Annotated in this window: 74 protein-coding genes and 3 pseudogenes (1 of these 77 only partly in view); 24 read left to right on the forward strand and 53 right to left on the reverse strand. The window is 42.7% G+C overall.

What is annotated here, in order from left to right; translation table 11 throughout:
• Positions 1-349: 349 nt before the first annotated feature.
• The 9 genes from ACWJJ5_RS14385 to ACWJJ5_RS14425 all read right to left on the reverse strand — a co-directional run bounded on the left by ACWJJ5_RS14385 (position 350) and on the right by ACWJJ5_RS14425 (position 5,800).
• A complete protein-coding gene (locus ACWJJ5_RS14385; protein WP_253600022.1) occupies positions 350-787 on the reverse strand; it encodes an ArpU family phage packaging/lysis transcriptional regulator in 438 nt (145 codons plus the stop codon).
• 95 nt (positions 788-882) lie between these two features.
• Positions 883-1,083, reverse strand: a complete 201-nt coding sequence (locus ACWJJ5_RS14390; protein ID WP_253600023.1) for an XtrA/YqaO family protein — start codon at positions 1,081-1,083, stop codon at positions 883-885.
• A 20-nt stretch (positions 1,084-1,103) separates the two neighbouring features.
• Positions 1,104-1,313, reverse strand: a complete 210-nt coding sequence (locus ACWJJ5_RS14395) for a hypothetical protein (protein WP_082998619.1) — start codon at positions 1,311-1,313, stop codon at positions 1,104-1,106.
• Entirely contained in the window at positions 1,303-2,631 is a 1,329-nt protein-coding gene (dnaB, locus tag ACWJJ5_RS14400; protein ID WP_454022487.1) for a replicative DNA helicase, read from the reverse strand. Before dnaB ends, ACWJJ5_RS14395 begins: the two co-directional genes overlap by 11 nt.
• A gap of 1 nt (position 2,632) precedes the next feature.
• Positions 2,633-2,989 (reverse strand): replicative helicase loader/inhibitor, encoded by a 357-nt coding sequence (locus ACWJJ5_RS14405; RefSeq protein ID WP_187954937.1) that lies wholly within the window; start codon positions 2,987-2,989, stop codon positions 2,633-2,635.
• Positions 2,982-3,746, reverse strand: a complete 765-nt coding sequence (locus ACWJJ5_RS14410) for a Replication protein O (protein ID WP_454022488.1) — start codon at positions 3,744-3,746, stop codon at positions 2,982-2,984. The genes ACWJJ5_RS14405 and ACWJJ5_RS14410 overlap by 8 nt, the downstream gene beginning before the upstream one ends.
• A gap of 11 nt (positions 3,747-3,757) precedes the next feature.
• Positions 3,758-4,153 (reverse strand): DUF6809 family protein, encoded by a 396-nt coding sequence (locus ACWJJ5_RS14415; protein WP_242523513.1) that lies wholly within the window; start codon positions 4,151-4,153, stop codon positions 3,758-3,760.
• Positions 4,154-4,287: 134 nt separating this feature from the next.
• Positions 4,288-5,133: a hypothetical protein gene (locus tag ACWJJ5_RS14420; protein WP_454022489.1), complete on the reverse strand. Its 846-nt coding sequence runs from the start codon at positions 5,131-5,133 to the stop codon at positions 4,288-4,290.
• 13 nt (positions 5,134-5,146) lie between these two features.
• Positions 5,147-5,800, reverse strand: a complete 654-nt coding sequence (locus ACWJJ5_RS14425; RefSeq protein ID WP_454022490.1) for a Rha family transcriptional regulator — start codon at positions 5,798-5,800, stop codon at positions 5,147-5,149.
• 55 nt (positions 5,801-5,855) lie between these two features.
• On the opposite strand from ACWJJ5_RS14425, the gene ACWJJ5_RS14430 reads away from it, so the two are divergent.
• Positions 5,856-6,059, forward strand: coding sequence for a hypothetical protein (locus ACWJJ5_RS14430; protein WP_439196998.1), 204 nt, complete (start codon positions 5,856-5,858; stop codon positions 6,057-6,059).
• Between the two features lie 149 nt (positions 6,060-6,208).
• On the opposite strand, the gene ACWJJ5_RS14435 is transcribed toward ACWJJ5_RS14430, so the two are convergent.
• From ACWJJ5_RS14435 to ACWJJ5_RS14455, 5 genes are read right to left on the reverse strand one after another with little or no spacing between them, the layout of a single operon-like run.
• Positions 6,209-6,511, reverse strand: coding sequence for a hypothetical protein (locus ACWJJ5_RS14435; RefSeq protein WP_454022491.1), 303 nt, complete (start codon positions 6,509-6,511; stop codon positions 6,209-6,211).
• Positions 6,498-6,779 carry a YqaH family protein gene (locus ACWJJ5_RS14440; RefSeq protein WP_117614659.1) on the reverse strand — a complete coding sequence of 94 codons (282 nt, stop codon included), beginning with the start codon at positions 6,777-6,779 and terminating at the stop codon, positions 6,498-6,500. Before ACWJJ5_RS14440 ends, ACWJJ5_RS14435 begins: the two co-directional genes overlap by 14 nt.
• A complete protein-coding gene (locus ACWJJ5_RS14445; RefSeq protein ID WP_439197000.1) occupies positions 6,776-6,925 on the reverse strand; it encodes a hypothetical protein in 150 nt (49 codons plus the stop codon). The genes ACWJJ5_RS14440 and ACWJJ5_RS14445 overlap by 4 nt, the downstream gene beginning before the upstream one ends.
• Before the next feature lie 49 nt (positions 6,926-6,974).
• Positions 6,975-7,268 carry a hypothetical protein gene (locus ACWJJ5_RS14450; RefSeq protein ID WP_454022492.1) on the reverse strand — a complete coding sequence of 98 codons (294 nt, stop codon included), beginning with the start codon at positions 7,266-7,268 and terminating at the stop codon, positions 6,975-6,977.
• On the reverse strand, positions 7,234-7,440 hold the full coding sequence (locus tag ACWJJ5_RS14455; protein WP_025852425.1) for a helix-turn-helix domain-containing protein: 207 nt from the start codon (positions 7,438-7,440) through the stop codon (positions 7,234-7,236). The genes ACWJJ5_RS14450 and ACWJJ5_RS14455 overlap by 35 nt, the downstream gene beginning before the upstream one ends.
• Before the next feature lie 268 nt (positions 7,441-7,708).
• On the opposite strand from ACWJJ5_RS14455, the gene ACWJJ5_RS14460 reads away from it, so the two are divergent.
• From ACWJJ5_RS14460 to ACWJJ5_RS14475, 4 genes and pseudogenes are all read left to right on the forward strand, one after another.
• A complete protein-coding gene (locus tag ACWJJ5_RS14460; RefSeq protein WP_353870561.1) occupies positions 7,709-8,014 on the forward strand; it encodes a helix-turn-helix domain-containing protein in 306 nt (101 codons plus the stop codon).
• Positions 8,015-8,028: 14 nt separating this feature from the next.
• Positions 8,029-8,493 carry an ImmA/IrrE family metallo-endopeptidase gene (locus tag ACWJJ5_RS14465; RefSeq protein WP_454022493.1) on the forward strand — a complete coding sequence of 155 codons (465 nt, stop codon included), beginning with the start codon at positions 8,029-8,031 and terminating at the stop codon, positions 8,491-8,493.
• 67 nt (positions 8,494-8,560) lie between these two features.
• Positions 8,561-9,709 (forward strand): tyrosine-type recombinase/integrase, encoded by a 1,149-nt coding sequence (locus ACWJJ5_RS14470; protein ID WP_439197005.1) that lies wholly within the window; start codon positions 8,561-8,563, stop codon positions 9,707-9,709.
• A gap of 81 nt (positions 9,710-9,790) precedes the next feature.
• A pseudogene (locus ACWJJ5_RS14475) lies at positions 9,791-10,216 on the forward strand (STAS domain-containing protein); the annotation flags it as partial.
• Positions 10,217-10,243: 27 nt separating this feature from the next.
• Here the strand turns inward: ACWJJ5_RS14475 and bshB2 are convergent.
• The 4 genes from bshB2 to rarD all read right to left on the reverse strand — a co-directional run bounded on the left by bshB2 (position 10,244) and on the right by rarD (position 12,516).
• On the reverse strand, positions 10,244-10,909 hold the full coding sequence (bshB2, locus tag ACWJJ5_RS14480) for a bacillithiol biosynthesis deacetylase BshB2 (RefSeq protein WP_031379023.1): 666 nt from the start codon (positions 10,907-10,909) through the stop codon (positions 10,244-10,246).
• Between the two features lie 17 nt (positions 10,910-10,926).
• Entirely contained in the window at positions 10,927-11,277 is a 351-nt protein-coding gene (locus ACWJJ5_RS14485) for a YojF family protein (protein WP_007611980.1), read from the reverse strand.
• Entirely contained in the window at positions 11,274-11,552 is a 279-nt protein-coding gene (locus ACWJJ5_RS14490; protein ID WP_003153742.1) for a hypothetical protein, read from the reverse strand. The genes ACWJJ5_RS14485 and ACWJJ5_RS14490 overlap by 4 nt, the downstream gene beginning before the upstream one ends.
• A 67-nt stretch (positions 11,553-11,619) precedes the next feature.
• Entirely contained in the window at positions 11,620-12,516 is an 897-nt protein-coding gene (rarD, locus tag ACWJJ5_RS14495; protein ID WP_070081974.1) for an EamA family transporter RarD, read from the reverse strand.
• A gap of 97 nt (positions 12,517-12,613) precedes the next feature.
• Between rarD and ACWJJ5_RS14500 the strand changes: the two genes are divergently transcribed.
• On the forward strand, positions 12,614-13,078 hold the full coding sequence (locus ACWJJ5_RS14500; protein ID WP_070081975.1) for a spore gernimation protein GerT: 465 nt from the start codon (positions 12,614-12,616) through the stop codon (positions 13,076-13,078).
• 34 nt (positions 13,079-13,112) lie between these two features.
• On the opposite strand, the gene ACWJJ5_RS14505 is transcribed toward ACWJJ5_RS14500, so the two are convergent.
• Positions 13,113-13,352 carry a hypothetical protein gene (locus ACWJJ5_RS14505; RefSeq protein WP_003153736.1) on the reverse strand — a complete coding sequence of 80 codons (240 nt, stop codon included), beginning with the start codon at positions 13,350-13,352 and terminating at the stop codon, positions 13,113-13,115.
• Between the two features lie 201 nt (positions 13,353-13,553).
• Between ACWJJ5_RS14505 and ACWJJ5_RS14510 the strand changes: the two genes are divergently transcribed.
• Entirely contained in the window at positions 13,554-13,943 is a 390-nt protein-coding gene (locus tag ACWJJ5_RS14510; RefSeq protein ID WP_436334939.1) for a tautomerase family protein, read from the forward strand.
• A gap of 52 nt (positions 13,944-13,995) precedes the next feature.
• Positions 13,996-14,363 (forward strand): annotated as a pseudogene (locus tag ACWJJ5_RS14515) (hypothetical protein).
• A 39-nt stretch (positions 14,364-14,402) separates the two neighbouring features.
• On the opposite strand, the gene ACWJJ5_RS14520 reads toward ACWJJ5_RS14515, so the two are convergent.
• Entirely contained in the window at positions 14,403-14,744 is a 342-nt protein-coding gene (locus ACWJJ5_RS14520) for a winged helix-turn-helix transcriptional regulator (RefSeq protein ID WP_003153729.1), read from the reverse strand.
• A gap of 129 nt (positions 14,745-14,873) precedes the next feature.
• On the opposite strand from ACWJJ5_RS14520, the gene ACWJJ5_RS14525 reads away from it, so the two are divergent.
• On the forward strand, positions 14,874-15,482 hold the full coding sequence (locus ACWJJ5_RS14525) for a nitroreductase family protein (protein WP_031379019.1): 609 nt from the start codon (positions 14,874-14,876) through the stop codon (positions 15,480-15,482).
• A gap of 43 nt (positions 15,483-15,525) precedes the next feature.
• Here ACWJJ5_RS14525 and ACWJJ5_RS14530 read toward each other — a convergent pair whose 3' ends face one another.
• Both ACWJJ5_RS14530 and ACWJJ5_RS14535 read right to left on the reverse strand, forming a co-directional pair.
• Positions 15,526-16,128, reverse strand: coding sequence for an alpha/beta hydrolase (locus ACWJJ5_RS14530; protein ID WP_182068911.1), 603 nt, complete (start codon positions 16,126-16,128; stop codon positions 15,526-15,528).
• Positions 16,129-16,130: 2 nt separating this feature from the next.
• Positions 16,131-17,054 (reverse strand): ring-cleaving dioxygenase, encoded by a 924-nt coding sequence (locus ACWJJ5_RS14535; RefSeq protein ID WP_102422255.1) that lies wholly within the window; start codon positions 17,052-17,054, stop codon positions 16,131-16,133.
• A 185-nt stretch (positions 17,055-17,239) separates the two neighbouring features.
• On the opposite strand from ACWJJ5_RS14535, the gene ACWJJ5_RS14540 reads away from it, so the two are divergent.
• Positions 17,240-17,440 (forward strand): DUF3311 domain-containing protein, encoded by a 201-nt coding sequence (locus tag ACWJJ5_RS14540; protein WP_003153716.1) that lies wholly within the window; start codon positions 17,240-17,242, stop codon positions 17,438-17,440.
• A complete protein-coding gene (locus ACWJJ5_RS14545; protein ID WP_094246835.1) occupies positions 17,440-18,930 on the forward strand; it encodes a sodium:solute symporter family protein in 1,491 nt (496 codons plus the stop codon). Before ACWJJ5_RS14540 ends, ACWJJ5_RS14545 begins: the two co-directional genes overlap by 1 nt.
• A gap of 34 nt (positions 18,931-18,964) precedes the next feature.
• On the opposite strand, the gene ACWJJ5_RS14550 is transcribed toward ACWJJ5_RS14545, so the two are convergent.
• Positions 18,965-20,443, reverse strand: a complete 1,479-nt coding sequence (locus tag ACWJJ5_RS14550; RefSeq protein WP_173612992.1) for a glycoside hydrolase family 30 protein — start codon at positions 20,441-20,443, stop codon at positions 18,965-18,967.
• A 147-nt stretch (positions 20,444-20,590) separates the two neighbouring features.
• The gene (bglA, locus tag ACWJJ5_RS14555; protein ID WP_077722468.1) at positions 20,591-22,033 is read right to left on the reverse strand and encodes a 6-phospho-beta-glucosidase BglA; all 1,443 of its coding nucleotides are present in this window, start codon (positions 22,031-22,033) and stop codon (positions 20,591-20,593) included.
• 249 nt (positions 22,034-22,282) lie between these two features.
• Here bglA and ACWJJ5_RS14560 point away from each other — a divergent pair, with 249 nt between their 5' ends.
• Positions 22,283-23,008, forward strand: a complete 726-nt coding sequence (locus tag ACWJJ5_RS14560) for a GntR family transcriptional regulator (protein ID WP_071391727.1) — start codon at positions 22,283-22,285, stop codon at positions 23,006-23,008.
• A 60-nt stretch (positions 23,009-23,068) separates the two neighbouring features.
• Here the strand turns inward: ACWJJ5_RS14560 and ctpA are convergent, their stop codons facing one another.
• Entirely contained in the window at positions 23,069-24,472 is a 1,404-nt protein-coding gene (gene ctpA, locus ACWJJ5_RS14565; protein ID WP_176283379.1) for a carboxy-terminal processing protease CtpA, read from the reverse strand.
• 146 nt (positions 24,473-24,618) lie between these two features.
• Between ctpA and ACWJJ5_RS14570 the strand changes: the two genes are divergently transcribed.
• Positions 24,619-25,320, forward strand: coding sequence for a class I SAM-dependent methyltransferase (locus ACWJJ5_RS14570; RefSeq protein WP_007407947.1), 702 nt, complete (start codon positions 24,619-24,621; stop codon positions 25,318-25,320).
• Positions 25,321-25,412: 92 nt separating this feature from the next.
• The gene (locus ACWJJ5_RS14575; protein WP_003153704.1) at positions 25,413-25,667 is read left to right on the forward strand and encodes a hypothetical protein; all 255 of its coding nucleotides are present in this window, start codon (positions 25,413-25,415) and stop codon (positions 25,665-25,667) included.
• Between the two features lie 43 nt (positions 25,668-25,710).
• Here ACWJJ5_RS14575 and ACWJJ5_RS14580 read toward each other — a convergent pair whose 3' ends face one another.
• Both ACWJJ5_RS14580 and deoD read right to left on the reverse strand, forming a co-directional pair.
• Positions 25,711-26,529, reverse strand: coding sequence for a M15 family metallopeptidase (locus tag ACWJJ5_RS14580; RefSeq protein ID WP_003153703.1), 819 nt, complete (start codon positions 26,527-26,529; stop codon positions 25,711-25,713).
• An 83-nt stretch (positions 26,530-26,612) separates the two neighbouring features.
• Positions 26,613-27,311 carry a purine-nucleoside phosphorylase gene (gene deoD, locus ACWJJ5_RS14585; RefSeq protein ID WP_003153702.1) on the reverse strand — a complete coding sequence of 233 codons (699 nt, stop codon included), beginning with the start codon at positions 27,309-27,311 and terminating at the stop codon, positions 26,613-26,615.
• Positions 27,312-27,446: 135 nt separating this feature from the next.
• On the opposite strand from deoD, the gene ACWJJ5_RS14590 reads away from it, so the two are divergent.
• Positions 27,447-27,572 carry a hypothetical protein gene (locus tag ACWJJ5_RS14590; RefSeq protein WP_003153701.1) on the forward strand — a complete coding sequence of 42 codons (126 nt, stop codon included), beginning with the start codon at positions 27,447-27,449 and terminating at the stop codon, positions 27,570-27,572.
• Positions 27,573-27,626: 54 nt separating this feature from the next.
• On the opposite strand, the gene ACWJJ5_RS14595 is transcribed toward ACWJJ5_RS14590, so the two are convergent.
• From ACWJJ5_RS14595 to ACWJJ5_RS14605, 3 genes are all read right to left on the reverse strand, one after another.
• Positions 27,627-27,947, reverse strand: coding sequence for a YodL domain-containing protein (locus ACWJJ5_RS14595; RefSeq protein ID WP_003153700.1), 321 nt, complete (start codon positions 27,945-27,947; stop codon positions 27,627-27,629).
• Positions 27,948-28,006: 59 nt separating this feature from the next.
• A complete protein-coding gene (locus tag ACWJJ5_RS14600) occupies positions 28,007-28,618 on the reverse strand; it encodes a phosphatase PAP2 family protein (protein ID WP_077722470.1) in 612 nt (203 codons plus the stop codon).
• A 73-nt stretch (positions 28,619-28,691) separates the two neighbouring features.
• Positions 28,692-28,865, reverse strand: a complete 174-nt coding sequence (locus ACWJJ5_RS14605; protein ID WP_003153696.1) for a YozD family protein — start codon at positions 28,863-28,865, stop codon at positions 28,692-28,694.
• 117 nt (positions 28,866-28,982) lie between these two features.
• On the opposite strand from ACWJJ5_RS14605, the gene ACWJJ5_RS14610 reads away from it, so the two are divergent.
• Complete coding sequence (locus ACWJJ5_RS14610; RefSeq protein ID WP_012117771.1) at positions 28,983-29,126, forward strand: hypothetical protein; 144 nt, start codon at positions 28,983-28,985, stop codon at positions 29,124-29,126.
• On the opposite strand, the gene ACWJJ5_RS14615 is transcribed toward ACWJJ5_RS14610, so the two are convergent.
• The 15 genes from ACWJJ5_RS14615 to cgeC all read right to left on the reverse strand — a co-directional run bounded on the left by ACWJJ5_RS14615 (position 29,123) and on the right by cgeC (position 40,892).
• Positions 29,123-29,803, reverse strand: a complete 681-nt coding sequence (locus ACWJJ5_RS14615) for a hypothetical protein (RefSeq protein ID WP_003153690.1) — start codon at positions 29,801-29,803, stop codon at positions 29,123-29,125. The genes ACWJJ5_RS14610 and ACWJJ5_RS14615 overlap by 4 nt on opposite strands.
• A 141-nt stretch (positions 29,804-29,944) precedes the next feature.
• On the reverse strand, positions 29,945-30,232 hold the full coding sequence (locus tag ACWJJ5_RS14620; RefSeq protein ID WP_257997170.1) for a VOC family protein: 288 nt from the start codon (positions 30,230-30,232) through the stop codon (positions 29,945-29,947).
• Positions 30,233-30,561: 329 nt separating this feature from the next.
• Positions 30,562-30,786 carry a YozE family protein gene (locus ACWJJ5_RS14625; protein WP_003153684.1) on the reverse strand — a complete coding sequence of 75 codons (225 nt, stop codon included), beginning with the start codon at positions 30,784-30,786 and terminating at the stop codon, positions 30,562-30,564.
• A 74-nt stretch (positions 30,787-30,860) separates the two neighbouring features.
• On the reverse strand, positions 30,861-31,139 hold the full coding sequence (locus ACWJJ5_RS14630; RefSeq protein ID WP_053573288.1) for a YokU family protein: 279 nt from the start codon (positions 31,137-31,139) through the stop codon (positions 30,861-30,863).
• Positions 31,136-32,557, reverse strand: a complete 1,422-nt coding sequence (gene kamA / locus ACWJJ5_RS14635) for a lysine 2,3-aminomutase (RefSeq protein WP_070081985.1) — start codon at positions 32,555-32,557, stop codon at positions 31,136-31,138. Before kamA ends, ACWJJ5_RS14630 begins: the two co-directional genes overlap by 4 nt.
• On the reverse strand, positions 32,554-33,426 hold the full coding sequence (gene ablB, locus ACWJJ5_RS14640) for a putative beta-lysine N-acetyltransferase (RefSeq protein WP_165409658.1): 873 nt from the start codon (positions 33,424-33,426) through the stop codon (positions 32,554-32,556). Before ablB ends, kamA begins: the two co-directional genes overlap by 4 nt.
• Positions 33,389-34,690, reverse strand: a complete 1,302-nt coding sequence (locus ACWJJ5_RS14645; protein WP_003153675.1) for a peptidase — start codon at positions 34,688-34,690, stop codon at positions 33,389-33,391. Before ACWJJ5_RS14645 ends, ablB begins: the two co-directional genes overlap by 38 nt.
• Positions 34,662-35,357 carry a 3-oxoacid CoA-transferase subunit B gene (locus ACWJJ5_RS14650; protein ID WP_003153674.1) on the reverse strand — a complete coding sequence of 232 codons (696 nt, stop codon included), beginning with the start codon at positions 35,355-35,357 and terminating at the stop codon, positions 34,662-34,664. The genes ACWJJ5_RS14645 and ACWJJ5_RS14650 overlap by 29 nt, the downstream gene beginning before the upstream one ends.
• Positions 35,342-36,031: a CoA transferase subunit A gene (locus ACWJJ5_RS14655; RefSeq protein ID WP_003153673.1), complete on the reverse strand. Its 690-nt coding sequence runs from the start codon at positions 36,029-36,031 to the stop codon at positions 35,342-35,344. The genes ACWJJ5_RS14650 and ACWJJ5_RS14655 overlap by 16 nt, the downstream gene beginning before the upstream one ends.
• Before the next feature lie 6 nt (positions 36,032-36,037).
• Positions 36,038-37,369: an aspartate aminotransferase family protein gene (locus tag ACWJJ5_RS14660; RefSeq protein WP_454022494.1), complete on the reverse strand. Its 1,332-nt coding sequence runs from the start codon at positions 37,367-37,369 to the stop codon at positions 36,038-36,040.
• A 260-nt stretch (positions 37,370-37,629) separates the two neighbouring features.
• A complete protein-coding gene (locus tag ACWJJ5_RS14665; protein WP_014305226.1) occupies positions 37,630-38,076 on the reverse strand; it encodes an AraC family transcriptional regulator in 447 nt (148 codons plus the stop codon).
• Between the two features lie 137 nt (positions 38,077-38,213).
• Positions 38,214-38,360 (reverse strand): YjcZ family sporulation protein, encoded by a 147-nt coding sequence (locus ACWJJ5_RS14670; RefSeq protein WP_014418145.1) that lies wholly within the window; start codon positions 38,358-38,360, stop codon positions 38,214-38,216.
• Positions 38,361-38,438: 78 nt separating this feature from the next.
• On the reverse strand, positions 38,439-39,218 hold the full coding sequence (locus ACWJJ5_RS14675) for a GNAT family N-acetyltransferase (RefSeq protein WP_063636667.1): 780 nt from the start codon (positions 39,216-39,218) through the stop codon (positions 38,439-38,441).
• Positions 39,219-39,256: 38 nt separating this feature from the next.
• Positions 39,257-40,528: a glycosyltransferase family 2 protein gene (locus ACWJJ5_RS14680; protein WP_077722477.1), complete on the reverse strand. Its 1,272-nt coding sequence runs from the start codon at positions 40,526-40,528 to the stop codon at positions 39,257-39,259.
• A 64-nt stretch (positions 40,529-40,592) separates the two neighbouring features.
• Positions 40,593-40,892, reverse strand: coding sequence for a spore maturation protein CgeC (gene cgeC / locus ACWJJ5_RS14685; protein ID WP_454022495.1), 300 nt, complete (start codon positions 40,890-40,892; stop codon positions 40,593-40,595).
• A gap of 210 nt (positions 40,893-41,102) precedes the next feature.
• On the opposite strand from cgeC, the gene ACWJJ5_RS14690 reads away from it, so the two are divergent.
• Positions 41,103-41,534 (forward strand): hypothetical protein, encoded by a 432-nt coding sequence (locus ACWJJ5_RS14690; protein WP_003153666.1) that lies wholly within the window; start codon positions 41,103-41,105, stop codon positions 41,532-41,534.
• A gap of 6 nt (positions 41,535-41,540) precedes the next feature.
• Positions 41,541-42,497, forward strand: coding sequence for a CgeB family protein (locus ACWJJ5_RS14695; RefSeq protein ID WP_063095002.1), 957 nt, complete (start codon positions 41,541-41,543; stop codon positions 42,495-42,497).
• A gap of 49 nt (positions 42,498-42,546) precedes the next feature.
• On the opposite strand, the gene phyC is transcribed toward ACWJJ5_RS14695, so the two are convergent.
• Complete coding sequence (gene phyC / locus ACWJJ5_RS14700; RefSeq protein WP_454022496.1) at positions 42,547-43,698, reverse strand: 3-phytase; 1,152 nt, start codon at positions 43,696-43,698, stop codon at positions 42,547-42,549.
• A gap of 315 nt (positions 43,699-44,013) precedes the next feature.
• On the opposite strand from phyC, the gene ACWJJ5_RS14705 reads away from it, so the two are divergent.
• A complete protein-coding gene (locus ACWJJ5_RS14705) occupies positions 44,014-44,439 on the forward strand; it encodes an SDR family NAD(P)-dependent oxidoreductase (protein WP_003153663.1) in 426 nt (141 codons plus the stop codon).
• 33 nt (positions 44,440-44,472) lie between these two features.
• On the opposite strand, the gene sprB is transcribed toward ACWJJ5_RS14705, so the two are convergent.
• Both sprB and ACWJJ5_RS14715 read right to left on the reverse strand, forming a co-directional pair.
• Complete coding sequence (gene sprB / locus ACWJJ5_RS14710; protein WP_003153662.1) at positions 44,473-44,649, reverse strand: recombination directionality factor SprB; 177 nt, start codon at positions 44,647-44,649, stop codon at positions 44,473-44,475.
• Between the two features lie 351 nt (positions 44,650-45,000).
• Positions 45,001-45,258 (reverse strand): DUF3221 domain-containing protein, encoded by a 258-nt coding sequence (locus ACWJJ5_RS14715; protein ID WP_454022497.1) that lies wholly within the window; start codon positions 45,256-45,258, stop codon positions 45,001-45,003.
• A 320-nt stretch (positions 45,259-45,578) separates the two neighbouring features.
• Between ACWJJ5_RS14715 and ACWJJ5_RS14720 the strand changes: the two genes are divergently transcribed.
• Complete coding sequence (locus tag ACWJJ5_RS14720) at positions 45,579-45,812, forward strand: hypothetical protein (RefSeq protein WP_025852477.1); 234 nt, start codon at positions 45,579-45,581, stop codon at positions 45,810-45,812.
• Positions 45,813-45,835: 23 nt separating this feature from the next.
• Here ACWJJ5_RS14720 and ACWJJ5_RS14725 read toward each other — a convergent pair whose 3' ends face one another.
• Positions 45,836-45,973, reverse strand: coding sequence for a hypothetical protein (locus ACWJJ5_RS14725; protein ID WP_228484100.1), 138 nt, complete (start codon positions 45,971-45,973; stop codon positions 45,836-45,838).
• Between the two features lie 631 nt (positions 45,974-46,604).
• On the opposite strand from ACWJJ5_RS14725, the gene ACWJJ5_RS14730 reads away from it, so the two are divergent.
• Complete coding sequence (locus ACWJJ5_RS14730) at positions 46,605-46,979, forward strand: YoqO family protein (RefSeq protein ID WP_167860223.1); 375 nt, start codon at positions 46,605-46,607, stop codon at positions 46,977-46,979.
• A gap of 233 nt (positions 46,980-47,212) precedes the next feature.
• Here ACWJJ5_RS14730 and ACWJJ5_RS14735 read toward each other — a convergent pair whose 3' ends face one another.
• Complete coding sequence (locus ACWJJ5_RS14735) at positions 47,213-47,665, reverse strand: hypothetical protein (protein ID WP_167860224.1); 453 nt, start codon at positions 47,663-47,665, stop codon at positions 47,213-47,215.
• 343 nt (positions 47,666-48,008) lie between these two features.
• On the opposite strand from ACWJJ5_RS14735, the gene ACWJJ5_RS14740 reads away from it, so the two are divergent.
• From ACWJJ5_RS14740 to ACWJJ5_RS14750, 3 genes and pseudogenes are all read left to right on the forward strand, one after another.
• On the forward strand, positions 48,009-49,145 hold the full coding sequence (locus tag ACWJJ5_RS14740) for a response regulator aspartate phosphatase (RefSeq protein WP_454022498.1): 1,137 nt from the start codon (positions 48,009-48,011) through the stop codon (positions 49,143-49,145).
• Positions 49,135-49,317 carry a hypothetical protein gene (locus tag ACWJJ5_RS14745; RefSeq protein ID WP_003153655.1) on the forward strand — a complete coding sequence of 61 codons (183 nt, stop codon included), beginning with the start codon at positions 49,135-49,137 and terminating at the stop codon, positions 49,315-49,317. The genes ACWJJ5_RS14740 and ACWJJ5_RS14745 overlap by 11 nt, the downstream gene beginning before the upstream one ends.
• Before the next feature lie 325 nt (positions 49,318-49,642).
• A pseudogene (locus ACWJJ5_RS14750) lies at positions 49,643-50,666 on the forward strand (hypothetical protein).
• 59 nt (positions 50,667-50,725) lie between these two features.
• On the opposite strand, the gene ACWJJ5_RS14755 reads toward ACWJJ5_RS14750, so the two are convergent.
• The 3 genes from ACWJJ5_RS14755 to ACWJJ5_RS14765 form a co-directional block, all read right to left on the reverse strand.
• Positions 50,726-51,085: a hypothetical protein gene (locus ACWJJ5_RS14755; RefSeq protein ID WP_003153654.1), complete on the reverse strand. Its 360-nt coding sequence runs from the start codon at positions 51,083-51,085 to the stop codon at positions 50,726-50,728.
• A gap of 212 nt (positions 51,086-51,297) precedes the next feature.
• A complete protein-coding gene (locus tag ACWJJ5_RS14760) occupies positions 51,298-51,756 on the reverse strand; it encodes an SMI1/KNR4 family protein (protein ID WP_166706177.1) in 459 nt (152 codons plus the stop codon).
• 15 nt (positions 51,757-51,771) lie between these two features.
• A protein-coding gene (locus ACWJJ5_RS14765; RefSeq protein ID WP_454022499.1) for a T7SS effector LXG polymorphic toxin crosses the window boundary here: on the reverse strand, positions 51,772-53,538 show its 3' portion. 33 nt of this gene lie beyond the right edge of the window; the window shows 1,767 of its 1,800 coding nt (coding positions 34-1,800); the start codon falls outside the window, past its right edge — the gene reads right to left on this strand; its stop codon occupies positions 51,772-51,774.

Below are 53,538 nucleotides of genomic sequence, written 5' to 3' on the forward strand. Positions count from 1 at the left end.
TGCTCTCTTTTTTTTATTTTCCATCGCAGGTTTTTAACAAAAACCGTTCAGAAAAAAATTAAAAACCTGCTCTCTTTTTTTATTTTCCATCACAGGTTTTTAACAAAAACCGTTCAGAAAAAAATTAAAAACCTGCTCTCTTTTTTTTATTTTCCATCGCAGGTTTTTAACAAAAACCGTTCAGAAAAAAATTAAAAACCTGCTCTCTTTTTTTTATTTTCCATCGCAGGTTTTTAACAAAAACCGTTCAGAAAAAAATTAAAAACCTGCTCTCTTTTTTATTAGGTTTTGATTGATGTTATTTGGCCTTATTATTTAGTCTCACCATGTCCGAACAAAAAATATCTTCTTATTTCTGATAGACTTCCTCTCTCAATGCAAACCCCAGCCTATAAAGTGCTTTTGCTTTCACTCGATAAAAGCTCCGCTGACTTAATCCCATTTCGCCATACACTTCATAGTCATACATTTCTTCTGGCTGCATATAAAGCATGACAATCATCTGCCTTTCTCTTTGGGAAAGCCGGTTAACTGCGTTTTGAACCCGTTTCAGAAATTTATCTCGCCTAACCTCCCAATCAAGACGTTTTAATGCTGCTTCTTCCGTTGAGGATTGAAACTCGTTCGTAATGCTCGGCGGAACAATGCTGTATGTTGGTGTAACCTTTGGCAAAAAATCATCTGGCACCTGTAAAAGATATAATCGGTATTGTTCCAACAATTGTTCTACTCTTGCTTTAGTGGCTTCTTCGTCAATCTGAGGCAAATTTAATGTTAATTGATTCATATTTCCTCCTGATTATTTAAAATAAAAAGGACACCGAAACGAACAGCGTTATAGCTGTAAGTTCAGTGTCCGCAGGCTTTCCGTCTTGGACTTATTCAGTTGAATAATTCGCCTTCATCCCACTTAACGCGGGTAACTTTCCCTTTACTCGTGACAATTTTTGTTTCTCCATGCTCAGGAAGCGGCGTCATTTTTGCTTCCCCATTTGAAACAATGACAGCAAAATTTTCATGCTGTTTCGTGTCTATGACAAGTTTATCTTTCTCTATTATAGGATCTAATCTAATTAGTCTCAAATGGTTGCCCTCCTTTTGAATCATTTATCTATCCGGTTGCCTTCCTGCTCGAAAGCAAGCAAATAAGCGTTCATCCTGTCTTTAAATTTCTCTTGCAAATAAAAATTCAGCGCCTCTTCCGAATCCTGCAGCCGTACCGTTTTTTTCTCGTACACCAAAAATTCGATCAGCAGGATAAGTGAGTAATAATTGTGTCGAAGCGCTGCCTCATACCAATCTCTAATCGTCAAAACGCCGCTCCAGGTTGACAAAAAGCCCGTACTCTTTGATGAATGCCAGTGAAACAGTTCCGACCGGGCCGTTTCGCTGCTTGCCTATAATGATCTCAATAATATTTTTGCTTTCGCTTTCTTTGTCGTAATAATCATCCCGATAAAGAAACCCAATGACATCCGCGTCCTGTTCAATTTGTCCCGATTCTCTTATGTCTGACATCATCGGTCGTTTATCCTGCCGCTGTTCAACACCCCGTGAAAGCTGACTGAGAGCAATAACGCAAATATCCAACTCGCGGGCCATGTGTTTTAACATGCGGCTGATCTCGCTTATTTCTTGCGTTCTGTTGCCCCTATGTTTTGCTGATCCTGAAATAAGCTGCAGATAATCAATAATGATCAAGATATCTTTTCCAGCAAATTCACGTTTCATTTTTCTGACCTTTGACCATATTTCGTTAACTGTAACGCCTGGGCGGTCAAAAATCCTGAGATCAGCGGAGCCAAGAACCCCGTTTGCTTGTGAAAGTTTGTTCCAGTCATTCGCCGTTAAATTGCCGGTTCGCATTGCATGAGCGTTAATATTTCCAAGGCTTGATGCCATTCTTTTTAAAAGTTGCTTTCGTGACATTTCAAGGGAGAAAATCCCCACTGCCCCGCCTTTATACTGATTAAGCGGGCTTGACATAAAGTTTTGAGCCACGTTGAGACAAAAAGCGGTTTTCCCTACAGACGGACGAGCGGCAATAATCACTAATTCTTGTTTTTGAAAACCTGACGTCATTCGATCTAACTCCGTGAAGCCGCTCCGCATGCCCGTAATTTCCCCTTTAGGCTCCGCCAGTTCCTCGTAAATCTCTAACAGGTCATTTTGTATTACCCCGTCCTCTTCCTCGCCTGTGACGTCTTCTAAGCGCATTAAATCGGATATAGTAGATTGAATGACAGCGGAAGGGTCGTCATTTGATGAATTCTGCTTAATTTCTTCCGCTATTTTTCCCATTTCTCGCCTTTGCCAGTGCTCAAAAATGATTTTTTCATAGAATCCGATATTTGCAGTAGTCGGAACAGAGGAAGCCAAGGCCGCCAAATACTGATGACCCCCGATGCTCCCCAGGTTGTCCCGGCCGATATATTCCGTAATTGAAACTAAATCAATGGGTATCCCCTTTGTGTCCAGTTCTAACATCGCAGATAATAAGTTTTTATGTTTGACCTGGGATAAGTGCAGCGGCTTTGTGCGGCAGTCTTTTAATAAATCAGGATTAAGAAGGAGCGCCCCCAAAAAGGTTTGCTCCGCGTCTGTGTTGTATAGAAAAGCAGTTGCGTTCATGTCAATCACCGATTCCTAAGATTTTTCTAATTTCCGCTTTTGACTTTTCAATTGATGCCCGTTCCTCTTCCGTTTGCTCAACGGGAGCGGAAAGACTGGCAAGATAGTTTTTTGTCTCTTCTATGGACGGGATCGCATTGATTCGATCAACGATGACATTTTTTTCGTTCAGCAAGTCAGCCACTTTGGGCGGAAACTTGCTCCGTTTACAAAAACGAATTAGATTGTCACGCACTTGTTCAAAATCAGCATCGTATAACAGCTCATGCCACGAATCAACTTTATCCTGCGTTATCTCAAAATGCTCAAAGTATTGTTTTATGAGCGCCATGATTTCAAAGGTTTGTTTTTTAATCATCTAAATCAAACTCCTCTACGTTTAACCGCGGAGCCTTATTTGCCTTTTTTTGCTCTTTATCACTTTTAATTTTAGTGACAAGTCTATCAAACTGTTTTCTAAGACTGGCCGGGCTAAGTATATTGGTTTTCCAAAAGCTATCTTGTTGTGACCAATTGATTAAATATTTGATCTGCTGATCTGTGCGCTTGTCCCGTTCGCGGATCAATCTAAATTCATTGGCCCATTTTTCAAGATTCGGCTTTTTAGCATCCGGGTTATTGTTTTGGATTTCTTTAAAAAGATATTCCGCGTTCTCCATGTCGCAAATTTCATATTTGAGACGAGAAGGTTTTATATTCTTTTCATTCTTTTCATTCTTGATTGTGTGTTTTTGTGTCGCTTTCGTGTCGTTTTTGTGTTCGATCACTGTCTTTTTTTCTTCATCGGAATCATGGTAAACCCCATAATTGACAATGGTTATAAGCGTTTTTTTAGTGTCTTTTTTAAAATCAATCATTTCATCTTTCTTTAACAGATCAAGAAACTGAGTCACTTTTGTATTTGACCATGACCAACGTTCACCAAGTTTACGAATGGATGAAATAAATTCCCCTCTTTTAAGATCATAAAGCTCATTTCCTAACACGAATTTATTATCTTTATGACTGGCCATCATAAGTAAATCGAGCCAAGCTTCATATTTAGAAAACTTTCTTTTTTCTTGGTATATCCAGTGATCTTGAACACTCCTATGAAGCTTTATCCAACCAATCATTTAACTCACCTTTACTTGTAAAAATTCATATCGTTGCTGTAAGCTGCTTCCCCCATTAAGTAACGGAAGCCGCCCACAAAACCCGCGCTGAATGCATCTTCTGTATCAAATGAAGCCTTGCAAGAATATGCTTCATCAAACGCTTTGAATAGCTCCAGTTGCTCTCCTGACAGCTTATTTACTAAGTCTTTGAAAAGCTTGTTTACCTGTTCATTAGCAGCCTTTGCTTTTTCTGAAACTTCAATTTTCACCTCGTTCGAATCATGCAGCTCCGTACGCGCGACAAGCTTTAGAATTGCCACCATTCCCGCGTCATAGAAATGTGAACCCAGCTCGACCGCTCCATGCTTAATCCCGCATTTATTTCCAACCTCGATCATTTTAGATGGCGTACCCATTAATTTCATAACTACTTCCCCTTTTCATGGTATATATTTGAAATATCGAATTGATTTTTTAAAAGAAGCGTGGTATTTTCTATTCAAGCCAGTCAAGAAAAAGTGTGGCAGCACTCTTTCTCGACCAAATGGCATACCTTCTTCTACAGTAATTTGAGGTTTGGCCGATCCTGCTCCATTGAGACAATGCGGCCGTATTCATCTTTTGCGGCTTTATACACCGGGATCGGCTCTTTTATAACCTCTTGAAACATTCTTAACGTATCAATTTCCCCGCTTTTAACACGTTCCATAACACCAGCAAAGAAAATATCAAAGTAAACATCATCTTCGGGGGCCTCTATATTTTTAGTGACAACCTCAACTAAAAGTCTGTCAGAATCAATTTCGGCCGGCAGATCATCAATTATCTTTCTCATTTCAGCCGCTCTTTCTTTACTGTGATCAACAGATAGAAGAGACAAAAAATCGTTCTTTTTCATTTTCCAATAGCCTACAGACATAGATAGATATTGTTCTAGTTTCTCTTGACACGAGATTCTGTAATTTAATGCTGTTTTAATTTCTTGCTTTATTTCGTTGATCTCAGTCCGCCATTTATGCCCTATGGCTTGATATGTTTCTAATCCCTCAACCTCGTTCAATATGGCCCAAAGACGCTTTTGATACTTTAATGTGAGTTTGTTCCAATCGTTTACTTTGCGCTGCAGTCGCTTAACCCAAACCATAGTGTTATATGGGCTATATTTTGAAACGGCCATAATTTTATCTACGTTGAAAAATTCACTCAGTGATTGAAGAACCTCATCAGGAATATCCCCCTCTGATGCACCAGCAAACAGATGCGTTAAATTTGATTCTGCTATACGGTCAAGACCATCTTGAAGGGCTTTATTTGCATTCAGGATAAAGGCTTGAAACTCTGTAGAAACATGGTTCACTTCCACTTTTAACGCTTTGACTTGACTATAAAACTCAAATATATTCATTTTTCCATTCCTCCTAAAATAGCGGCCGCCATGATTTAATCCATGATTTAGCGTCCTCAAAATCAAGTTTGCGTAAATCCCTGTACGACGGGACGGCGAACGCGTCTCTAAAATTACGGTGTATGCCTGCAAACAAACGACGTGTGCCTGCCTCGCTATTGTCATAATTGTCCCGGATTTCATAAACACGTTTACGTATCTGCTTCTGAATCATATTTTGCTGAAAGGAATCAATTTGCCAATTGTTTTCAAGTTGGTTCAATCGCTTATCGTGTTCACTTTGCTTTTGTTCGAGACGTATCATCTGTTGAAGTTGCGGGCTTAACTGTGAGTAATCGTTTTGCAAGCTCCGCTCCATCTGATTGAATTGATCCACGTAAGCAGCGGTAAACAGGATCCCTTTTTCTCCTGTCATTTTGTTGGCGACCATTTCACAGCCTTTTTTAGTGAGTAAAAAGCAAGGGCGGATTTCTCCTTTGCTGTCCTCATATGTAGAAGCAATGAAAAAATCTGACGAACGTAATTTTGCGTCGGTTAAAATTGTGTCGATGTATCCTTTAATAGTTCTGATTAAGTCTGAATGACGTTTTCCCGTTACTTCCGCAACGTCCCGGCTGTCGGCAAGATATTGTCCGTTTGATTCGATTAAATTTAAACTGTTATTCAATTTACTTCCTCCCATTGGTATAATGTTCCTATATGTTAAGATAGGGGGTGATAATATGGGTAAGTCATCAAAATTACTAGCACATGAATTTGCTATTGCTGTCGTATCTTCAACTCCTTCAAGAGATGAAACAGCAGAATTAATTGCTCAGAATAAACTAGAACTTTATTTAGAATCTCTTAAACAATTTGAGCAAATGGCTGATGAAGAAAAAGTTGATTGGAACGAATTTTACAAATCCGATAAATTCAGTTTTTAATCTTCTAGTAAAGAATGAATTACTTTAATAAATCTGATGTGTGTTTTTACTGCTAACATAATTTCAAATTTAGAGATGGCTTTAAACAATTTAATAACTTGTTAAATCAACCTCTGTTGCCGCAGGGGTTGGTTTCTTTTGATTTTCGTTCATACTATTCCCTCAATTTTCTTTAGTTCGCGTTGCCTAACTTTCATAATTTCCTGCTCAGAAGCTCGGCACCACTGGATAACATAATCAGTTCCGTTTTGGGTAAATTCCATGAGGATTTTACCGGAAATTGATTTTGCCCTTTCGATGATCTCCACCTTTTCCCCTCTGTTGTCTGTAACATCCTTGGGAAAAATGAAGAGCGGGCCATTTTCAGTTAAAAGTGATATGAATTCCCTCGACTTTTCATCCTCCGGCCATATATTTGTGATTTGCGGGGAAATTGAATTAGACATGTTCACTTGTCAGCCCCCTTTGCACAACCGAAACATCTATCCCTTTTAAAGAAAAACGGGACGCGATTTCATGTAATTGTGTGACTGATGCCGGCTGATGCATCCGATTGATTTCCTTGAACATTTCAGCAGCAGATAGACAAAGATCAATGCATTCCTCAAAATTGCAATCCTCGATTTCAGCCGGAAGTAATTCGCTTAATAAAAATTGAGCAGTTGAAAGCTTTCGTAAAACAGATACGCTGTCTGATTTTAAGAAGTGATCTAATTTCATGCCTTTTCTCCTTTCAGGTACTCTTTCCAATGGCGGCCGCGCTGCTCTTCATCGCGGGTTACTGTTTTTCGTTTACACTGAGCTGTCAGGCACATTTCAAAACCAAATAGGAAAAGCGAAAGCCCTAAGATTTTTCGTTTTTTCAAATTAGTAAGCCTCCAATTTTATAAGTGCGTCTGTCCACGCTTTTGTTTTTTACCATTCGTCCATAATCTCTTTCATTACCTGTTTGGATTCTTCATAGAACCAAAACCGCTTACCTTTCTCCTTTCGGCGCTCAATCAATTTCATTCTCGGATCACGCAAAAATTCATTTTCTAAAAAACTTTTGCTCATACAGGTTCTTTTTGACATTGTTTCAATATCCCATACAAAAAGTGATTCCCTTATGGCCTGATCCAATTGTTGATTGATATAGTCACGGATTTCGGTTTCATTGACAGCAACGTCAAATTTAACAGTCGGCAAGCCATGACGCCCCTCTTTCATTTACAATTTTCACTATTTTTTCACGCACTTTTTTTCCCTGCCGCTTGCCTAACAAAATGTCTGACAGGTACGCGTTTGAAATGTTTAGCATTTCAGCCAGTTCCTTTTGCTGCATCTCGTTCATGATGAGCCAAGTTTTTACTTTTTTTCCGAAGTCCGTGTTACCAACCATAAAACCAACCCCTACTCTATATTTTCAGCTAATTATTTAGCTTTTTATTGACATTTTTTAACCTATAGGTTAAAATCAAAACATAGCTGAATAAGCCTACAGTAATAGCCTTGAACGTTGGGGAACGTGCTCTTTGGCTTTTGTTTGTAGTGCCCAAAAAGCTAAATAAGTAGCTTATGAACACAGTTTACTACCCTTTAGGTTAGAAGTCAACAATTTTATTTAACCTTTTGGTTAGATGTGTCTAGCTTAATACAGGTGAGTGATCATGAATTTATTCGATAGAGTAAAAAAGCTTGCTGAAAGCCGCGGTTTATCAATTGCTGAGTTAGAAAGAAATTTAGGTTTGAGCACTAACGTTTTATACAAATTAAAGAACCAAAAAACATCAACAGAACGAGTCGAAGCAATAGCCGATTATTTTAATGTATCCGTTGATTATTTACTTGGCAGAACTGATTCCCCTGTTGAAACAATAGCAGCTCACCATGACGGTGAAGACTGGACGAAAGAAGAGCTAGAAGAAATAGAACGATTTAAAGAATTCGTACGCTTAAAGAGAGAGAAAAAATAAGAGGTGTATTTGTTTTGGTTTATGATCATCTATTGTTAGAGGCTTCCCGTAACAGAATTGAAGTTATTGAAAGAATTATGCCACCTAGATTAAAGGGCCTTTATAATAGCGGCATTGTCTGGATTAATCGGCAACAGTCAAGAATTGAAAAAGGTTGTACCCTTGCCGAAGAATTAGGACATCATTTCACCTCTTATGGAGATATATTGGATCAGAGCAAGATGGAAAACCGAAAACAAGAAAAACGGGCCAGAAATTGGGCATATAAAAAATTAGTCCCTTTGACTAAAATTATTGACGCCCAAAAAGCGGGAATAAAAAGCAGTTATGAATTGGCCGAGTTTTTAAATGTAACTGAGGTTTTTTTAGAAGAAGCCTTAAAAAGATATGAAGAAGAATACGGACTGTTTAAAAAGGTGAACGGATTGACTATCTGTTTTCAACCTCTTGGCGTTATAGAAATGTCTGAGGAATTTTAGGGAGGTGATGCCAAAATAAACATAGCCCCTTTTATGCGTCTGTCCACGAAAGAAAGGGCTGTTACAAATGAAAATGTATAAAACAGATAAAGACGATGATTTATATTATTACTTCAACGCGAAGAAAGAAAAGCGTTGGTTATATCGTTATCGCTATTATGATGCTTTTGGAAAACGACGTGAGAAGTCCAAACAAGGATTTAAAAGCGAGAACGAAGCATTTAGAGCCTTACTACAAGTAAAAACCGCAATTGTAAACGGCGATATAAAAAAGGTTGAAAATGAAAATTTAACGGTGGAAGAGTGGTTAGACATTTGGTACGAAACAAATAAAAACCAATGGGGAATAACCACACGTGAAAATAGGGCCTTAACTATCGAAACAATCATCAAGCCATTGCTTGGCAAAATAAAATTGCTCAAATTAGATAAAGTGACTTACAAAAGGCTATTTATAAACAAACTTCTCAACGAATATAGTCCGGGCAGCGTCGCTGCTTATCATGCCCAATTTAAAACTGCCATAAATGCTGCAGTAGATACTGAAATCCTTCAAAGAAACCGATTTAATAAAATAACTATACCTCAACCCAAAAAAGAAAGTGAGAACTTTTACACTGCCTTGGAATTAAAGAAATTTCTTGAAGCCTTTGAGAGACATGAAAATATTACTAACTATACAATGGTCTTACTATTAGCGCTCACTGGCATGAGAAAAGGAGAGTGTATGGGGCTTAAATGGAATGATATTAACTTTGAGGACATGACAGTATCAGTGAGCAGAACCAGAGACACCAAGGGAGTACGTCCTCCAAAAACAAAAAATAGTTACCGCACTATAAAAGTAATTGGAGAACTAATGAATCAGTTAAAAGTATACCGCAAATGGTGCAAAGAGTTAATGCTTTCCTTTGGAAAACGCTTATCAGAAGATGATTTTATTTTCATAAATAAATCGTCAGGAAATCCAGTTTCTCATTCTATACTTAAAAGTGCTATAGATCGGGTAACTAAGAAAGAAAATTTGAAAAGAATAACTGTTCATGGCCTAAGACATACTCATGCAACTATTCTTGTTGGTAAGAGAATACCAGTGAAAGTTATCTCTGAGCGTCTCGGTAACACGCCTGAAATGATTTTAACTATCTACGGTCATTCATTCAAAGAACTTGAGGAAGAGTCTGTCGAAGCCTTCGCAGATGCTTTGGGTCTCTAATTTGGGGGAATTTTTGGGGGAGGTTTTTAAAAAAAGTCTCATGAACCCTTTTTAAACAAGGGATTTCTCCATGGTAATACATTCATAGAGGAAATGTATAAAAACACAAACATTCAGCTTGAAGCGCAAAAAGAATTGATTACCGAGCTGAGCTCGCCGGTCATTGTGCTTTTTGACAATGTCGGACTGCTGCCGCTGATCGGGGATATTGACACGGCAAGAGCCAAAATGATTTTGGAGAATACGCTGCACCAGTGTTCAGAGAAGCGCATCACGCAGCTGTACATTGATTTATCAGGCGTAGCCATGGTTGATACGATGGTTGCCCAACAGCTTTTCACCTTAATTGAATCACTCGGAATGCTCGGCGTGAAAGCGACATTATCCGGAATCCGCCCTGAAATCGCCCAAACCGCGGTACAGCTCGGACTGAGTTTTTCAAATTTATCAATACGGTCTTCGCTTGCGGAAGCGATCGCTTCCGATCTGACACAAAAAAAGGGATAAGGCATTTCAGCCTTATCCCTTTTTTTATCAGTCTTTCCACGGATATGTCCAATACACTTCTTCTTCAAACCATGTCTGAAGAACCGGCTCGTTATTTTTAATTTTTTCTTCCAGCTCTCTCAGCATGCCTTCCGTTTGGGTGCGGTGCGCTTTTAAGGCATTCATTTTAATATCGGCAACCTCTTTAATATCAAGAATGACATCAGGCTTGCCGACGGCTTCCTCCCTGTTGCGGGTGATTGCCATGCAAAGCGTGCGCGGGCGGTCCTCTTTTTTCTTTCTGTAAAGCGCTCTGATGACCGCTTCGCCGCATGCATCATGATCCGGATGGACGCCGTGCTCCGGATAGAATGTGACAATCAGACTCGGTTTTACATCGTCGATAATCTCTTCCATCATATCCGCGAGCCACTCGTCATCTTCAAATTCAAGTGTTTTATCACGAAGCCCGAGCATTCTCAGGTCAGTGATGTCCATTGCTTTACATGCGTCAATCAGCTCTTGCTTTCTTAACAGCGGCAGTGTTTCACGGTTCGCGAAAAAGGGATCTCCCATGTTCCGGCCCATTTCGCCAAGCGTTGCGCATGCATACGTAACGGGAATATCTTTTTGTCTGTGTAAAGCAATCAATCCTGCCACTCCGTATGATTCATCATCAGGGTGAGGCAGGATGACGAGTACATGTTCTTTCATGATTTTCACCCTTTTCTTTAAACTGTAAACGGCTTTTCGCTGATTTGAAGCGAAATCGCCAATTTTCCGCCCGGCAGATGCCCCGCCATTAACAGACGGTCTTCGTCATCTACTGTATACTCAGTCAAACCTTCTGCGTAAATCCAGCCCTCTTCTGTTTTCAAACCGACGCGGTACGGGCCGTTTCCTTTGATTTTCGCCTGATGGTACGTCACTTTTGCATTGCGTATATAGGCTACAACCGTCATGTTTTTCTCATTCAGATGCGCTGAATAAGAACCGGTCGTTGTTTCCAAATGGATATATACAGGACGATCGGCATATCGCTCTAAAGAAGTTTGCACATCTTCTTTTATGATCGCTTTCATAGCTGCTCCCCTCTTTCTTCTTTTAAAAATTGCAAACGCTTCGTATGTAGTTCAACCAATTCATATTTCTCAATCGGCCGCAGCCGGGAATCTACAATTCGCTGCACCGCCAGAGCAAACTTTTCCTCGGGTGACTTCCGGAGCCTCGGATGTGTTCTTTGATCAAGCAGTTCAAGATCAATCGCCTTCTCCGCTTCTTCAAGGGTTGAAGCCGGGAGAGTGCGGTTATTCCACAGTGCCTGATAGGCTTTTGCTATGTCTTTATCAGTGCCCATTGTACAGCTCCTTTACATACTCGTAATGATTATACATAATTTAAGCTATCGCTGGAAAGCGAAAGGCTTAGCGGCTTTTTATCGGCCGCTTCCATTTTATCTGTGAAAATGTAAACAAAAGCAATGCTGCCCATATACAAATGAAGGTAAACGCTTTTTGCCCGGAAAACGGTTCATGATACACAAACACGCCGAGCATAAGGGTAATGGTCGGCGCTATATATTGCAAAATGCCGACTTGATACAGCGGCAGACGCTTTGCCCCCTCTGCAAACAATAACAGCGGCAGGGCCGTAAATACGCCTGCGAAAAATAGGAGCGCCCATGTTCCTGCCCCCAAGGAGCCAAAAGTGCTCCCGTCAGCTGTAAATCCTAAATAAATAAGTGCAGCCGGGGTAATCAAAAGCGTCTCCAGCGTCAGTCCGATCGTGCTGGACATGCGGGTTCTTTTTTTACATAAGCCGTACAGACCGAAGCTGAATGCAAGCAGCAATGCGATATAAGGAACCGCGCCATATTGAAACGCAGATATGAGCACGGCCGCCCCGGCAATAGAAACGGCTGCTGTTTGCATCTTGTTAAGCTTTTCTTTTAAGAATAGGATGCCCAAAAGAACGGAAACGAGCGGATTAATGTAGTACCCGAGACTTGCTTCAAGCAAAAAGCCGTGATTGACGGCCCATATGTACACAAACCAATTAACGGAAATTAAAACGGAAGCGAAAAAAAGCGCCAGCAGGCCCCCTTCCGATTTCAAAAGACGCAGTTCACGCCATCCGGTTTTCCACTTCTTAAGCACAGTTAAAAGCACACACATGAAAACAAATGACCATAAAATCCGGTGAGCTAAAATGTCCAATGCGGGTATTTGTTCAAGAAGTTTCCAATAGACCGGAAACAGCCCCCACATGACGAAAGAACAAGCGGTATAAATGATTCCTTTTCTTGCGTTATTCCCTTGCACGGCCTTCCCCTTCCTTTCTGTAAACAGATTATATTATATCACGGGAAGCTTCCGGCGGGCATATACTATGTTGTCCGTTAAGAAAGGGTGAGATGCCGTGTTTGATTGGAACAGATATTTTCCCTTCCAAAATCAGTTCTCTAAAGAAACGTTTAAAAATGCTGATCCGAAAGATGTCGAGACATATGTCAACCGAGTGATGGAAAGCGTATTCGGCGCCGGTTATGCCGGACAGTTCCCTTTTCGCGACCCGATGTCCAAAAAGGCCGATCCGGTCGAAGCGGAACCGCCCAAGCCGGAAATTGACCTGTTTGAAACATCCGATCATGTTTTTGCGAAAATTCCCGCCGAACAAGAGGAACTCGACCGTATCAAGATTAAGCATACTTCACACAGCCTCGTTGTAGAGAACAGCAGCCTGGGAGAAGGAAAAAAAGAAATCGTACTTCCGAGCCTCGTCAAACGGAAAGGAACAAAAGCAGTCTATAAAGACGGGATGATTGAAGTTATGTTTTCAAAACAGGAAGACTACAATCTATCGGAAGTGGAGATTTTAAGATAAAAAAACGGCCCGCGCGATGCAGGCCGTTTTTTCTTTAATAAAATGGCGGATAACCGCCGGCTCCCGGCCCGAAACCGCCGTATGGGACGCCTCCGTATCCGTAACCGGCAAACCCGTACGGATAGCGGGGTCTTGTAAAACCTGTGGCAATCACGCCTCCGAGAAGACCGCCTAAAAATCCGCCGAATAAAGGAGCGCCGAACAAAAAAGGACTTCTCGCCGGAAATCCGGCAGGACCGAAATTCCCGCGATACAATGCATGACGAGGGTACATGTTTTTCCTCCTTTATGTCTGCCTATTCTTAAGCGTATTCATAAAATGAGGAAATTGATTGGGCGATTGTAACAACATGTGCCTCTCTTTGATATTGCATTAACGTACAAACATTTTGGTTATAATTTGATTATATTTTGATTAACTGTTATACTTTTTTTACAAGTTGCAACATTATAAAACCGTCAGGGGGAATAAAATATGCCATTACTTCGTTTTGACGTTATTGAAGGCCGGGATGACGCAGCATTAAAAAAATTACTGGATACCGCCCATTACGCCATGGTTAAAGCTTTTGACGTCTCAGTAACGGACCGTTATCAGATCGTTCACCAGCATCGGCCTCATGAGCTTATCATTGAAGATACCGGGCTCGGTTTCAAAAGAAGCAAAGATCTTGTCATCATCAGCATTGTCAGCAAAGCGCGCACCGAACATCAGAAAGAAACGTTATATCAACTGATGGCTGATCAGCTTAAAACAGAATGCGGCATACCACCCGAGGACGTCATGATTTCCATTACAGAAAACGGGAACGCCGATTGGAGCTTCGGGCTCGGTGAGGCTCAGTTTTTAACCGGGAAACTGTAAAAGGCCTCCCCGCTTGTTCTGAATGATTGCAAACTGAATAAAAGAGGGATGTATGTTGGTTAGTGAGTTGTATCCTTGTTTGATATGCGGATTTAAAGGATTAGAGACAAATCCCGTTTATAACGGCGAATATCAAAAAACATTTGATATTTGCCCCTGCTGCGGGTTTGAATTCGGCTACAGTGAGGACCATGACGTAAGCTTAGGGTTTATTGTAACGCCTGATCATTTAATTGAAGCGGCATTTCAGTTATACCGGAAACAGTGGATTGAGGGAGGAATGAAACTATTTTCTCCAAACGATGTTCCGGCGGAATGTAAAAATGATCATTTCCTTACATTCGATGCTTTATTCAAGCAATAAAAGGCTTGAATCTCAATCTGAACAATTTTGATATTAATGGTTTTTATGACGATTAAACATTATCATTAAGAAAAGGCTGCCTTGGGCAGCCTTTATTATTCATCACATGTGTCGTTCGCAGATCCCCCGGGCTCGCAAAAACTGTCTGCCCATTTTTGCATTTCCTGAAAAACGGCTTGCAGGGCCATGCCTTTATCAGTCAGTTTATAAATGACTTTGACAGGTGTTTCAGGCAGCACCTGACGCTCGACGATTTCATTTTGTTCCAGCTCTTTGAGCCGCTCCGCGAGCATTTTTTGGCTGATTGTCGGTATCGTTTCGGTCATATCTTTAAATCGTTTCGGCCCGTCCATCAGTACATGGATAATGAGGCCGTTCCAGCGCTTTCCCAAAAGAGAAAAAGCGGATTCCATTTTAGGACACATTGTATATCCCACGTGAGTTCATCCCTTCATCTATGAATTGACAAGTTTTTTGTGATCCATTAAAATTAGTTTTCGAGTTACATTTAGTAAGCTTCTAACTTTTCTATTATGATAACACGTTTATCCGAAGGAGGAAACATGATGACATCCGTATTAGACGTTTTAAAGGAACGCGCATCTGTTAAAGAATACGATAAAGACGCGGTCATTACAAAAGAGGAATTGACAGAACTCCTTGAAATCACAACGCAAGCGCCTTCCGCCTGGAACCTTCAGCATTGGCATTTTCAAGTCTTTCACAGTGATGAAGCAAAAGCTGCCCTGCTTCCGGTTGCTTTTAATCAAAAACAGATTATTGATTCATCAGCAGTTATTGCCGTATTAGGCGATTTAAAAGCAAATGAAAATGGTGAAGAAGTTTATGCTGAACTGGCTGAGCAAGGCAATATCACAGAAGAGATTAAACAAACGCTTTTAGGCCAGATTAACGGTGCATACCAAAATGATCAGTTTGCCCGTGATTCAGCATTTTTAAACGCTTCTTTAGCAGCGATGCAGCTGATGCTTGCCGCTAAAGCAAAAGGCTACGACACTTGCGCGATCGGCGGATTCAATAAAGAGCAATTCGTTAAAGAATTCGACGTGAGCGAGCGTTTCGTGCCCGTCATGCTGATTTCAATCGGGAAAGCCGTTAAGCCGGCGCATAAAAGCAACCGGCTGCCTGTATCTAAAGTGTCAACTTGGCTGTAAGATGAAAGAAACCCTTAGTCCGCTTAAGCAGACTAAGGGTTTTTTATAGGAATCGCTCACTGTACCAGGCTCGTGCCTGCTCGGCTTCCTGCTGTGTGAGCTGATGACCGCCCTCCTGCCATTCAAGAGCAACGGATGCATGAGCATCTGTCAGATACTGATAAAGCTCCTCCGATTCTTCTTTTGTACATAGGGGATCGCGTTTTCCCGCACCGATAAACACAGGCAGCCCTTCCATATCAGGCAGCTTCACTCCGCGTATCGGCACCATCGGATGATGCAGAACCGCTCCTTTCAGTACATTTTTATAATGAAACAAAAGACTTGCTGCAATATTGGCGCCGTTTGAATAGCCGGCAGCAATCACGTTTTCTCTGCTGAACCCGTACATTTGCGCCGCTTCATCAATGAAATTCTTTAATTCTTCCGTCCGTTCAATTAAATCTTTCTCGTCAAATACGCCTTCTTTCAGCCGCTTAAAAAAACGGGGCATGCCGTTTTCTGACACTGATCCTCTGACCCCTAGCAGACTTGCGTTCGGATCGATAAAACGTCCGAGCGACAGAAGATCATGTTCATTTCCTCCCGTTCCGTGCAAAAGCAGCAGAACATTTTCTGACGTTCCCTGTTCAAACACATGTTTCATCATCATTCTCCTTTCTCCATTTTGGGCAGAACAGCTGTAATCTGACTGCGATGCTCTTCCAGCCATTCCGGAAGCTTCAGCTCTGTTCCGAGATTTTCAAAAGATTCATCCGTCATAAAGCCCGGTTCATCGGTTGCCATTTCAAATAAAATGCCGCCGCTTTCTCTGAAATAGATTGAAGTAAAGTAAGACCTGTCAAGAATGTCAGATGAAGCAAGATGAGAATCAGCAAGAATGTCCTTCCACTCCGCCTGCTCTTTTTCGCTAGTGCGGAAAGCGACATGATGAACTGTCCCGTAACCGCCGGCACCTGCTTCTTTCGGCGCAAGGTCAACATCTATAATATGTCCGATCCGCGCCTCCGATTGCAGCCTGACAATCTGATTTTCTTCTCCTGTCTTTGAATAACCGAAGCGTTCTATGAGAAATTGAATGGTTGCTTCAGGACGGTACGAGTACAGAAGAACACCTCTCATGCCTGTGATCGCTTCTTTTTCAGTAATGCCCGGAGGAGTCCATTCACTCTGTCCGCTTCTTTCATCTTCCATTATGGCAAGCGGCAGGTCTTCTGTATCATTAAAGAGAAGGACTTGTTCAGACAGCATGATCTGTTCTTTTACAGACAAGCCGTTTTCTTCAAGCCGGCGCTTCCAAAACGCGAGTGCTCCTTTCGGCACGGAGAAATAGATTCTTCCGGCCTGCCCTTTTCCCACGGTTCCCGGGCGGCTTCCCTGAAAAGGAAAAAATGTAATGATCGTGCCCGGCTCTCCGTTTTGGTTGCCGAAATAAAAGTGATAAGTGGCCGGGTCGTCAAAATTAACGGTTTTTTTAACAAGCCGCAAACCCAGCACTTCAGTATAAAACCGAAGATTTTCAGCAGGATCTTTTGCAAATGCGGTAACATGGTGCAATCCTTGTGTATTCAATGTATTCACTCCTAAATATCTTGAGTTCGAGATATTAACTATTCTAATTTAATATGAATGAAGATGCAACTAAAGTGTTTCAGTTAAAAAAGTAATAGAATTCTTTTTTTTCTGAAAAATATCTTGTGATCTTATCTGACACCTGCTATGATAAGGAGCATTATCAAGTTTCAGGAGGAAAGTAAATGGTCAGAAAAGCACTAATTTTCGTTCTCATCTTAATCCCTTTCAGCCAGCTGGCCCTGCTGTCAGTCGCTAATCGGGTTCATCCGATCATTATCGGGCTGCCTTTTTTTCATTTCTGGCTGCTTTTATGGATCGCAGTCACTCCATTATGTTCGTTTCTTATTTATAGGCTGCAGAAGAAACAAGGAGGACTGGACTGATGCCCGCAAATATAACAGCATTGATCATTACAGCCGTCATCGTTTTAACCGTTGTCTGTATCGGCTTTATAGCCGGAAGAGACAAATCATCACGTACTTCTGTTGAGGAATGGTCTGTCGGCGGAAGACGGTTCGGTGGGCTCCTCGTCTGGTTTTTAGTCGGCGCGGACCTCTATACGGCTTATACGTTTTTAGGCTTGACAAGCACCGCCTACACAGGGGGAAGCGTAGCTTTTTTTGCAATTCCGTATTCTGTTTTGGCGTATTTTATTGCTTATTTCTTTCTGCCGAAGCTGTGGAAAGTGGCAAAAATCCATAAATTAACGACGCTTGCCGATTACGCCCGTGAGCGTTTTGACAGTAAGCTTTTGGCCAGTCTTGTCGCCATTGTCGGCGTTCTTATGCTCATTCCTTATATTTGTCTCCAGCTGAGCGGGATTCAAGATACGCTTCAGGTGGCCGGAACGGGTGTCATTAATGTCAATATGGTCGTCATCATCTCTTTTATTCTTGTAGCGCTGTATACTTTTTTCAGCGGAATTAAAGGGCCGACGTTTACGGCGATTATTAAAGACATTCTGGTATGGGTGATTATGCTGTTTATGGTCGTCTCACTTCCGCTGATCCATTTTCACGGCTGGACGCCGATGATTCACACTTTGGCTGAAAAAGCGCCGCAAATGCTGACGATTCCGGACTCGGGGCCGAAAGGAATTCCTTGGTTTATCACAGCTTCCATCGTATCTGCACTGGCGCTCTTTATGTGGGCGCATGCGGCAACCGGCGTATTTACGGCAAAAAGCGCAGATGCCGTCCGCAAAAACAGCATGTTTCTGCCGCTTTATAATATTGTTTTGATTCTTGTTATCTTTCTCGGCTTTATCGCGTTTCTTGTCCTGCCGGAAGATACCAATCCGCGGCTCGCTTTATTGAAGCTGATTCAAACGTCTTACGGCGGAGTCGCGCAGGGCTTTGCTTACTCCACGATCGCCCTTGCGTCATTGATTCCCTGCTCTATCATGGCCATCGGAGCATCAAACTTATTTGCGAATAACTTATATCGGGATTTGATTCACCCGAATGTGTCACCAAGCAAGCTGACGATGATCACCCGTTCAATGGTATTTGTCGTCATCGGGCTCGCGCTTTTATTCGGCATGCTGTTCCCGACTGCGCTCGTTACCCTTCAGCTTCTCGGTGTTTCCGGCATGGTTCAGATCTTTCCGGCTATCGCCGTCAGTCTGTTTTGGAAGAATCAAACGAAAGAAGCGACAATTATCGGTCTTCTCGTCGGTCTTCTCGTGACATTCACGGTAAATATCACCCAATCCGCCCATGGTATATATGAAGGGTTTTGGGGTTTGACCGCTAACATGGCTGCCGTTATTATCCTTAACCCGTTTTTTGTAAAAAAAGCGGCTTCAAACGCCGTCAAAGACGGTTTATTCAATAAAGCGCCTACTGATAAACTGAACCAAAAAGGCGCTTAACAGAAAGAAGCCGGCACGTAAATGTGCCGGTTTTTTACTTTTTGTGCTGCCATTTGTAGGTGGCGACGGTTTTTGCCGGGATGACGGCTTCAAACTGCCGATTTTCTGAAACGACATGGAATTTTTGTTCTGAAGATGTCTGGTTGATTACGACTGTCACAATGGATTGATCAGGATTAAGAAACGATACATTCGAGACTGTGTTTTTGGAGCCGTAATTACTTTCTATCCGCTTTGCTCCCCGGTCGATAAATTTTGAAAAGTTGCCTGTCATATGAAAGATCGGGATATTCCAATAGCGGTCAGGGTTTTTAGCATCCTGAATAAACAGCGTCGGGTCTGGGGTGCCTATCCAATGATGCGTCTTAATTTGACTGTCGAGCATCGTCACCCACGCATTGTAGCTCGACGCGCCGTTGCGGAAATACTGTGCGATCCGATCCGCCCCTGCCGTCCCCCAGACAGACCGCTCCGTTAAGTGAATAGATTGATCAGGATATCTCTTTCCGATTTCCGACATGACAGAAAGGTCACCGTCATAATCGTGAAAAGCGATGCCGTCTGCCGCCCGGTTTCCTTTTTTATCATCTAAAATCGGCGGAATATAGTTCCACGCCCCGCTCGCATTGTGATCATAAATCCAAATTTTCGTGTCAATTATGTGTTTTTTCAATTCTTTTTTCACGGCTATCGCCAGTTTGCGCTGCTGAGACGGCGGCATGTACATGCTCGGATAGTCGATTTCCAGCAATGGTTCATTTTGAAGGGTCATCGCATAAATCGGAATTCCCTGCTTTTCGTACGCCTCAATAAATTTGCGGAAGTAAACGGCCAGTGCGCCGATATATTTATCTTTCAGCTTTCCCCGCTTGAGGTTTTCATTCGTTTTCATCCAAGCCGGCGGGCTCCACGGTGAGGCAATGATTTTCAGTTCCGGATTTATCGCCAGCGCTTCCTTGATGGTTGCTGTAATGTGTAAATCAATATCCTTTTGGATCGAGAAATGACGGAGCTTAGGATCTCTTTGGCCTTCAGGCATATCGTCATACGTATAAAATTCCTGTGCCGTAAAATCAGATGTCCCGATCGTTATGCGCATAACGTCCATGCCGATACCATCTTTGGGATCAACCAATTTTTTCAGCACTTCTTTTCTTTTTGCGGGTGTCATTTTTGATAAATTATGGATTGTGGATTCTTCCAGGGACGATCCTACGCCCAACACACTTTGATAGCGGTGCGACGGATCAATATACACGGCGGCGGAGTCAGAAGCCTTCTTTTTTGTCCATGTAAGCGGTGTTTGTTCGTCTAAGGCGTATTTCACTTCCAGCGGCCCGTCATACCACGTACGGGAAGCCGGATCTTTTTCAGAACTGAACCACACCCTTACTTTGTTTTTGTCTGAAGCCTTCCGATCAGCAGCATACACTTCGGTTTGCATGCTGCTTGATATAAAAAAGAAAAACATAAGAAAAACCAGGGTCATGTGCAGACTTTTTTTAAAAAACATGAACCACCATCCCTTTCCTTATTTTTATAAGCGATTCTAAATGAAAAGCCGGACAGTCACCTCCTTCCCGCTTAAATGAATACGCTTTCAAAATCACTGATAAAGAGCCGGCTTCACACAACGGTGAAGCCTTCCCTTTTTACACCTTTAGGATACATATGCGCCGTTTGATTCAATCACTTTTTTATACCATTCAAATGAGTCTTTCTTAAGCCGCTTCATTGAACCGTTGCCTTCATTATCCCGATCAACATAAATCATGCCGTAGCGTTTTTTCATTTCTCCGGTTGTAAATGACACGATATCAATAATTCCCCATGGGGTATAGCCCATTACATCCACGCCATCATATGTGACTGCTTTTTCCAAAGCTTTTATATGTGACGATAAATATTCAATTCTTGAAGCGTCATGAATTGAACCGTCCTCTTCTAATGTGTCAATGGCGCCGAATCCGTTTTCCACGATAAATAATGGAATCTGGTAGCGGTCGTATAAGCGGTTTAATGTGTACCGTAAACCGGTCGGGTCAATCGCCCAGCCCCAATCACTCGCTGTAATATAAGGATTTTCCACGCCGTTTGGCAATCCTCCGTTTACGACATCCCCGGTATTATCGTTTATCACGTCACTTTTTACGGTAGTGGACATGTAATAGCTGAATCCGAGGTAGTCCACTCGGCCATTTTTCAAAATCTCTTCATCACCGTCTTCAAAGTGTATCTGATAGCCTTCTCTTTCAAATTCTTTTAACGCATAGCTTGGATAATATCCGCGAACCTGGACGTCCGGGAAGAAAAAGCGCTGTCTCATCGTTTCTTCAGCCAGCATCACATCATCGGGGTGAGATGAGTATGGGTAAATCGGGACATGTGATACCATCGCGCCGATCCTGAACTCGGGATTGATTTCTCTTCCCTTCGAAACAGCCAATGCGCTTGCCAGCAGTTCGTGATGGCCGGCCTGATACATGACTTCTTTTGCGTTTTCGTTTTCTTTAACGGCGACGCCCGAGTTCGTCCATAAAAAGATCGGATTATTCACATCCATCTTATTATTGATTTCGTTAAACGTCATCCAATACTTCACCTTATGTTTATAGCGTTCAAAACACACTTCAGCGAATTTCACAAAAAATCCGACTGTTTTTCTGTTTCTGAAACCGCCGTATTCCCTCGCCAAATGCAGCGGCATCTCAAAATGTGACAGCGTGATTACCGGTTCAATCCCATGTTTCAGCAATTCATCAAACACCCGGTCGTAAAAAGCCAATCCTTCCTCATTGGGCTCGGCTTCATCACCTTTAGGAAAAATTCTGCTCCAGCCGATGGACGTTCTTAAACATTTCAGGCCCAACTCGCTGAATAATGCGATGTCCTCTTTATAACGATGATAAAAATCGATCGCTTCATGATTCGGATAAAATTCCCGCTCTTCAATTGTATCTGTTATTTTCCGGGGCACACCATGCGCGCCTGCCGTCATGACGTCCACTACACTCGGCCCCTTGCCGCCTTTATTCCATCCCCCTTCAAATTGGTGGGCGGCCAGAGCGCCTCCCCATAAAAAATCTTTTGGCAATGTCCCCATCGTGTATATCCTCCTTTATTTGACTGCCGCTTGCATGCCGAATAAATGCACTGCAGCAGCTTCAACCATCCGCTTCACAAGTGTAGAAGAATTCCTGCCTTCATTTTCATATTATACGTTTACATTATAATTGTACCGGTATAATTTATCAATACATAAACAATTATAGTTAATTTACGAAATGGCTTTTAAAAACGATTATGCTATAATTCTGAAAGAAGCGGGACAATAAATGAATGAGGAATGTATATGTTAAAATACCAGCAAATCGCGTTAGATATTGAAAAATACATAGAAGAACATCAGCTGCAGCAAGGGGATAAACTGCCTGTGCTTCAAACCTTAATGACCCGGTTTAACGTGAGCAAAAGCACGATCACCAAGTCCTTAGATTTATTAGAAAAAAAGGGGATTGTGTTTCAAGTGAGGGGAAGCGGCATTTTTGTCAGACGGAATAAAAGAAAAGGGTATATCAGCCTGCTTTCTAATCAGGGATTTAAAGAATCACTTGAAGATTTTAATGTCACTTCCAAATTATTAGCGCTGGAAGTGAGAAAACCCACGCCTGAGGCTGCCCAAAATCTGAATATGCCGCCTGACGGCGACGTGTATTATGTCAAGCGAATCCGATATATTGACGGGCTGACATTGTGTATCGAAGAGTCATTTTACAACAAATCGATTATTACGTATTTGAATAAAGAGATCGTGGCAGAATCAATATTTGATTATATTAGAGAAGGTCTCGGGTTAAAGCGCGGTTTTTCAGATTTATATCTGTACGCGGGGATGTTAAATGAGGAAGAAGCGGAGTACTTAGGTCTGTTTACAGGAGCGCCTAAGCTTTGCGTTGAAACGATTTTTCATTTAACAAACGGCCAGCCGTTTGACTTCTCAAAAGTCACCTATCACTATGAGCAATCACAGTTTTTCATTCAGGCGAACAGCCACCTTTTTGAACAGGAAACGACATAAGGCGGGCTTTTCGCAAACAAAACACACCCCATGCGCGAGCGGCGCATCGGGTGTTTTTTACTATTTCATATTCTTATTTAATGTTTCAACGGCTTTTTTCATTTGTGTATCGTTGTCCGCAAGCTGTTTTTGCAGATCCGTCATCAATTTTACCGTTGTGTCTCCTGTTAAAATGCCTGTTTGTTTCAGTTTCTCTTTTGCTTGGAATTGTTTGACTGCTTGTTCAAATGCTTTATCATACGTGCCGTTTACATTCACGCTGTACCCCAGCGCTTTCAGCATTTTTTGCGCATTGGTGACGGTCGTTCCGGAATCCCCGTATTTGTATGTTTTTTTCGCATCTAAATACGGCAGGTTCGCATATTCAGGAAGCTTAACCTGATATTGCGGTTTGATTCCTTTTTTATGAATCCACTCTCCGTCCGCTGTCAGCCATTTTGCGATTGTCAGTTTAACGGTAGAACCGTCGCTGTAATCTTTTGCCGTCTGCACGGTTCCTTTTCCGAACGTTTTCTCGCCGATCAGCGGAATTCCGGATGATTCATGCAGCGCAGCCGACATGATTTCCGCGGCGCTCGCGGTGCCGTCATTGACGAGGACGACTGTCGGTTTTGTCACTTTGCGCTCTTTCGTCGCTTTCATGACCTCTTTCGTGCCGTCTTTGTATTCGACCTGCATGATATTTTTCCCTTTATCGATAAACATGTTGCTCATTTTGATAGCTTCATCCATCAGGCCGCCCGGGTTGCCCCTTAAATCGAGAATGTATCCTTTCGCTCCTTGTTTTTCGAGGCTGTCAATGGCTGAATTCAGCTCTTTTGCCGTCGATTCGGAGAAGGATGTGATTTGGATTTCGCCGATGTCTCCTTTTTTCATTTCAGAGTACACCGTTTCAACCGGGATGGTGTCACGTTTGATCGACAGGTTCAGATCGCCGACACCCGCTCTGTGCAGCACAAGCTTGACGTTTGTTCCCTTTTTGCCGCGGATTAATGCGACGGCTTCGTTTACATTAAGGCCTTTAACGCTTTTGCCGTTGACCTTCAAGATCTGGTCATTCGGTTTAACCCCCGCTTTTTCCGCGGGTGACCCTTTAATCGGCGATACGATCAGGATGCTGCCGTCCTTTTCTTCCACTTGTGCGCCGATGCCTTCAAACGAAGCGGAAATTGTTTCTTCAAACGACTTTCCTTCCTGAGGATCCATATAAGAAGAATACGGATCATCCAGGGAACTGATCATGCCTTTTATCGCTCCGTCTACTAATTTGCTGTCATCTGTTTTTTGATAGTAATCACTTTTAATCTGCTCATAGGCTTTATTGAATTTCTCAAATTTGCTGTTCGTCAAAGCAGCCGAGCCTTGTCCGAAAATGGTCGTATTGCCCGTGATAAACAGCGTAAGCGCCGAGGCTGCGACCGCAGTGATCAATATAATAAAAAACAGTTTAAATTGCCGCTTCAAGAAAACACCACCTTTTTATTCTTACATTATTATCATAGACGAACGCTCATTCGTCAACTTCAAACGTGAGGCGCCCTTCTTTCCCGTTTACCCAAACCTATGCTTTTCTCTCAACATATGCTGAGGAAAAAAGGAGGATTCGGCCTTTGAGCAAATATTTAGAAATGCTGTCCTTATTCGGAGTCGGAGGGGCTCACCCTGGCGGGCTCGCTTTTTCCAAAGCCGTTCTCACAAAAGCGGCTCCTCCTCCTGGCGAACCGATTCTTGACGCCGGCTGCGGAACGGGACAGACGGCTGCTTATCTCGGCCACCTGCTGTATCCCGTCACCTGTGTGGATAAGGATCCCCTTATGCTTGAAAAAGCAGCAAAACGATTTGCCGCTGAAGGCTTAACCATTCCGGGCTATTTGGCGGAGCTTGAGCGGCTTCCGTTTGCTGAAAATCAATTTTCCGCCGTTCTTTCCGAATCAGTTCTCACCTTTTCAAATCTTGATTCATCGCTGTCTGAAATCCTGCGGGTCCTTAAACCCGGGGGCATGCTGATCGGCATTGAAGCTGCTTTACAAAAGCCCATGCCGGAAAACGCCATCACACAGATAAAAGACTTCTACGGTTTTACCGTATTGCAGGATGAAACGGCATGGAAACAGAGATTGCTTCAGCAAGGATTTCAGAAAGCGGATTTCATTCCCGCTGTCTATGAAAACAATGCGCAGGAGCCGACTACAGAAATGGATTTATCGCCCGTTATTCAGCCGGTTCACTACGATACGCTGACGGCTCATTACGAGCTTATGCAGACGTACCGTGAATATATGGGACACTGCGCTTTTGTCGCTTACAAGTAAAACGGCAATTGTCCTCCTGTTTTCGTCCAACCTTTTTACCGCACTCTATCATAAGCTGACATAGAAAGATAGGTTGGATAGGAGGAGAAAAGATGCAAAACTATTATCATCTTTGCCGGCAGCACCAAGGAAAAGTAGCAAGGATTACAGAACGAAACGGCAGAGTCCACGTCGGAAGAATCGTACGGGTGACTAACAGCAAAGTGTATATCACCCCTGTCGGCGGCCGTCACAGAGGGTACGGATTCGGTTATTGGGGAGGAGGCTGGGGAGGCTGGGGAGCAGCCTACGGTATCGGCCTTGGTTTCATTACCGGATTTGCGCTTGGAGGTCTGCTCTTCTGGTAATAAAGAAAGCCCGCTTTCTATTTTTCAAGCGGGCTTCTTCTCATTACACTTTCTTTACTTCATTAAAATATTCTTCAAGCGTTAATTGATGGTCATGGATGGCTTTTGCCGCTTTTTTGCCTACATAGCGTAAATGCCATGGTTCATACTCATACTTTGTAACATTTTCTTTGCCTTTAGGATAGCGGATGATAAAGCCGTATTCATACGCATGGTCTTTCACCCATTTGCCGTCCGCCGTGTTTCCGAACGCTTCATTCAGCTCATATCCGTTGCTTTTGCTGGAGATGTCCATGGCAAGCCCCGTCTGGTGTTCGCTTTGCCCCGGATATGCGACGGCTTCTTTCGCCTTTTTTTCACCTTTCAGACTGACTTCATTATCGAAAATAACTTTCTGTCTGTCATAAGAGCGGTATCCTGAAACAGCAACCAGGTCATAACCTTCTTTTTTCCCGGCGCTGAATAGTTCCGCCAAAGCATCGGCGGCAGGTTTGCGGATATATCGTTTCTCGATCTTCTCAGTAAAAGAAAATTCGACTTTCGGGATCACGAGATCATTCGGTTTATAATCTCCCGGCAGCGTATATGTCTTATTCACGAGCGCAAGTGTATTTGTCGGGTTTTGAATGGTCTCAAGCCCGTTCACTTCTTTAATATCATTAAAATATTTGCTCTCCAATACAAAATCGCTGTTTTCTGTCTTCGTTGTTTTTTTGCTTGATGTGTCATCTGATTGTTTTGTTTCAGCTGCTGTTTTTGTGTCCTTATGGCTGTCGCCGCCTGAAATGCTGCAGCCGGTGCCCACGATTGCGGTTACGCTGAGAGCGGCAGCGAGCGAGAACCATTTAGTGGATTTCTTCATTTTACCCTTACCTTTCTTTTTTTGAATCAGGGCGATGCATAAAGAAGAGGGCTGCTTTAATCAGCATAACCCTCATCTCAAGTTTACGATACAGTATGCAGCGCCAGTTTAATCATATCATGAAAAGTCGTTTGACGCTCTTCTGCCGTTGTTTCTTCTCCCGTTAATACGTGATCGCTTACAGTCAGGATAGACAGCGCTTTTTTGCCGTATTTAGCGGCAAGCGTATATAAAGCAGTCGTTTCCATCTCTACGCCGAGGACGCCGTATCTGGCAAGCTTTTCGATTTGGGAGTCTTCATTGTAAAACTGATCGGCGGTGAATACGCTTCCGACCGCTACGGGAAGATTGTTTTTTTGCGCTTCCTGGTACGCTTTATGAAGCAGTTCGAAGTCTGCGCAAGGAGCATAATCTACACTGCCGAAGGCGACACGGTTCATCTGTGAATCCGTTGAAGACGTCATCGCCAAAATCACGTCACGCACCTTCACGTCATTACGGATGGCTCCGCATGAGCCGACTCTGATTAAGTTTTGAACATCATAGCTTTGAATCAGTTCATTCACATAAATAGAGATAGACGGAACACCCATGCCGGTGCCTTGGACTGATACTTTTTTGCCGTTATATGTACCCGTAAATCCGTACATTCCTCTGACTTCATTATAGCATTCCACATTTTCAAGATACGTTTCCGCAATAAATTTCGCTCGGAGCGGATCTCCCGGCAAAAGCACTGTATCCGCAATTTGGCCTTTTTCTGCGTTTATATGTACACTCATTTCCTTTTCCTCCTGCCTATTCAAACTCCCACCCATTGTACACTGAATAACGGTAAGAGACAATCATCAGCATGATCAGGGCGATCTTGGGCAGAATATGCGGGATGACAGCCTAAAGAAAAAGGAGTGAACATAATGGGCAAAAAACAGCGCAACCGGGTGACCGGCCAGAAAAAGAACAATCACGTGCCCGTTTCAGACGTCATTGCAGCTGATGAAGCGCATGGAAAAGAGCATTCCGCCGCTAAACGGAAGCCTTAACACTGTCTTTCCCAGACTATACGGAAGCCGGCTGAAGATTCAGCCGGCCCCGTCTTACCTCGGCTGGACGAGCAGCCGGTTAATTTTGCTCCATCCCGCAGGGTTAAGCCTGTAATAGGTCTTTCCTTTTCTTCCTTCGTCTATGAGTATGACGTCTCCGGTCGCTATGAATCTGGCTTGATAGTCGTTTGGGACCGTATCAGGCACATTAAAAACAGAAAATGCCCTTTCCAGTGCGTCTTGATGATTGTCAGCGGCCAGCTCTGTCCGATAGACGACCCTGTATCCCTTTTTCTCGCCGTAGCGGGGTGTTTGAAAAATCGTCACATCATAGGCACAAGTCTTTTTTTTAAACACGGGCAGCGATAACAGCATCAAGATCCCTCCCTCTTATTTCTTAATAGTATTAGCGTTTTTTCTCAATTTTCCTGTCTCTATTTTTGTCGAAACGGATGATACTTTTCGTCAAAGAGCGCAAAAAGCGAAACGAGGCAAAGTCCGAGACTGAATCCGGCAAGGACATCCGTCGGAAAATGCGCGCCCAAATAAATTCTGCTGAATCCGATCAGAATGACGAGAACTCCGGTAAAGACGGTGACGGCCCTCTTTCTTTTCGTGAAAAACGGAACATGCTTGATCAAAAAGTAAGCGATGACGGGATACATCACTGCCGAATTCATGGAGTGGCCGCTCGGAAAACTGTATGAGGTTTCATGGACGAGCGGTTCAAAAGCGGGTCTGGCTCTTTCAATCAATTCTTTTATTTTTATGTTTACAATCCGTTCAATGAGAAAAAGAAGCGGCAAAAAAACAACATCCGGCGTTTTTTTGTACATATACAGAGCTGCGCCTGTCAAAAGAAGAAGCGGCAAAAGCACCGCGGTCGTGCCGAGCTCCGTTATCCATAACATCAATTCATTCAGCCAGACAGACCTGATCCTGACAGCCGCTTCTATCACACGCTCATCAAAAGCCCGGACCGCTTCTATCCGGATCGCTGCTGCGAGCAAAATAAACAATGTGAAAAGACTTGCTGGCTTGTACAACGTTTTCCCCCCATGTTTCATTCTCCCGAGCTGATTGAAAAAACCGAAGCTTTTTCACTTCGGTTCCGCAGTTTCAGTCTTCATCAAGCTCTTCGTCTATCATACATTTTTCTAATAAATAATCAAAGGTGATGTCGGCTATTTCGAAGATTTCCTCTTCACTCGGTATGTACCCGCGCATAGCAAGCTGACTGTAAAAATAATCAGCTATTTCTTCTGTGTCAATCACAAGATCTATTTCTTTCATGCAAACACCGCCTCCTTTTTTATGTTTTATGAAAAAACCGTTCAAATTATACCCGAAAGTTCTAAACGTTTTGTCCGCTCATATACTTTTAAAAAACAAGCCCCGGAGGGAGAAAAGATGATGACGAAAATGATGGCTTTATTGGACGGAGATGGATTTGATATCGTATTGGAAAAAGTGCTGAAAGGAATGTCGTTTGTCATCTTTGCCGGCTGTCTGCCCTGGTTTTTATATGTCACCGTCCGTTTTTTTGCCGGCTAGCTGAAATGCTCCCGCAGGCTTTCCAGCACAAAATTCATCATATCTTTATATTCTTCGTCACCGAACAAATGATAAAGAATCTTATAATCGTTATAAATATCAAGCAGCTCATCTACAATCGATACCGCCAGCACATGCAGGGCATCGGGATCATCAGCATCGCCTTCAAACTGAAGAAGAGCAGACGCGACGGTATCCTCGCCGATCTCATGAGATGCTTCCCCAACATAGTGGACAAACAGCAGCTGATGCACAAACTGATCCATTTCATATTTTCTCAGAACCAGCGTGAGATCCTCTTCCTCCGTTTCAAGCCACTCTCCGTCTTTCAGCCGAGTCAGCTCATAAATAATATCCTCCCAGCCATCCTCTAAATATCTCCAAATTTCAGTTCTGTGACCGATAACTCGGAATAATTCCTTTCCGTAGTCCTTTACATATACGACATCGCCGATCAAAAATTCATATTCAATATCTAATTTTTCCATATCGACGATCACGCCCTCATAATCTTTATAAAGCTGGATGGACGATTCAAAATAAAGCACTTCATTATGATTGACTTCATAAAGATAATGTTTATCAATTTGATGAACCTTCGTAATGGTGCCGACGGTTCCGTACATCACGACGACCACGATGTCTCCCACTTGAAATTTCGGTTTATCTGGCTTCATGCTGTCTCCCCCTTGCCGCGGACTGTCATACGCTATCGTATGCCGGCCGCCATCATTTCGCATGGGCATGAAAACCACAGGAAATATCTATTTCTGCACCTGTTCAAAATGTCAAAAACCGCAACATGCTTGTGCGTTTTTTCACTTACCGTAACAGAAGCGTCTGATGGCATTGCGCTCTCGATCGAATGAGCAGTAACAATGACGAGACAAAAAGCGCCTGTTTTGAATGAGTTTTTGTTTATTTCTCCATGACGCAAAGATAAATACCCGGCCCGAAGGCATGTTGACAATATCACCGCCGTGATGTTCAAGATTTGCCGTGAAACACATCATCGAAGGTGTATGGAGATCCAATTCCGGCTGCATATTCGTAATGGCTTGTTTATCATGAAGAACCAAACTCGTTTCGGCTTTCAATGAAGCCACAGACTTCAATCCGCTTCAACCTTGTCACATAAAATCCCCTTTTCCGTCCAAACGTCAGTGCTTCACCATAGATCATTTGATTCCTCTCACTTCATTTAAATGTTTGATGATTTCTCCGTGAAAAGAGGCTCCTTACACGGAACCCCGCCGGCAGCAGGTCTGATCCGGTGAACTCTGCAGCTATACATTCTATTGCCTTATGATCCGTGCCGTCAGGAAGATTTGTTTACGTGCTGATCAAAACGGACGGCATTGCGGGATTTGATCATACGGCACCTCATAAGCGAGTGATTTCAACAGAAAAAAACCGCACAATGTGCGGTTTTTCGTCAGGCGTGATGCACCTCGGTCTCATATTTTTCCCATGCTTCATCAAATGTCGCCATCGTTTCTAAATAGTCGGCGCTCAGTTCTAAATAAGAACTGAGCTCGTGATAATCGCTTGACGTTTTCGGAAAGCCGTGATCTTCGTATGCCTGATTCGCAAACCGGCTGATTGCGTCCTGCGGTTTGGGATGCCTGTATTTCATCAAATAGTGATAAAAGGATTTCATGGGTTTCCCCTCCTGATGACTGTCTTTTGTTGTACTATTATACAATTCAAGTGTGAAATTACAACAAAAGAAGACTAGGAGAAGTCAAAATAATTCCGTTTTAAGATCCGTTCTGTCCCCATCAGCTCTTGATATGTGAGTGTTTCCGGTAATTTTTTTGCATTGACTAAAAAAAGCTGATTTTCGATTTCCGCTATGACCGCTTCCTCCTGATACGTCATGCCGCAGGAGGAACAGGCGAATGCGGGTGTTTCTGTAATTTCTATGGCTCTCGTACCGTCAGGAAGCTCCCAGTACACAGCCGCCTGACAAGCTGACGCCTTCTGATTGCCGCACCACTCGCATGGCTTCACGGCGACTCACCTCCGACTTCCGATCCTGCTTTTTGCTCTTTCTTTTGCTGTGCAATAAATTTCTTTTCTTTCAATTCATCTCTCTTTTCCCTGCGGTCTTTCAGCGTTTCATGATCAGGGTTTGATGTAAACGTTCTCCTTCTGTCAATCCTCGATACATTTTCCGGTGTGAACGAAACCTCTTTGTCCGCGAAAATGGCGCTCAGTCCGACCGGCTCGCGTTTGGCCATTGTTCCCGGAAAAACAGATTCAAAATAGTCGTCGGCTTGATTCGGGATATAGTTTTCCGGCTCGGGATAAGATGTAATCACCCCTTCGAAGTTTCTGATCACTACTTTCTCCGGACTTTGGGAGAGCAAGTAGTTCGGCTGCAGGGCGATTTTACCGCCTCCGCCCGGGGCGTCGACGACAAAGGTCGGCACGGCAAAGCCTGTTGTGTGGCCTCTCAGCCCTTCAATGATTTCCAATCCTTTTGAAACAGGCGCTCTGAAATGGCCGATTCCCTCTGACAAATCACATTGATAAATATAGTACGGACGCACGCGGATTTTCACTAAATCATGCATGAGTTTTTTCATAATCGGCACCGAATCGTTAATGCCTGCTAAAATAACGGCCTGGTTACCGACCGGAACACCTGCGTTAACGAGCTTTTCACACGCCGCAACCGATTCTTCCGTCAGTTCGATGCTCGTATTAAAATGAGTGTTCAGCCAGACCGGATGATATTTTTTCAAAATCTGACAAAGGTTATCCGTTATCCGCTGCGGAAATACGACGGGCGCTCTCGTTCCGATCCTGATAATTTCAAGGTGGGGAATGTCACGCAGGTTTTTCAAAATATATTCCAGAATCTGATCGTTGATTAAAAGCCCGTCTCCGCCGGAAATCAGGCAGTCACGGATTTCCGGCGTTTCCCGAATGTAAGCGATTGCCGCATCGAGCTGTTTTTTCGGCACCCCCATTCCGATCTGTCCGGAAAAACGCCTTCTGGTGCAGTATCGGCAATACATCGAGCATTGATTTGTCACCAGAAAAAGAACGCGGTCGGGATAGCGGTGCGTAAGACCGGGAACCGGTGAATCTTCATCTTCAAACAGCGGATCTTCAAGGTCATATTTCGTTTTGTGCATTTCTTCTGACAGCGGCACGGACTGCATGCGGATCGGACATCTCGGGTTATCGGGATCCATTAAAGAAGCATAATAAGGCGTAATGTTCAGGGGAATGGTTTTTACAGACATCCTGACGCCTTCTTCTTCCTCTTCGGTCAAATGAATGACTTTTTTCAGGTCATCGACGGTTCTTACAGTATGGGTGAGCTGCCACAGCCAATCATTCCACTTGTCTTCCGGCACATCTTTCCACAATTCAATCTCCTTCCAATGACGCTTCGGCTGAAACCATTGGTTTGTCAAACGAATTCCTCCTTATGAATGGCCAAACGTAAAGTCTTGCACCATATATTCATATTTTCGAGCCCTTCTGAAATGCGGCAGTTGTTCACAAGCCTGCCTCTGTAGCCGTATCCCGCATGATACAAAACGGCGTTCATCCCGTAAGACGCTGCACGGGCCAAGGAAAAAAGATGAATGATTCCCCGGCCAGCGAGTTCCTGCTCCAACGCTTTAAACAAGTGTGCCGTTACGGAGTTCCCCCTGTAACCTGACAGAACCGCGCAATCGGTCATTTCAGCGTGCCCCAATACCGGATTGATATCTGCGCTTGCCGCCCCAATGAGACGATCCTGATCGAATGCGGCATAATAGATGGTGTTTTCTTTCATTGTTTTTTTAATATAAAGGGGATTAAAGACAGGAGTCGGATAGGTAAGAAAAACATGTTTATATAAGTGCGATAAGCAGTCTGCATCATCTTCGTCCGCTTTTCTGAACATCAGCGTGCTTTCTGTTTGAGTCAGTCCCCGCCGCGGTGTCTCATATAAACAGTCAACAGTCGAATCTTCTGATACATATGAATCTGACCGTCTCCGTTCCTCTGATAAATAGCGCACCATCACAACAGCCTCATGCCCGTTGTAATACCCGTCTATGACACCCTCAACAATAAAAAGATGCTTGACAAATTCCGGCTCATCGCCGCGCTTGGCAAAGAAAATCACCTTTTGAGCTCCTTCTTGCTTTGCTTCTGCCAAAACGGCCGGTATAAGCGCCGTGATCTGTCCGTCATAACGAATGACTCTGAGCCGCTCATTGAAACGGTCTGCATCAATCTCGGCCGCTCCGCTTTCAGCCCTCAGTTCCTTTATCAGCTCCGTCACCCCCATCTGCGACCCCGCACCATTCCATGATAAAAAGAGAAATGATTTTGACGGCATCGATTAACGCCCGGACTTCAATGTATTCATTCGCCTGATGCGCCGCCTTGACTTCTCCCGGACCGAAGACGATGACCGGTGTCTGTCCCGCGTGCTGCAAAAGCCCTCCGTCCGTTCCCCACGGGGACGCTTCACGAACTGGTTTTGCCCCTTTCATTTTCTCAAAAGAAGATTCCAGAGCGGAAATCAGCGGATGCTCATCCGGGAGATCATTCGGAAGCCACTGAGCTCCAAACCATTCTATTTCCGCGGGGTGGTGTTTAAACCATTCATCCCGGTACTCCAAATCTTTCAGCCAGCTTGCCAGCTCTTCTTTTACTGCTTCGGGCGTTTCATCCGGCGCTATTCCGCACCTGCCTTCTATCACCACACGGTCAGCTACCGATGATGGCCACGTTCCCCCTTGGACGGTGCCGATATTAATGGGAACCGGAATCGGAACGTCCCGATAAAGCGGGTCTGTGATACGGGCGTTGCGGACGTGTTCAAGCTCTTTAAGGGCTGTGATGACATGCAGGCTTTTTTCAATGGCGCTCACCCCTTCATAGCGGGTGCCGCCGTGTGCGGACAATCCTCTTACCGTAATGCGGAACCACATAGACCCTTGCTGCTTAACAAACAGCTTTAAATTAGTCGGTTCGGGAATAAGCGCCCCGTCAGCCTTGTAGCCCCTCATAACAGCCGCCAGTGTTCCCGCGCCGCCGCACTCTTCATCTACGACACTTTGAAACAGAACATCTCCTTTTAACGTAATCCCGCAGGCTTCAAGCGCTTCTAACGCAAACAAGAGGGCTGTATTGCCGCCCTTCATATCCGTTGAACCGCGTCCGTAAACTTTGCCGTCCTTTTCAACAGCGGTAAACGGTTCATACGTCCATGCGGCGGGATTTCCTTCCGGGACAACATCAATATGTCCGTTCAGTATCAGTGATCTTCCGCCCCCGGCCCCTTTCTTTACGGCTGTGATATTCGGGCTTTCATGGAAGTCTTCGCGTTCCGATACAAAATAAGGATGCTCTTTCAACTGTTTGACACTCGGCTCCCAGACATCAATATCCATGTCAAACTGTCTCAGTTTTTCTAAAACGACTGCCTGTGCGTTAAATTCATGGCCGAACGTGCTTTTTTCCCCGATCAGCCGTTTCAGCAGGCTCACCGCTTTTGCTGTGTTTTCTTCCGCCCACTCAGTGACTTTCTTTTCTAATTGATCCATGGACAGACCCCCTTTTAAGAAAACATTCTCCCAATCTGATTTCGGCATCCGTTGTTTGAATGACATCGTCTATGGTCGTGCCATTCAGCAGTTCCTCAAGAACAAAAGCTCCCTCATCTATGCTGATGACGGCTTTCTCTGTAATGATGAGATCTGCACAGCCCGCTGCTGTAAGCGGCAATGAACAGCTTTCGACCAGCTTCGGCCGGCCTTTCTGATCGGTGTGGCTCATGACGACAACCACTTTTTTCGCGCCTTGGGCAAGCTCCATCGCCCCGCCCATTCCGGGCACTTTTTTCCCCGGCACGAGCCAATTGGCGAGATCACCTGTCCTGCTGACTTGGAGCGCGCCTAAAATGGTAATATCTATCAGCCCTTTTCTGATCATGGCAAAAGACAGAGCTGAATCAAAATAGGAAGCACCCTTAACTGTACTGACAGGAAATCCGGCCGCATTGCATAAAAGCTCATCCTCCTCTCCGCGCTCCGGACTACCGCCGATCCCGAGGACGCCGTTTTCCGCCTGCAGCATTACCTCCATGCCGGCCGGCAGAAAGTCCGGCACTAAAGAAGGAATGCCGATCCCCAGGTTGACAATCATACCTGAGGTAATTTCACTGGCGGCCCGCCTCGCGATACTCTCTCTTTCCGCTATTCCCAAGCCCATCTCCACTTCACTCCTTCACTTTGCACGACACCCTCTACGAAAACGCCCGGCGTTACAATATGCTCGCTGTCAAGTTCGCCGGCAGGCACAATCTCTGCCGCCTCAGCAAATGTTCTTTCGGCCGCAGCAGCCATCAGTGGGTTCATGTTGCGCGCCGTTTTGTCAAACGTCAGATTTCCGAATTCATCTGCAATATGCGCGGACACAAAAGCGAAATCAGCCGTCAGCGCTTTTTCAACTAAATAGGACTTTCCGTCAATCGTTACGGTTTCTTTGTTTTCACAAACGGTTGCGTTATCAATGCCGATATCAGTTAAAATACCGCCTAGCCCCGCTCCGCCTGCGCGAATCCGTTCAGCAAGCGTCCCTTGCGGCGAAAATTCCACCTCAAGCGCTCCGTCAGTCATTTGTCTGCCTGCGACAGGATTTGAACCGATATGGGAAGCGATCAGCCTTTTTACCCGCTTATGAACGATAAGCGGGCCGATACCGATTTCCGGAAATCCGGCATCATTGCAGATGACGGTCAATTCTTTAACGCCGCTTTCCAAAATCGCTTCGATTAATGACGGAGGTGAACCCACTCCTCCAAAACCGCCGAACATGATGACAGATTCGTCCTTGACATCGGCAATTGCTTCATGAATATCGATTTTTTTATGAAAAATAGACATATCAGCTCAATCCTTCTTCATCATTTTTTCAGCTTCTTCTGCGGACTGGGAAAATAGATCTGACAGCTCATCCAGCTCCGCATATGAAATCGTGAATGGCGGGGCGATGATGACGGCGTCTCCTTCTCCGCTGTCAATACCGGGCTTTGCAGGGTAAATAAGCAGGCCCCGTTTTTTTGCCGCTTTAATGATTTTTTCGGTAAAGGCCTGTTTTTTCGAAAAAACGTCCTTCGTCGTTTTATCCTTAACGAATTCAACTCCGATCAGGAGGCCTTTACCGCGGACATCCCCGATCACCCCGCTGCGGTCTTTGATTTCTTCTAATTTCCGCTTCAGCATTACGCCTTTTTCCTCTGACTGCCGAAGCAGCTCGTGTTTCTTGACATAGCGAAGCACTTCAAGCGCCGCCCTGGCACAGTATGGGTTGGCACTGTACGTATGTCCGCTCATAATGACCCCGGAGCCCCGCTTGATCGTTTCAACGATGTCATCAGACGCAACAGCTGCCGCAATCGGAGCGTAACCGGCGCCCAACCCTTTTCCGAGCACCGCGATATCAGGGGCGATCCCCCAATGCTCAGAAGCAAGCATCCGCCCTGTTCTCCCGAGCCCCGTCATGACTTCATCCGCAATAAACAAAATACCGTGCCTGCGGCAGACAACCTCAAGCGCTTCATAATAACCTGCCGGCGGAGTGATGGCCGCCCCGGCTGCTCCGACAATCGGCTCTGCGACAAAACCCGCGATAAATGAGGAACCGATCCGCTGAACAGCCGTTTCCAGTTCAGCCGCCGCAGCTTTCACAAATTCCTCTCCCTTCAGCTCTGAACGATACATATTAGGCGCTGAAACGGCCGGAAACCGTTCAAGCAGCTGGGTGAAGCGGTATCTCCGTTCGTAGAACCCCGATAATGAAAGCGCTCCCAAAGTAATGCCGTGGTAACTGCCCCATCTTGATAGAAAGACGGATTTTTGGTATTGCCCTTTTTCCTGCCAATATTGAACGGCTATTTTCATCGCTGTTTCGACTGCCTCTGAGCCGCTGTTTACAAAAAATGACCAATTCAGCCCGCCCGGCAGATGATCGGCCAGAAATAAAGCCAGTTCTTCCGCCGGAGTACTGGTGAATTGCGAGCGATACACAAACGAAACGGAGTCAAGCTGCTCTTTTAAAGCTTGTATAATCTCCTCCGTGCCGTGGCCGATATTGCAAGTGACCGCCCCCGATGCTCCGTCAAGATACTTGTTCCCCTCCTGATCATACACATATGATCCCTTACCATGACTGACTGACGGATAATTTGCGTCAAGCTCCGGTTTGATTAAATAGCTCCCCATATCTTTCCACCTCGAAAACCCATTTGCTTCATTGTATGAACAGATGAATAACCGCATTCTTATCCTTCAGAAAGTTTTTTGCAGAAAATACCTTTCTGTAAAACAGGCTGCCGGAGATGTCCCGACAGCCTGAAGAGCGTTCTGGAAATTCTATTCCTATTGTTGATTTTATTCTTTCTTCGGTTCTGCTATTTATCTGCTCATCACATCATTTTTGATCTGAATCTGTATAAGCAGAAGGCGGAAAATTCCCGTCTTCTTTACTGTATGGGAATCAATATTTCACACAAATGATGATTCACCTTTTGTAAAGTATACCTTTCGATAATAGGCTGTTCTCTGATTGATAAATTATTTTTTTCGATCTCAGAAAAAACAGTGTTCCAAAATCCGCTGACTGCCTCTTTTGTATGATCAAGCAAGAAAACGGCGTACTTCCCTCCGGAAAATGTACCGATCCGGGCTGGTTCAGGCACATGGTCTTGATTGATAACAAGACAAACATCATAGCGGCATTTCTCTTTAGGAGTACGATTCGGATGATCTTGCGGAATTCCTAAAATGACAGAATAATCAAGCAGACCATTCAATTGCGCCCAGTTTTTAAATGACTCCATCAGTTCTTTGTTTTGCTTTCCGCCATACTCTCCGACGTTTCGGAAATAAGCAATTCTGGATTCGGGTAATTCTTCAATCGTTATGTTCACATTTTCTCCCCCTTCTCCAGAAAGGCAATATGTATTAAAATGTTTTTCAAGCTGATTTTTCAGCATGGAAATAACAAAAAGCCTGCAGAAAGTGATGTTCTCTGCAGGCTGATTTTCATTATAGGATTTTTTTCAGTCTAACAAATAAAAGCCGCACCGACGATGATTAATAAAATAAACAATACAACGATCAGCACAAAAGTGCTGGTTCCGCCTCCGCAGCCTCCGTGCCCGTAACCATAGCCAAAACTGCCGCAACCGTAGCCATATCCGTATCCGTACATACGCAAATCATCCTTTCTTCTTACGATATACGGCATTGTATGCGGGCCAACTCCCAATTGGTTTATGCGAATGCCCAACTATGTAAGAAAATAATGAAAAATTGTATGCACGCGCCGAAATCTTTTGAAACCGAGTTTTTCATAAAAGCGGTTTACACCGTCCATCCCGGACGTCACAAGGTATACGGTTTCCATGCCGTTCAGCTTTGCCGCCGCCATCAGCTCATTCATCAATATCGATCCGTAGCCTTTTCGTTGGAATTGATCCAGAATTGCGACTTCTTCTATTTTTGCGGTTTTATCTGCTTTGTTGATGAAAAGCTCTCCGCAGCCGATCGGAATCGTTTGCGAGGCGTCGCTGTAGCACACGACAAGCATAACCGTTCCGTCCTTATACAAAGGATATTTCCGCTCAAGCTTTTGTTCGGCCGCCGCCTCGCCAATGTAAAGGGCATCATAGATGTTCATAATAGACGACCCGTCGGCGAGGCTTTTTTCCGTCCCCCAAGCAGTGAGCGGGTGTCCTGCCTGCAGGTCCCCATTTGCCAGTTTCCTTGCAAAAAACAGCTCATCTTCCACTACGCAGCCCTGCTTTACCAGAGTTTGTTTCAGAAGAAGCGGAAATGCGTGCTCCGGAGACGCTTTCACATGAATATAATTGGCTTGAAGCATGCCCGGAACGGACGAAAAAAACGGCAGCAGTTTGTCTAACGGAAATGTACGGTGCAGCTGAACAAAGTTATGCGAAAAAATCTGCGGCAAAAAAGGGTCCGTATATACACTGAAATGCTCGAACCTCTGAATGCCGGAAGTAAGCTCTATATACTGCTTCTCGGTTTTATCAAATTGATCGGTCATAAAAGCTCTCCTTTTCCTTACACATCCGACTGCATCTCTCAACCTTTTGTTATATTGAGATTTCTTATAATTTCATCGTACACCGGATAGAACGGCATTCCAATTGGTAATTGTTTAAATTGCTGAAAGGAAATGGGTATCGCCTTCTGATTCGCAAAAAAGCGTTTCGCTACGTCATGACTGATCGGATGGAGAACCCCTCTCAAATAAACATAAAATTTCCGTTCAATGCGAAACAGCATTCTCCCGGGCAGATGTTGAATACAGCCCGCTGTCCCCCGGCTGATCGGCGGACCGTCCGGAAGCGATTGTATTTCGGCCCGTTCTAAAGCCGGAATGTCATGCCGTTTAAATCGGTAAAAGCGAAATGCGCTATGATCAACCAGCCTTTTCTCCCCGTCTTCTATAAAATAAACATGAAACTGATCCCTGACGAGCTGAAAATTCGGAATACTGGCGGAGTCCTCTTCCTCATATTGAAATAAAAACGGATCCGGAATGACGACGGTTCGGCCTTCATATAACGTATGCCAGCGCTCGTTTACAGGCTTCCTTTTATTTCGGTCAAGCTGATATACTTTCTGATCCGTCCCCTTTACAAAGGATCCGTCGATCAGGACAGACGGAAGCGATTGATACGTGTTCTGAAATGAGTGGGGTGTTTTATAGGTCGTATCCAACACTTCTTTTATCGGCAGAAATGACGTAAATGTGTTGAGCCTGCTCCAAAAAACAGAGTCTCCGTGATTCCAATGGATAACATCTTCGTCCCAAAAGCTGCCGAACTTCTCTTTCACACGCTCAAGCAATGATCTCCGGTGCATCACTGAACAGTGATCAACGAGAAAAGCGGCCTGATCAAGCACCTCTTCAGCGAAACGATAGAAGTGGAATTGTTCTGTTCCGCGCCCGTTTACATGTATCACCTTCTGGCTGGAATAGACGGCATCAAACTCGCTGCATTGATTAAGCGCTTCCGCCATGCGGCTGAGCCTATTCGGATGAAATACGGTGTCGTCTGTCAAATAAGTGATGTATTCGCCTTCGGCCCGTGAAAGCGCATCATTAATCAAAACGGCATACCGGGTCGACTTCAGCCGTTCGGCCGGATTGATAAAACTGTTGTCATAATATATGCGATGATCTTTTATATACGTACTGATGGCAGCCGAGGTTTCTTCATTTGAATGATCATCCATCACAAACAGCTCCCAATTGCTGTAGGTCTGATGCAAAACACTTTCAATCGCCTGTTTCACAAGATCCGGTTTGTTGTAACTCGTTAAGATAATTGAGATCTTCTTTTCCATCCCATCACCCCTTCTGTAAAACGTAAAAAACGGCTCCGAAAGAGACAGAGCCTGATATCCGTTATTAAAAAGCACCCCAGCTGACGATGCTTGAAATCGCGACGTTTGATCTCGTATTATTGAGCGGATTTTGAAAAACGGCCAAATCTGACAGCACTTCTTTGACAATTACGTTCTGCAGTGTGCTGCCGTTAATCAGATTGACGCGCGGTACAGGAACCCCAAGCTCTTTTGCCATTACAAGCTGACGCCGCAAATCTGAATGATCTCCGGACGGCTGATGAGATAACAAAAGAAGAAGAAGCAGTACGAGCTGAAATTCCTCCTCAAAACCCCCGTGTTTTACAGTTTCTCCTGAATCCAAAATATTCCTCTCCTTCATTTTTTAATCTATACAACGTATGTCATTCTCTTACAATCCGCATAGGCAAACAAAGCCTGATTCGAAAATTCAGCTGTTTGATTAAATATTGAAAAAAACACAAGCAAAACGGCATTCGACTTATACCAATCTCTTCAATCAGGAATATGAATAAACGTGAGGTTGAAATTGTTAAAGGAGGTGTATGTCCGCATGAGCGAGGATCGTTTGGAGCTTAAAAAGAACTTATTGAAAACTCTTTTAGCCCCTGTATTTGACAACAGCGCTTTATCTGGCGGCACAGATGGAGGAGATAACGTGAAAAACAGCGTAAAAGAATTATTGGAATCGGCAATTGATGCAAAAGTAGATGAAGCAGCGGCGAAAGACAGTCTCAGCGCACAATCAGTATTGGGAAGCGGTATTTCATTAGCGGCGAGATGGATTTTTGCAAGAATTCAGCCCGGCACTGTCATCAGCATTGTAATGGATTCAGGAGACATGATCGGCCCGGTTCAATTTGTTTCCTTTGACGAAATTCACGGAATCGTTTTTGTTACGCAGGAAAATTCCGTTACACCGGCAGGCTCTGCTACAACATTGCTTGACGTCGACAAAGTTGAAAGTGTCACGTTCACTTCGTAACAGCATATGAACGTTTTATATATCCGTTCAGGATATAAAGGCATATACACGTATTTTGACCGCTGGATCGAGGAAGGCTTTTTACAGTCTTCCGTCCGCTTTTTTTCTGTTTCTGAGTTTGAGGAAGATACCATCCGCAGTATACGGGCATTCAAACCAGACATCAGTCTGATGATGACGGGAGACCGTATTCCGTCTGAATGGCTTCAATGGCTGAAGACAGAACAGATTCCCGTTTATCTATGGATGACGGAGGATCCTTTTTATTTCGATGTGAGCATGACAATCGCCCCGCTTGCCGATGCTGTTTTAACGATAGAACAAAACGCGCTTGATGCTTACCGGCAAATGGGCTTACAGCACGTATATTATGTCCCGATCCCCGTTAATCAGCGGCTTTTTAAGAAACAACCTGCTGAAGCCTCTCTTCACACAAATCTGCTTCTGATCGGATACCCGTATCCGAACCGCGTTGAACTGGTGAAAGCAGCGGCGAAGCTTCCGTATACGCTTCGTATTATCGGGAAGGGATGGCGCAGACATCTGCCTAAAAAAATCGCCAGGCAGCAAAATGTGCTCGTAATGGATGAATGGATTGAACCCGAACATGCCGCATTATATTACAACAGCGCAGACGTGGTCTTAAACCCTCACCGTTCTTATCGGTTTGCGCTCAATCAGAACGGACGCGGCATCGAAAATACCAGTTTAAATACGAGAAGCTTAGACATTGCGGCTTGTCAGGCCTTTCAGCTGACAGACCTTTCTCCCGCGCCCCCGTTTTCATCATTTGTTTCTTACAGCGGGTTTGCGGATTTTGCGGATAAGATCCATTTTTATATGACAAACCCGGGTGAACGTAAACAAATCGCGGCGCTTAATTATCAAGAGACAGTACCGGCGTACACGTATGACCGGCTGCCGGCTGTGCTTACGGCTATCCGTTCCAAGACTTTCTCATGAAACGCTCTTCACATCAAAAAGCAGCTTGGATAAGCTGCTTTTTTCATGTTTATTTTCCGCTTCTGTCAGTCAGTTTTCTCGGGTCAACCTGTTTATTGACCTGCGGATGAAAGCCGATTTTATCAGCGATTCTTTCCCATGGCACCATTTTAAAATTTTGATTGGCCTTTTGGCCGTGATCTATATTCTCTCCGTCCTGTGCGACAAAAAGGCCGAACGGATATTCAGGCCCCAGCCCGAAACCCAGAACGTCAATTCCGTCTGTATCGCTTGTGCCGTCTGTTTCAGGCCCGTCTGTTATCTGAAAGTCCGCAACATATTTGTTCTGTCCCTGTCTTTCATAAATCGCGTAGCTGCTGTTACCCTGGCTTGAGGCAAGCAGATAACCTTTCCCGTCAGCAGCGTAGTAAATCGTCAGTCCTTCAATATCAGGGGTTAAATGCCTGCCGTCGGCACGATCGATAACCGTTCCGTTACTGCCGCCGTCCGGCTCAGCACTGAACTTCCAGATGGCCTCATCTTCTTCTGCGATATAAAGACTGCCGTATTCATCGTCTGCTGCCATTCCTTCTGTCTGAGAATTCATTTTAAACGCCCTTACCTTTTTGCCGGATATGTATCCATTTTTATCCGCATTTAATTCGTATTGTTCAAATTCGCCTTCTTTCCCTGTCACCATCGCGTAATATTTTCCTGTATTTTGACTGTGGTACAAGCTGAAACCGTATACTTCATCAATTGCTGACGCAATCGGGCGGTCTGGATCCGTAATGCTTTGTAATGTGCCGTTTTTCCCGTCAATGGCGTAAATCTCAATGGTATTCTTTCCTTCAGACCGATTGGATGCCGCCGCAATATCGACTTTTTTTCCGTTCAACGGAAAATCATAGCGGATATCAACATTGTTCAGCTTCCCGGTATGATAGGAATGAAGCATCTTTCCCTCTAGGCTGTACACGACTAAGCCTGATTTTTTATTGGTTGTGATCAATTTGCTGTTCTGAGGATTCTTGGGGTCCAGCCAAATCGCAGGATCATCAGCTGCATCACCGGCTGTATCAACCGGCTCCGTTTCCGCCGCCGCATTCACGGTAAAATGATAAGGATCAGACAGCTTATGTTTGGCCTGGGAAGAAACCGCACCGCATGTGAGCATCAATCCGGCTGCCGCGGTTAACAAAAGTATTTTTGAATGATTCATTTTCCATCCTCCTTTTATGAACGTGCACTTTAATTGTAAAATACATACAGGAAGTTCAGTGTTAAGTTTTTGTGAAGATTGTCCGCATGTGAGAATTTATGGAGAGAAAAAATTGATGTGGACAAATATTTGAAATGAATATTTAGTACAATGTTTTATTTGTGATTTCTATTCTATTAATCGGGTAACGAGATATGAAAGCGCATCAGATTAATGTTTTTCTCTAATTTTTGATTTATTGGTTTCTTTCATTAACTCGCTGAAATTGTTCAACATATGATGCATGGTAGAGAAACGAGAGTTGGAGGATAAGCCATGCCTAAACAGCAAGCAGTAGAGCTACAACCGTTTTTTCACGATAAAACTGTTCTCGTCACAGGCGGAACAGGATCAATCGGAAGCCAAATAGTAAAACGCCTTTTGCTCTTAACCCCTAAAGAAGTCATTGTGTTCAGCAAAGATGACAGCAAACAATATGTGATGAAACAAAAATACGCGGATGAACAAAGACTGTCGTTTGTGCTCGGCGATGTTCGTGACTACAGAAGAGTCAACCAAGTGATGAAAGGTGTTGATATTGTCTTTCACACAGCTGCGCTGAAGCAGGTTCCGACATGTGAGGATAATCCCTTTGAAGCCATTCAAACCAACCTTATCGGCGGACAAAATGTCGCAGAAGCCGCTTTGCTGCAAGAAGTGACGCATGTGATTAATATCAGTACCGATAAAGCCGTTTATTAAGATACTTACCACAAACAAATCAAAAAAAGAAGCTTACTCTGCACTCCTTTCCAAAGCAGCCTCCAATAAATGCTGAGCAAATTGTTTATAAAATTCATCTAAGTCATTACTCGCTTCATCCTGTTCTATATAGCGGATACTGTAATTATCTTTATGGACAACCTTTATTGTTTTCTTCTTTAATTCCTCATAACGTTGGTAAGGTTCCAAAACTACACCCCCGCTTTCACAGGAGTATTATATGTATGTAATGGTTCGTCTCTTGACTGTTCTTTCTTTATCAAAGCCTCGCAAGCTTGTTCAAATGTATGATCCAGCGTTCAGTACCGATCTCTTCGCATGTGAATATGGGAATGCTGGCTTTATTCAAGGTGCCCAGTCATTCAAAATGTGTTCTTGACATATGCCTTCTCTGCACCTGAGTCAACAATCGTCAAATAAATCCCGGGGCAGGAATAAGCCACCGCGAATGAAGAATGACGTGAGGTTTGAAGACATTATTTCGGTTCAATATGCCGCTTCAGTTTTGCAGCGGTATTTCTGAGAATTAAAGAATAGGTACTAAATCCTTTCAAACTTTGAGATATTTGTTTTTGGCGGTGAAGATTCATTTAATTTTTTATACCAAATACGAATTTTTTGTCCTTTGCTTAAGTCATCTTTATTGTTAAGTTGACTAAGCCCCAGTAAAACTATATCCGATCTATACTTTTTAATAATCTCTTTTTCACTAAGATTTTCATAGTCTTTAACATCAGCTTTTTCATTAGGTATGAAAATTGCTTGATTCTCTCCTTTTAAAATGACATAGCCGACCATGGTTTGCTCAGCCTCCATAAAATGTTTGTTATGTTGGTTTTGACACCCTAATGTTATACATAACAAAATTAACAGCATTATAAACACTCTATACAAGGTCAAACCGCCCTTCTTGCATATTTGTAACAAGAGTAAAACACTGTTTTAGGAAATGACAGACTAGAACGCCTCATTTTAAGGATTTTAACAATATGGAACACGGCGAGGCCTTTACCATCATAGAACCGCACAATTGCAGCATGAAATATTCAATTGGCTGATCAACCACAACACCTTCTTTAAGCGGTCTAATGTGGAATACGTGTAAGGAGGCGGTTTATTTGAAAAACGATCAGAAAATAACACTTGACTCTTCTTTTGCGTTATCCACTCTTATTGTCTTACTTATTGCATTGTACCCGTCCTATTCTTCTTGGTTTGTCACAATATTCTTTTTAGGATTTGCACTAATATACACATTTGAAAAAAAGAGCAAATCTTCAAAACTAATTGCTATTATCTCTTATCCATTATTTATTGTTGCGTTTGTTTACAGCATAATAAACAGCATGTAATAATCCTCCCACCTAAGGCAGGATTATTTTTTATCACATTGCAGCAGCTTTTGAGCCGCCTTTGTCTGTGATGTTAAAGCTGTCACTCCCGATTTTTTCTTTCGATCCTTATCTTCATAAATCGTTACATGGTCTTTTGTCATTAAAATTGCCACTGCCATCTTACATTCCTGCCTATCCTTAAAGTAAACAATTTTACATTCACCTAGAATGATCATTAGCTAATCCAGCTTAATAAGATGATCATCCCCCTGTAAGCAAATTTTAAGCAAATCCTAATGTTTAAACGACAGCAGCAGTTGAGTATTTGTCAAAGTTGATGGTAGACGTTGCTTTCAGTATCATTCCTAGTCTGAGTTATTCTTTCGCATTAACTCCTGCCCCAAAATCATAAAGCAAACCACTTCAGTAAAATTCCAATCTTGTCAATGGTGTTTCTCAAACCTAATTCTCCCTCTGAGTGTTTTAATGATATTACACTCAGACGTTACCCTGAAAATATTCATAAAACCATATTGTATTTAATTTTTCCTGAACTGCAAATAAATCAGAAAGCTTTCTTTCTGATACTTTGATATCGATTTTATATAAGGTATCAAACAATTGTTTGATAGCTCGTCTTACTGGTGCTTGCTATATCAAGATTCTTTCTTTTCATGCTGCTCTTTTCCTTGGCCTCAATTCATTAAAATTACGATTTTAATTTAACTTTAATGTGTATCATCTTGAGAAAATCCCCTTTAATTGGTAAGCTGACATCTAAGGCTATACTTATACAAAGCAGGTGATATATTGAACAAAATAATCGGAATGACCGGATTAATTATCTCCTTACTTGTGCAAGGGTTTTCAGCAAGTGATTCATTGACTCATAAGATCGCCATGGCTTGTCTATTTTTGTTCTTATTGGTTTATAATTTTAACCATACTAAGGAGTTCTCTAAAAAGTCTCTCGCTATTATAGGAGCTTCCTTTATTGTGCTGATGCTTGGAATTTATCAATTGCTCTTTTTTACTGAGGATTACTTTGAAAGGCACGGTTTGAATTTTGGGTTTATCCTCTTACTTGAAATTGTTTTAGTTATTGCATTAGTGACTGCTGCGCTGAGTTTAATTAAGCATATTGCAGACCGCTTAAGGAAAACACCTGATGGTAAAGAGCGTTGACTCTTTGCCTTTTTTTAGCTAACCACTTCTTTTTATGCCGTCTTTCTATGTACAAAATCAAACACAATATCGACTTTTGCCGGCTCTCTTCTGTCAAATGATGAATTGACTTCAGGCATTCCATCTTAACGGACTCTCCATCATTTTTTACCAGAATTTCTCAAAAAATTACCTTTTTTGACAATTTACAAAAGATCAAGCGCACTGCTCTTTTTGATAAGAGCTCTACATTTCTAATAGCAAGATTGGATATTGTTTGTTAATACACTCGGCCCCAACTTTTGCGTCTTAGAATTTGAAAGGCGTACTTGCACTTTAACATTTGTCATTTCAGCTGATATAGAATCAATCCTTCCAGCCCAATTAGGGCTCTCTTCCTCGGGAGTCGGATATAGTTTAAATCGCCAACTGATCTCCCCTGTTTTGAAGGCAAATCCTTCATAACCGTCGTAGCTTCCATAAGAAGATGGCTGAGGAAGGTGGACAGCAAGAATACTCATATTCGTTCTCGCAGCACTTGGCGGGTATAACTGCACTTTATAGATTAGGGCCGCACCCTTCGCATTTTTCAATTTTTGATTCACCGGTTCGAGTACTGCACTACAAGGCATTGGACTTGCTTTCATTTGAGTTGGAGAGACAATAACAGCAGCCAATAAAGGTATAACCAAGATAAATCGTTTCATCTAAATTCCCTCACATTTTTTTGTTAATTTCCCTTACTCCCGCCTTGAATATTCATCACTTTTGAATGGTTAGCTTCATTAAAAAGGCAGTACTGGAGCTACTAACGCTGCCGGTGAAGATGGAAAATCAGCATATGAATTAGCCGTTCAACAAGCGGAACATTAGATGAGTGGCTTGCCTCACTGAACGCAACAGCAAACTGATCATGTACCCTTCTCTAACGAGGGGGGTTCTATCGCATTCCACACCGAATTGAGAAATTAAGAAAAAACACCCTTCCCAAAATATTACATTATGATAAAATATTACATAATCAGACGAAATACTAGGAGGTTGATTTTTTTGGAGCAATTGATCTCTTCTTCAAAGGTTGGCTTAAAAATCAATGAATGGTACAAATATATAAGATTATTCAGTGTTGCAGATGCAGAAATTCTAAAGGGTGAAGTTGAACAAGAAATAGAGCATATGGAAGAAGATCAAGATTTATTGTTGTACTACTCGCTCATGTGTTTTCGACATCAATTAATGCTTGATTACCTTGAACCAAAAACCATGAATGAAGAACGACCTAAAATTTCAGACTTATCAGAAGAGATCGAAAGTAAACAAAGCGATCTAAAAGGAATTCTTGAATATTATTTTAACTTTTTTCATGGGATGTATGAATTTGAACAGTACGAATATCTTCAAGCAATAAGTTTTTACAACCGAGCTGAAAAGAAGATATCTATTGTCCCCGATGAAATAGAGCGAGCTGAATTTCACTATAAAGTTGCTGAAGTGTACTATCACATGAAGCAAACCCACATGTCTATGCATCATATTGTTCAAGCAATAGAAACCTACAAAGCACACGAGACATACTCAATAAGAGTAATCCAATGTTCATTCGTCATCGGTCTGAATTATTTAGACATGGAGTATCCAGAAAAAGCAATACCGCATTTCATGAATGCATTAAAACAAGCACAAGAAATTGATATGCCGCGGTTAATAGGTTCTTCTTTGTACAATCTCGGTTTATGCTCATTTACAACAGGACATATGGAGAAGGCATTGGAGTATTTTAAAGAAGGCGTCTCAATTTATCAAAGTAATTCTCTTCACAATTCTAGCCGACTGCTTGACATACTTCTAATGTTGGCAAAAACGCACTTTAAATTATTCAACACGGTTGATGGAAAACAGGTTTGTGAACAAGGTCTTATGCTGTCAAAGGAGTTGAACGATGACGTATTAGGAAAAATGTTTGATTTTCTTATGGGTTTATTCGTTGAGAATGACAAAGAACGACTTTTTAAAATCTTAGATTACTTAGAATCAAAAGCTATGCTTTCAGATGTGGAAGACCTAGCGACTGATGCAGCAATGTATTATAATGTAAATGAAGACCATAAAGTAGCTACAGCCTTTTATGAGAAAGTGCTTTATGCCCGAAAACAAATTCAGAGAGGGGATTGTCTTTATGAAATTTAAATTTGCATCGGCTTTTATCTTTTTGGTTATCTTACTTGGGCTTGTTGGACATTATCTTCTTGACGGCCACAAAGTTTTTAAAGAAGCCCGAAGAGGCCACACAGCCAGTATCCATATCGCGCTTGATCACCATAATGACTTCTCAGCGGAACGCCGAGGGCAAACCGCATAAATGTTTTGGCACTCCCGCATAGGGGGTGTTTTTTTATGATCTGTGTTCACCTGTAGAGCTCTATGCAATGCTGTCCTTCATAGTAAAACAGGTAAGCCTTATTCATAGCTGCAACCAAAAAAAGCACAAATAAATAGTATTGCTCTAATCTTGTGTGGCAATCATACAAAAACACAAAAGGAACCGACCTAAACAGTAATGGAGGCGCACTTGTCACACCTGCAGATATCGACCCTCATCAAAAACTGTCTGCTCCTAATCATTTACTTTGCAGATTTATTCTGCAAGTGTCTTTTTATTTTATATAAAAGATAAGGAGTGTTATATGAAAAAGTCTTATGTTTTATATGGGATTTCAGGAGTTCTAATTGGTGCAATAGTTATATTGTTGATCAATGCATTCTTTATAAATAAAGGTGAACACTCTGTAAGTACTTCTAAAATTAATCCAACCGAGGATAAAATCTTTTTTATCTATTCAAATCCACTCATCAAGAAAAGCGTACTCATATCCACATCCCAAGGAGAAAAATTCAATAAACGATACTTTAAGGTACCGGATATACCATATATCCAGAAAAAACCCCCTCTTCAGACGATATCGTCTTGTTAGCTGAACATGAACCATATTATTACACATTAAAAAACAACACCATTAAAGAACATAAATTATCCAATCCATTTGCTTTTTGGTATCAAGGAGAAGATATTTCCGTAAAAGCCTATAATGTCGACACCAATGGAAATGAACTGAAAGTAAATGATAAAAAGTTCAATAAAAAATATAGCCTGACTTTGCCTACCCTCGTAACCATGGGAGGAAGCGATGATAACGATAAGTATATTTACGTCATTCAAGGAATGTCTTTGTACGTCATTGATAGAAAAACAGAAGAGATTATTAAAACGATTGGATTAGCTTCCTATGGAGATGTATTTGATCACTCTGAAAAATATGTTGTGGCTAGCTCAGAACATGAACTAACTGTAATCAAAAAAGGATCATGGAAATCAAAATTCATAAAATATCCTGATGATCTCGAACAAGCGGACGCTGTGTATTACGACAAAAAAAGCGGTAAATTTTACGTTGCATATATTAACAAATCCGGATACGCCTGCTTACTTGAGTACGATAAAGATTTTTCTTTTGAAAAATTCGATTTAAAATTTCCGTATATGAATGCAAAGTTTAAAGATCAAAAACTTTATGTGATTTCACAAGAGGAAAACAAAAAAGGCATTGGCGGCTATATGGGGATTTTTGATATCCGTACTAAAAAGAAATTTAATGAATTTGATTTGCCTAAAAAGAAACAAAAGTGCAGGACTTTATGGTTTTAGATTAAACATAAAGAATGAGTTGCAAAGCAAAAGCCCCTTCCTGAATAGGGGCTTTAATTTTAAATTAAATAGATGTTTTATACGCGTTAATGGCTTGATTTCTCAAAAGCATATTATCTCTCGTCACCATTCCAAGATTGTATGCTTGTTTGATGATATCCAGCACTTGATTATCAGTTTCAGTTACAGCTCGTCCCCCAGTTATTCTGGACTTCCAGTAATCAAACTGGTGATTTAATTCCGAACTGCTTTTAAGGTTTTTATTATCAACTACTTTGCCATTCTCCAGCGCTTCTTTGAATTCATTAAAACCAATTGAACATTGCTGATTCGAACTAATTCCTGCACCTTCTGTCGCTAAACTGCAAAACGCTAAAAACTTCGGATCTTTCGTGATATTGTAAGAGTTATTTAGACCTTCCATAGCATTCACCCTCTCTCAAATTTTGACGGGGTGTGACCAACACCATGCTCTTTTTATTTTATGCATTTCTTATTAAAAAGATACACTATAACCAGTTTGTATTTTACAGTTTGATTATAACAGATCAAATGAAACCATTGGAATGATTTACAAAAAATTTGTTTATTGGATAAAAACGTTTTTTATAGATTACACAAGTGTAATCCTTCGACTTAATCGTCCCAGTCTTCATCATCGATCCAGTCGTCTTTCGCTTCTTCAAGCTCTTCTATTAAAAACTCTAGGAATGTGCTACCAACTTGTTTACCATATCCCTCTTGGTTATCCCAAAGGATGACAGGGCATTCTCCTTCTTTCATCTTGTTAGTGTCAAGGCAATAAGAAAATTCATCAACATATTCGATAACTACGAGACCATCGGAAAGGTTATAATACTTTTTATATTCATTGGTCTGCTCGACAACTTCAGCACCGTGAGAGTCATAACCGAGTATCATAGTCCCGTATGCTCCCCCTGAACCATACTCAGTCAAAAACCATTTATAGCTGCCTGGAAGGGTTACATTGAGATCCTCTTCTATTTCTTTAATCTGATCTTCAGTAACACCTCCTGTGAGAATTGAATTTTCTTTATTTTCATTGAAGAAAGTTTTCACTTTTGAATAATCCATTAAACCTTCACCTCATTATTTTTGGTTCTCAAATTGCTGAGCTCTCCATCTCCAATACTTTCTTCTGAAACTTTTATATTGTTTATCAAGTACTGGGTCATTTCTAAAACTCTGTCCATTCCCTTTCAAACCATGTAAAACATCACTGTACTTATTATGCCAGCTTTCAGGTATCTCCAGCATAGTACCAGGCTCTTCTTGAATTAAGTGATGTAAATTTATTTGCGTGCCATCTTTAGCAAACGGAGCATTACCATTTTTCATCAGTTGAAGATTCGTAAAGCCTTTACGATTTTTTTGATTAAGGTCAATATCTTTCATTGTGTATACTCTACGGCTTACATCTCTAGGCTCTCCTTTAACTTTTACCTTGCCGTCTATTTCATAGGCCTCATACTTCTCTTTATTTAACCAAGGGACATTTACTTTCTGACCAGTAAATGGCTTTCTGCTTTCATCCAATTTCTTTGCACTGGACAAAAGTTCATTTTTAAGGTTTTGGCTGTCAACCACATTGTATGGTACGTCACCCGACAGAGCAAGATCATACTTAGAGTTATAAGGAAGCAAATCTGCAACCTTAACGTCTTTAATTTTCTTCCCTGCCTGTCCTGCTTTGTTTATGACCTTCCCCGCCGCATCTGCTTTGTTAACGGCTCCTGCGCCTTTCGTTCCGACGACAGCCACAGCTGCTGAACCAATTGCATATGACACCCATCTTGATCTGGAGTAAGCATCTCCGTTCACCATATCTTTTTGATACGATTCCTCGATTGCTGCTGAAACAGCATCATATGTTTTAACTGGATGAAGTACTGCGTTTCCCAGTGCTGACAAGGTTTCTCCCGGATCGGTTATGAAGTCCCATAGACCGGTTACCGTGTCTTTCCCGACATCATAAAGACCGACACCAGCCCCTTTTAAAATATCCCAAGTCACTTCTCCGGCTTCTTCCCTCTGTTTTGCTTGTTCAAGCTGCATCACATATTCCACCTGAGCGTGTTCAAGGCTTTCATAGCCGATCTTCTTCGCAATTTCCAAATATTCATCCGGATCAGTTACAACGTCAGCGAGCTTTTTCTTCAGATTCTTGATTTCCTGCTCTTTCGCCTCTTTCTTCTTAACCGTCAAATAAGCATCTGAATGTCTTGCAATCTCGCCTTTTTTCTTATGTATATCGCTTTCCTTGTACGCCTTGGCGTTATAGTGAAGCGGAGTGGCGTTTTTTCCTTTGCCTGTGGCATTTTGAAGCTGTTGAAAATCAGCTTGAATGAAATGTTCATTTGCCTCGGTTTCTGCATATTCTTTCGTTAGATCATGATCAAGCTTGCCGAGCTTATGTATGGCCTCATCCCGTTTTTTATCTGCTGAATCCAGCTTTTGATCGACATCTTCTGTCGAGAAAACTTCTAGTTGAATGATATCACTGATTTCATCAAGGATACCTTTCATTTCATTGCGCTGCTCCTGCATGATGGCTTGTGATTTATTCTTCGCATGAATCAGCTCATGTTCTAAAAATGACTCTTCCACAAACGAATCGGTCAATCCGGCATCAGCTACTTTTCCTGAAATGCTGTTAAGAAAAGCAATCTTCATATCGATCAAATCAAGCCAGCTGTCTGTGACACTAGCGTGATCTTGGAAAAAAGCTTTAATGTTGTCAGCGCCTTTGCCTGAAAACTCATTGTCATCTAAGTCAGCCATTTCCTGAAAAGCTTTCCTGAGATTGATAAATTGTTCTCTAATCTGATCGTATTCTTTCGCCCGCTTTTCCGCCGC

The sequence above is a fragment of the Bacillus sp. JK74 genome (assembly GCF_053663395.1).

Coding starts and splice junctions, on each gene's coding strand:
- ACWJJ5_RS14560 (WP_071391727.1), top strand. CDS start 22,283: ATGTTAAAATACCAGCAAATCGCGTTAGATATTGAAAAATACATAGAA.
- ACWJJ5_RS14450 (WP_454022492.1), bottom strand. CDS start 7,268: ATGAAAGAGGGGCGTCATGGCTTGCCGACTGTTAAATTTGACGTTGCT.
- ACWJJ5_RS14410 (WP_454022488.1), bottom strand. CDS start 3,746: ATGATTGGTTGGATAAAGCTTCATAGGAGTGTTCAAGATCACTGGATA.
- ACWJJ5_RS14590 (WP_003153701.1), top strand. CDS start 27,447: ATGGGCAAAAAACAGCGCAACCGGGTGACCGGCCAGAAAAAGAACAAT.
- ACWJJ5_RS14510 (WP_436334939.1), top strand. CDS start 13,554: ATGCCATTACTTCGTTTTGACGTTATTGAAGGCCGGGATGACGCAGCA.
- ACWJJ5_RS14670 (WP_014418145.1), bottom strand. CDS start 38,360: ATGTACGGATACGGATATGGCTACGGTTGCGGCAGTTTTGGCTATGGT.
- ACWJJ5_RS14530 (WP_182068911.1), bottom strand. CDS start 16,128: ATGAAACATGTGTTTGAACAGGGAACGTCAGAAAATGTTCTGCTGCTT.
- bshB2 (WP_031379023.1), bottom strand. CDS start 10,909: ATGAAAGAACATGTACTCGTCATCCTGCCTCACCCTGATGATGAATCA.
- ACWJJ5_RS14755 (WP_003153654.1), bottom strand. CDS start 51,085: ATGGAAGGTCTAAATAACTCTTACAATATCACGAAAGATCCGAAGTTT.
- ACWJJ5_RS14760 (WP_166706177.1), bottom strand. CDS start 51,756: ATGGATTATTCAAAAGTGAAAACTTTCTTCAATGAAAATAAAGAAAAT.
- bglA (WP_077722468.1), bottom strand. CDS start 22,033: ATGGGGACATTGCCAAAAGATTTTTTATGGGGAGGCGCTCTGGCCGCC.
- ACWJJ5_RS14490 (WP_003153742.1), bottom strand. CDS start 11,552: ATGGGCACTGATAAAGACATAGCAAAAGCCTATCAGGCACTGTGGAAT.
- ACWJJ5_RS14690 (WP_003153666.1), top strand. CDS start 41,103: ATGAGCGAGGATCGTTTGGAGCTTAAAAAGAACTTATTGAAAACTCTT.
- ACWJJ5_RS14660 (WP_454022494.1), bottom strand. CDS start 37,369: ATGGGGAGCTATTTAATCAAACCGGAGCTTGACGCAAATTATCCGTCA.
- ACWJJ5_RS14420 (WP_454022489.1), bottom strand. CDS start 5,133: ATGAATATATTTGAGTTTTATAGTCAAGTCAAAGCGTTAAAAGTGGAA.
- ACWJJ5_RS14440 (WP_117614659.1), bottom strand. CDS start 6,779: ATGAAATTAGATCACTTCTTAAAATCAGACAGCGTATCTGTTTTACGA.
- ACWJJ5_RS14615 (WP_003153690.1), bottom strand. CDS start 29,803: ATGAAGCCAGATAAACCGAAATTTCAAGTGGGAGACATCGTGGTCGTC.
- ACWJJ5_RS14460 (WP_353870561.1), top strand. CDS start 7,709: ATGAATTTATTCGATAGAGTAAAAAAGCTTGCTGAAAGCCGCGGTTTA.
- ACWJJ5_RS14455 (WP_025852425.1), bottom strand. CDS start 7,440: ATGGTTGGTAACACGGACTTCGGAAAAAAAGTAAAAACTTGGCTCATC.
- ACWJJ5_RS14675 (WP_063636667.1), bottom strand. CDS start 39,218: ATGACCGATCAATTTGATAAAACCGAGAAGCAGTATATAGAGCTTACT.
- dnaB (WP_454022487.1), bottom strand. CDS start 2,631: ATGAACGCAACTGCTTTTCTATACAACACAGACGCGGAGCAAACCTTT.
- ACWJJ5_RS14485 (WP_007611980.1), bottom strand. CDS start 11,277: ATGAAAGCGATCATAAAAGAAGATGTGCAAACTTCTTTAGAGCGATAT.
- ACWJJ5_RS14725 (WP_228484100.1), bottom strand. CDS start 45,973: ATGGCAGTGGCAATTTTAATGACAAAAGACCATGTAACGATTTATGAA.
- ACWJJ5_RS14505 (WP_003153736.1), bottom strand. CDS start 13,352: ATGTACCCTCGTCATGCATTGTATCGCGGGAATTTCGGTCCTGCCGGA.
- ACWJJ5_RS14610 (WP_012117771.1), top strand. CDS start 28,983: ATGATGACGAAAATGATGGCTTTATTGGACGGAGATGGATTTGATATC.
- ACWJJ5_RS14595 (WP_003153700.1), bottom strand. CDS start 27,947: ATGCTGTTATCGCTGCCCGTGTTTAAAAAAAAGACTTGTGCCTATGAT.
- ACWJJ5_RS14695 (WP_063095002.1), top strand. CDS start 41,541: ATGAACGTTTTATATATCCGTTCAGGATATAAAGGCATATACACGTAT.
- ACWJJ5_RS14430 (WP_439196998.1), top strand. CDS start 5,856: ATGGGTAAGTCATCAAAATTACTAGCACATGAATTTGCTATTGCTGTC.
- ACWJJ5_RS14680 (WP_077722477.1), bottom strand. CDS start 40,528: ATGGAAAAGAAGATCTCAATTATCTTAACGAGTTACAACAAACCGGAT.
- ablB (WP_165409658.1), bottom strand. CDS start 33,426: ATGGGGGTGACGGAGCTGATAAAGGAACTGAGGGCTGAAAGCGGAGCG.
- ACWJJ5_RS14545 (WP_094246835.1), top strand. CDS start 17,440: ATGCCCGCAAATATAACAGCATTGATCATTACAGCCGTCATCGTTTTA.
- ACWJJ5_RS14550 (WP_173612992.1), bottom strand. CDS start 20,443: ATGTTTTTTAAAAAAAGTCTGCACATGACCCTGGTTTTTCTTATGTTT.
- ACWJJ5_RS14705 (WP_003153663.1), top strand. CDS start 44,014: ATGCCTAAACAGCAAGCAGTAGAGCTACAACCGTTTTTTCACGATAAA.
- ACWJJ5_RS14650 (WP_003153674.1), bottom strand. CDS start 35,357: ATGGGCTTGGGAATAGCGGAAAGAGAGAGTATCGCGAGGCGGGCCGCC.
- ACWJJ5_RS14405 (WP_187954937.1), bottom strand. CDS start 2,989: ATGATTAAAAAACAAACCTTTGAAATCATGGCGCTCATAAAACAATAC.
- ACWJJ5_RS14625 (WP_003153684.1), bottom strand. CDS start 30,786: ATGAAATCCTTTTATCACTATTTGATGAAATACAGGCATCCCAAACCG.
- ACWJJ5_RS14605 (WP_003153696.1), bottom strand. CDS start 28,865: ATGAAAGAAATAGATCTTGTGATTGACACAGAAGAAATAGCTGATTAT.
- ACWJJ5_RS14525 (WP_031379019.1), top strand. CDS start 14,874: ATGACATCCGTATTAGACGTTTTAAAGGAACGCGCATCTGTTAAAGAA.
- phyC (WP_454022496.1), bottom strand. CDS start 43,698: ATGAATCATTCAAAAATACTTTTGTTAACCGCGGCAGCCGGATTGATG.
- ACWJJ5_RS14470 (WP_439197005.1), top strand. CDS start 8,561: ATGAAAATGTATAAAACAGATAAAGACGATGATTTATATTATTACTTC.
- ACWJJ5_RS14575 (WP_003153704.1), top strand. CDS start 25,413: ATGCAAAACTATTATCATCTTTGCCGGCAGCACCAAGGAAAAGTAGCA.
- ACWJJ5_RS14385 (WP_253600022.1), bottom strand. CDS start 787: ATGAATCAATTAACATTAAATTTGCCTCAGATTGACGAAGAAGCCACT.
- ACWJJ5_RS14715 (WP_454022497.1), bottom strand. CDS start 45,258: ATGGTCGGCTATGTCATTTTAAAAGGAGAGAATCAAGCAATTTTCATA.
- ACWJJ5_RS14540 (WP_003153716.1), top strand. CDS start 17,240: ATGGTCAGAAAAGCACTAATTTTCGTTCTCATCTTAATCCCTTTCAGC.
- ACWJJ5_RS14745 (WP_003153655.1), top strand. CDS start 49,135: ATGAAATTTAAATTTGCATCGGCTTTTATCTTTTTGGTTATCTTACTT.
- ACWJJ5_RS14580 (WP_003153703.1), bottom strand. CDS start 26,529: ATGAAGAAATCCACTAAATGGTTCTCGCTCGCTGCCGCTCTCAGCGTA.
- deoD (WP_003153702.1), bottom strand. CDS start 27,311: ATGAGTGTACATATAAACGCAGAAAAAGGCCAAATTGCGGATACAGTG.
- ACWJJ5_RS14645 (WP_003153675.1), bottom strand. CDS start 34,690: ATGGATCAATTAGAAAAGAAAGTCACTGAGTGGGCGGAAGAAAACACA.
- ACWJJ5_RS14655 (WP_003153673.1), bottom strand. CDS start 36,031: ATGTCTATTTTTCATAAAAAAATCGATATTCATGAAGCAATTGCCGAT.
- ACWJJ5_RS14415 (WP_242523513.1), bottom strand. CDS start 4,153: ATGAAATTAATGGGTACGCCATCTAAAATGATCGAGGTTGGAAATAAA.
- ACWJJ5_RS14735 (WP_167860224.1), bottom strand. CDS start 47,665: ATGAAACGATTTATCTTGGTTATACCTTTATTGGCTGCTGTTATTGTC.